This window comes from Arthrobacter sp. 05T410, assembly GCF_056396505.1.
Window position 1 is genome coordinate 57,672 of the sequence record NZ_JBFTLP010000001.1, and the last position, 55,946, is coordinate 113,617.

The following is a 55,946-nucleotide window of genomic DNA, read 5'->3' on the forward strand; positions in this document are numbered from 1 at the left end:
ATTTCGGGCCAGGACAGGGGTTAAGGCCGCTGCCCTGCTGGGCGTCCTTGCCGTTGTGCTGGGCGGCTGCTTCTGGTGGCAGGCCGGAACCGGCGGCGCGCAGGTGGTGGCTCTCAGCGACTCCGCCCCCGCCGCCGAGGAAGCACCCGATCCGGCGGATGACAGGTCAACCGCGCCGCCGGGAGATGAGGCCACCGCGGCGCCCGAAAGGATCGAGGTCCATGTTGCCGGTGCCGTGGCCAGCCCGGGGGTGGTTCAACTGCCGGCGGGAAGCCGGCTGCATGAGGCGATTGCAGCGGCGGGCGGGCCCACGGTTCTCGGGGATCCGGACCGGCTCAACCTGGCCGCCGTGCTTGAGGATGGGCAGAAGGTCCTGGTGCCCATCCGCGGCGAACCCGGTCAGGCCGATACGCCCACGGACGGCCCACCTGCGCCCGGTTCCGGTCCGGGCGGCACGGGGCCAGTCGGCGGGGGCGGGAAGGTCAACCTCAACACCGCCGGCCTTGAGGAACTCGGGACCCTCCCGCGCGTCGGGCCGGTGCTGGCGCAGCGGATCGTGGATTGGCGCCAGCAGCACGGGCGGTTCAAGACAGTGCAGGAGCTCGACGCCGTCGACGGGATCGGTCCGAAGTTGCTCGAGGCCCTGCTCCCGTTGGTGGGTATCTGACGTGGCAAATCCTGAGATGGAAAAGCCTGACACTGCACAGCCTGGCACTGCACGGCGTGGCGTGGACCGGACCGGCCCGCTGGGTTCTGTGGCGGTCCCGCAGAGTCGCTGGCAGCGCTACGTCGATGCGGCCGTCGATTCCCCGGCGCGTGCGGAGCACGAGGATCCGGTGGCCTCCGGCCGGATCCGCGGATCCGGTAAACCCGCGCGAGACACCGCCGCGCGTCGGCGCCCGATCGAACGGACACGACGGACGGACCTTCGTCTGGTGCTCCCGGCACTTCTTGTCTGGGGGACCGCCGTTGCCGGAAACTGGCTGTCCCCTGCAGGGCTGGCCGGTCTCTGCACGGCGCTGGCGGCGGCCGGAGGCATGCTCTTCCTGGCCGGTCGCGTCATCCTCGGCCGTTCTGGGCTCCGCCCGGCGAGGGAGCGGGGCGCCAGGATTGGGCGGGGTGGCCGCGGGCGCGGCCGCAGCGCCGGGCAGGCGGTTCCGCGCAGCATTCGCGCCACAGTGGCAGCGGCGCTGCTGTTGTCCTCCGCGGCAGGCTCACACGCCGCCGTCGAGGCCTCCCGGCGGCATGACGGCGCCATCGCAGAAGCTGTGGCCGCCCGCGCGGCCGTCGTCGCGGAACTGGAAATTGCAGGCGCCCCACGGCCGCTCAGGATTCCCGGTGCCGGTGGCCTGCCGGACCGCTGGGCAGTTCCCGTGATCCTGACGGCGATGACCTTCGGCGGCCACAGGGTCGCCGGGGACGCACGGATCGTGGTCATGGGCGGGGCCACCTGGGGAGACGCCGTTCCGGGCCAGCTCCTGCGCGCCACAGGCAAACTCCGTCCCGCCGCGCCAGGGGAGCCGGAGGCCGGACTCCTGGCAGCGACGTCTGCGCCAACCCTGCTGCGGGGACCCGGGCCCTGGCAGCAGGGTCCCGGGGAGCTTCGCCGCGCCTTCACCGCCGCGGCGGCAAGGTTCGGGGGCGACGCCGGCGGGCTGCTGCCCGGCATGGTCACCGGCGACACCAGCGCCCTGGACCCCGAGTTGGAAGCCGCCATGAAGACCGTCGGGATGACGCACCTGACCGCCGTCAGCGGGGCCAACTGCAGCCTGATCCTCGGGACTCTGCTGCTCGCCGCCCGCACGCTCCGCCTTCCGCGCGCGGCCGCCGCCGCGGCCAGCCTCGCGGGGCTGGCGCTGTTCGTCGTCATGGTGGGACCGGATCCGAGTGTGCTGCGGGCCGCACTCATGGGCAGCATCGGCCTCGCGTCCGTAGCTCTTGGCCGGGCGGGGCGCGGACTCAGCCTGCTCTGTGTTGCCGTCATCGGCCTGCTGCTGGCGCAGCCGGTCCTGGCTGCCAGCTTCGGATTCCTGCTCTCGGTCCTGGCCACGCTGGGAATCGTGGTCGCCGGACGCCGCATCATGGACTGGCTGCCGCCTTCGGTGCCGCGCTGGGCGGCAGCCGGCGTCGCCGTACCCCTGTCCGCCCAGCTCTTCTGCGCCCCGGCGATCGTGTTGTTGCAGCCGCAGTTCGGCGCCTACACCCTGCCCGCGAATGTGGCCGCCGCAGCGCTCGTGGCGCCAATTACACTCCTCGGCACGGCCGCCGTGGTGCTCCTGCCCGCTCTCCCGGCCGCAGCGGGCCTCCTCATGGCCGCCGCTGCTGCCTTCGCAGGTGCGGTGGCGGGGGTCGCCCGGTTCTTCGCGGCACTCCCGGGCGCCGCCCTGCCGTGGCCGGAAGGAGTCTTTGGTGCAGCCACCATGGGAATCTTTTCCGCGGCTGTGCTGGCGGCGGCGTGGCTCGCCCTGCACCCTGCCGCGGCCGCCCGTGGCGTCCTCGCGGCACACGCACTGGTGGTCGCCGTCCTCGACGGACGCTCGCATGCGGCGGCACGGTCAGCCGTCCGGCGGGCCGTCAGCCGCGGCTTGGAGCACCGGTCCGGGCGTGGGACGCTTAGAGTCCGCAAACCAACTTCCGGGAGGAATCGAGAGTGGCTGCTGCCCAGACCCAACGGCCCAGGACCTCGGCGTCGAACACCGCCACCTGGCGCGATGTGACACCTGCTGCCGTCGTCCTGGTGGGCGGTCCGGAAGACTACATAGGTGCCCGGGCCATGGACCGTATCCGCGCGCAGGTCCGCGCGGTGGCGCCCGACGTCGAAATTACGCGGCTCAATGCCGGCAGCTACACGGCCGGGTCCCTGGCCATGAACGTCAGCCCTTCACTGTTCGGCGAACAAAAGCTCATCGAGGTCGACGGGCTCGAGGCGATGAACGATGCCTTCCTCGCCGATGCCCTGAAGTATGTGGTCCAGCCCGAACCGGAGGCCTTCCTGGTGCTCCGCCACGGCGGGGGAGTCCGCGGCAAGAAGCTGCTGGACGCCATCAAGGCCGCGGGCTGGCCCGTTGTCGACTGCCAGCCGCTCAAGAAAGACGCCGAGAAGATCGCCTTCGTCACGGCCGAGTTCCGGGCGGCCTCCCGGCGTATCGACCCCGACGCCGTGCACGCCCTGGTCAATGCGGTTGGCGCGCAGCTCGCGGAACTCGCCGCCGCCTGCAGCCAGCTGATCGCTGACGCCACCACCGGCGTGGACGCGGCCATGGTGGACAAGTACTACGGCGGCCGGGTCGAGGCAACGGGTTTCAAGGTCGCCGACGCCGCGATGGCCGGCAACGGCCCGCTGGCCCTGTCCACACTTCGCCACGCCCTGGCCACCGGCGCGGACCCGGTGCCGATCGTGGCTGCCCTGGCGTCGAAGTTGCGTTCCCTGGCCAAGGTGGCCGGCGCGCAGGGGTCGTCGTCGCAGATCGCCAAGCAACTGGGTATGCAGCCCTGGCTCGTCGAACAGGCCCAGCGGGAAGTCCGGCGCTGGACGCCCGAGGGGCTGGTCCGCTCGATCCAGGTCACCGCCGAGGCCGACGCCCAGGTCAAGGGCCTCTCCCGGGATCCTGTCTATGCCGTGGAACATGCGGTAACGGTGATTGCCACCTCGGCTAGGAGTTCCTGACACCCGCGTTCGAACCCTGGGCCCGGCGTGTTGGCCCTGCGGGTCCGGCCGGACCAGGTGCGGCGTGCCGGCCCTGCTGGCGCGGACCCGGCAGCGGGCAGCGGGCGGCGTACCGGAGTAGTACGAGAACGGGTGCGGAGTCGGCCCCTTGCGGAACCGGTTTAACTGGATGTGGCCGGCACCCATGGGGTGCCGGCCACAATCATCAGTTCAAGTGAACTGGAAACCTTAGAGCGCGTTGACCTTCTTGGAGATGGCCGACTTGCGGTTTGCAGCGTTGTTCTTGTGGAGAACGCCCTTGCTGACGGCCTTGTCCAGCTTGCGGCTGGCAGAAAGCAGTGCAACAGCCGCAGCATCCTTGTCGGTGGACTCAACGGCGGTGTTGACGGCGCGGATGGCCGTCTTCAGCTCAGACTTGACTGCGTTGTTGCGCAGGCGAGCCTTTTCGTTCGTCAGGATGCGCTTCTTCTGGGACTTGATATTAGCCACGTGTGAACTCTCTTTTTCAATGCGGAAAATGGTCTAGAGGGCTTTCAGATTGGCCATTGACTGAGCGGCGTGGGGATACCTATGGCGACCAACCATCTGTGGCCGTCGACCTGCACGGACACACAGCTGTAAATAATAGCAGAGATCAACGTACAGGCACGAGTGCGGGTGGCGATCCGCCGCCGCGCACGGTGTCCGCCGGGTCAGCTCCAGCCGTGCCGCTGCCGCAGCGCGGCCGCGATGTGGTTGAAGCGGCCTGCGTCCAGGATCGCTCCTTCGCGCCGGATGTCCTTCGCGTTGATCTGCAGAACCCGGTCCAGCTTCGCTTCGCTGGGCCGCCACTGGCGGTCCCAGGGTCCCGTGCCGATGTCCACGTAGTCATCCGACCGGCGGGAGTCGCCGTCGTGGTCCTTGCTCGTCAGCATCAGGCCCAACAAATACCGGCCGCTGGTGCCCACCAGCAGCACCGGGCGGTCCTTGCCCTGGGAGTAGTCCTCTTCGTAGGGCACCCAGGTCCAGACGATTTCGCCGGGCTCGGGCAGGCCGTTGGGTGCGGGGGCATAGCGGACGGCGGCCCGCCCCTGGAAGTCGCCGGGATATGTTCCGGTCAGTCCGGCGGCCGGGGTGCCCCCTGTGGAGCGGGCCGGGGTGCCGGGACGCGCCTGGCCCGGCCGCCGCTTCGCCGCAGGCTTTCGGGCGGGTTTTGCCGCCGGCCCACGGGTGGTTCCCGGTGGGGACCCGCCAAGTTTATCCAGGAAGCGCAGGGCATCGCGGACCGCGCCGCTGATCGATCGTAAGTTCCAAGCCATGGGGAAACCATACCGGCAACCCCTGCAGAGAACCGGGGCAGGGAAAGAGCGGGGGAGAGGTGGGGCAGAGGGTGGCCGCAGTCGGCTGGCGGCCAGGCAGGGGCGGACCCAGGCACGGCGCAGCACGCAGCCAGATCCGGGGGCCAACCGCAGCCGAGCCGAGGCCAGATCCGCGGGCGGAATCCCTCCGAGAGTCCACCGAAGCCAGGAGAGTCCGCAACGCAACGCAGGGATGCACTGCCACTGGCCCGGACGTGGGAGACTATAGGGACAGAAATGCGCCACGTCGCAGGATGGCATACGAGCATCCGCACCGAGCCGTGGAAAAGCCAACCGTAATGCCAACAGTAAGGACCCTGCGTGTCTCCCATGGCCCGCACCGCCCCGGTGCCCGCCGCAACAGATCCGGCCATCATCCGGAACTTCTGCATCATTGCGCACATTGACCACGGCAAATCCACACTGGCCGACCGGATGCTCCAGTTCACCGGTGTTGTCCAGTCCCGTGACATGAAGGCCCAGTACCTGGACCGCATGGACATTGAGCGCGAACGCGGCATCACCATCAAATCCCAGGCCGTCCGCATGCCCTGGGAACTCGACGGCACCAGCTACGCGCTGAACATGATCGACACCCCCGGGCACGTCGACTTCACGTACGAGGTCTCCCGCTCGCTCGCGGCCTGCGAAGGCGCGATCCTGCTGGTGGACGCGGCCCAGGGCATCGAGGCCCAGACTCTCGCCAACCTCTACCTGGCGATGGAAAACAACCTCACCATCATCCCGGTCCTGAACAAGATCGACCTCCCGGCAGCCCAGCCCGAGAAATACGCGGCGGAACTCGCCAACCTGATCGGCGGCGACCCCGACGACGTGCTCCGCGTCTCCGGCAAGACCGGCATGGGCGTCGAGGTTCTGCTGGACAAGATCGTCCGCGACCTGCCGGCACCGGTGGGCGACCCGAACGCCCCCGCCCGGGCCATGATCTTCGACTCGGTCTACGACACCTACCGCGGTGTGGTCACCTACGTCCGCGTCGTCGACGGCATGCTGCACCCGCGTGAACGCATCCAGATGATGTCCACCCGTGCCACGCACGAGCTCCTTGAGATTGGTGTGAGCTCCCCGGAACCCACCCCCTCCAAGGGCCTTGGCGTCGGCGAGGTCGGCTACCTCATCACCGGTGTGAAGGACGTCCGCCTGTCCAAGGTGGGCGACACCGTCACCAACCTGGCCAAGCCCGCCACCGAGTCCCTCCCCGGCTACGCTGACGCCAAGCCGATGGTCTTCTCCGGCCTGTATCCGCTCGATGGCACGGACTATCCGGTGCTCCGCGATGCGCTGGAGAAGCTGATGCTCAACGACGCCGCACTGGTGTACGAGCCCGAAACGTCCGCCGCGCTGGGCTTCGGCTTCCGGGTGGGATTCCTGGGCCTGCTGCACCTGGAAATCACCCGCGAGCGGCTCGAACGCGAATACAACCTGGACCTCATTTCCACCGCGCCCAACGTGGAATACGAGGTCACGCTGGAGGACAAGAAGGTCGTCCACGTCACCAACCCCAGCGAATACCCCACCGGCAAGATCGCTGAGGTCCGTGAGCCGATGGTGTCCGCCACCATCCTTGCGCCGAACGAGTTTGTCGGCGCCATCATGGAGCTGTGCCAGAGCCGGCGCGGCGTCATGGGCGGCATGGACTACCTCTCCGAGGACCGGGTGGAAATCCGCTACCGCCTGCCGCTGGCCGAAATCGTCTTCGATTTCTTCGACATCCTCAAATCCAAGACCCGCGGCTACGGGTCACTGGACTGGAAGGCCGACGGCGAGCAGGTGGCCGACCTGGTCAAGGTGGACATCATGCTCCAGGGCGAACAGGTTGATGCGTTCTCCGCCATCACCCACCGCGACAAGGCCTACGCCTACGGCGTGATGATGACCGGCAAGCTGCGCGAACTCATCCCGCGCCAGCAGTTCGAGGTGCCTATCCAGGCCGCCATCGGCTCCAGGATCATCGCCCGCGAAAGCATCCGCGCCATCCGCAAGGACGTCCTTGCCAAGTGCTACGGCGGTGACATCACCCGAAAGCGCAAGCTGCTGGAAAAGCAGAAGGAAGGCAAGAAGCGCATGAAGATGGTGGGCCGCGTCGAGGTGCCGCAGGAGGCTTTCATCGCCGCGCTGACAACGGACGAGTCCAAGGACAAGGCCAAGAAGTAACGGTGCAGGTAATGATTGTTGCTGCAGTATCGGCAGGCCGGGCCCGTGCCTAGCGTTCTTCCCCTCGGCGACCCGGCGCCGGCGGACGGGCTGCTGCCCGCCCAGGCGGGCGACGGCGCCGATCAGCGCGCATTCGGGCTGTACGTGCACATCCCGTTCTGCGCGGTCCGCTGCGGGTACTGCGATTTCAACACCTACACCGCCACGGAGCTGGGTGGCGGGGCCTCCCAGGACGCCTACGCCGCCACCGCGATCGCGGAAGTGGAGTTCGCCGCCGCGGTCCTGAAGGGCAGCGGCCTGCCCGGCCGCCCCCTCAGCACGGTCTTCTTCGGCGGCGGCACCCCCACCCTGCTGCCGGCGGAGGACCTGGCGCGCATACTCAGCGCCGCGATCGACGCCTGGGGACTGCAGCCCGGCGCCGAGGTGACCACCGAGGCAAACCCCGATTCCGTCACGCCCGCATCCCTGCAGCTGCTGGCCGACGCCGGGTTCACCCGCGTTTCGTTTGGCATGCAGTCGGCCGTGCCGCACGTCCTGAAGGTCCTGGACCGCACCCACACGCCCAGCCGGGTGCCCGAGGTGGTGCAGTGGGCGCGTAATGCCGGGCTCTCGGTCAGCCTCGACCTCATTTACGGGACGCCGGGGGAGTCGTTGGAGGACTGGCGCTACTCGCTCGAGACCGCACTGTCCTACGCCCCCGACCACATCAGCGCCTATGCCCTGATCGTTGAAGACGGCACCAAGCTTGCCGCGCAGATCCGCCGTGGCGAAGTGCCGGAAATCGACGACGACGACCACGCCGCCAAATACGAACTCGCCGACGAACTGATTTCCGCCGCCGGGCTCAACTGGTACGAGGTCAGCAACTGGTCCCGCACCCCCGAACAGGCCTGCCGGCACAACCTCGCTTACTGGCGTGGGGACGACTGGTGGGGCATCGGGCCCGGGGCACACTCGCACGTGGGCGGTGTCCGCTGGTGGAACGTCAAGCACCCCACCGCCTACGCCAACCGCCTCGGCGCCGGCGCCTCACCCGCCGCCGGACGCGAAACGCTGGACTCTGAAACCCGCAACGTGGAACGGGTCATGCTCGAGGCCCGGCTCAATTCCGGGCTCGACATCCCAAGCCTCGGCGGCCTGGGGGACACCGGCAGGCACGCTGTGGCGGGGCTGATCGCGGACGGCCTCGTGGACCCCGCGGCGGCTTTCAAAGGCCGGCTCATTCTCACCCTTAAGGGCCGGCTGCTGGCCGACGCCGTCGTCCGCAGGATCCTGCCGGACTAGTCTGCCCGGCAAAACTTCCACGACTTGGCTGCCCGCATCAGCGGCCACAACACCCTGCCGCACAAAACAGAGCCGGCCGCTGCCCCTGACGGGCGGCGGCCGGCTCTCGTGCTTGGGTCCGGGCCGGCTATTTGATCCAGCGCAGGTTGAATTCGTAGCGGTGCGGCTGGCCGCGGTTGACGTGGATGCCTGCCGCCACCGAGAAGCACGTCACGGCGATCCAGATCACCGTGGCGAGCACGGCGAAGAGGTTGCCCACCACCGGGATGAAGACCAGCAGATTGGCCAGCACCGCGGCCAGGGTCGGCGGCAGCGTGAAATTGAGGGCTTCCTTGGATTCCTGTGCCGTGAACGGGCCGCGGTCCTTGAAGATGAGGTAGATCAGCAGCGACGGCACGCAGCCCAGGATGCCGCCGAAGTGCGCGAGCGTGGCCCACTGGCGGTCCTCGCTGGCCGTCAGCGGCAGCGCGTTTGCCGGAACGCCATGGTACGGGGGCTGGCCATGGCCAGCCTGATTGCCCGTGTGTTCGCGTGCGTTATCTGCCACGGTGTAGCCCTTCGGATTGCGGTGATGCGTTGCTGCCTGGGTTGTGCCTGAAATAGCCGGGACCGCGCTGGAAGCGCGGCCGCCGTTTCAAGAATACTTGCTCGGGCAAGGAAATGGAGATCAGAGGCGGCCGCCGCGGCGGACTAGGGCACGGTGAGGAAGTCAATGACCTCTTCCACGCGGCCAAGCAGCGACGCCTCCAGATCAGCGTAGCTGCGGACAGCCCCTAGGAGTTTCTGCCAGCCGAGGCCGATGTCCTCCTTCGTGGAGTGGGGCCACCCGAAAGCCATCAGGATCCCGGTCTTCCAGTCCGTGCCGCGGGGGATCACGGGCCACTGCTCGATCCCCAGGACCGAGGGCCGGATGGCCTGCCACACGTCCACGTAGGGGTGCCCCACAATCAGGACGTTGCCTGCGGCGCCCGGTGAGGCCATGACGGCGTCGGCGATCCGCGACTCCTTGGAGTCTGCCACCAAGTGGTCTACGAGCACGCCGAGGCGCCGCCCGGGGCCCGGGCCGAAGTCCGCCACGGCGGCCGCGAGGTCGTCAATGCCGTGCAGGGGCTCGACGACGATGCCCTCCACCCGGAGGTCATCGCCCCAGACCTTCTCCACCAGCTCGGCGTCGTGCTTTCCTTCCACCCAGATGCGGCTGGCCTTGGCCACCTGTGCGCGCTGCCCCGCCACCCGCACCGAGCCCGACGCCGTGCGGCCGGCACCGGCGGCCGGTGCCGTCTTCTTCGGGGCCGGCGGCATCAGGCGGATGGGCTGGCCGTCCAAGAGGAAGCCGAAGCCGAGGCGGAAGGACCGCGACTTGCCCCGCCGGTCCTCCAGCGCCACCACGTGCATGCCGCCGGACTTCTCCACGCGGGTTACGGCGCCCACCCAGCCGGACTGGACCTCCTCGAGGACCATCCCGCGTTCCACCGGGACTTCCGGCAGCTGGGTCTTGGCGGGGGCGGACAGGTCCTGGGGTCCCCAGTTCTGGTACGACATCTCTTCACGCTTACTTTGCACTCGGAATGTACGGCGGTCGGTGGAACTCTCCGGGGGCCGGAACCGGACCGCGACGGCGCGGCAACGGCAGCGTCTGCCACGGTCTCGGCGCCGGCGTGACGGGAATCGCGTTCCCGCGGGCCACGCCTGGAGCGAATCCAATGCTAACAACGCGGCGACTCATATTAGACTGGTTAGCACTTAGGCATGTCGAGTGCTAACCCTTGTCCTGCGGCGGGCCGTCCGTGCACCACTTGTGGACCCGGACCGGACGCGGGGGTGGCACCGGCTGCGGGACAGTCGATTGGAGGTGGAGCGTGAGCGAACCGCGCAAACTCGAAGTGCTGCGCGCCATCGTGGAGGACTACGTCCATTCGCGTGAGCCCGTTGGTTCCAAAGCGCTCGTCGAACGGCACCATCTCGGCGTCTCGAGCGCCACGATCCGAAATGACATGGCGGCGCTGGAAGACGAGGGCCTGATCACGGCACCGCACACGAGTGCAGGCCGGATCCCCACTGACAAGGGCTACCGGTTGTTCGTCGACCAGATCTCAGCGGTGAAGCCGTTGTCCCAGGCCGAGCGCCGGGCCATCCAGGCGCTGCTGGAAGGATCCGAGGACCTCGACGACATCCTTGACCGGACCGTGAGGCTCCTCTCGCACCTGACCAACCAGGTCGCCGTCGTGCAGTATCCGCTGCTCAGCCGCGCCCGGGTGCGGCACATTGAGTTCGTGCTGCTGGCGCCCAGGAAAGTGCTGGCTGTTCTGATCGCTGACACGGGCAAGGTGGAGCAGCGCGTGATCGACGTCGGGCAGGACATTCCCGACGACGCGCTGTCGGAATTGCGGAGCAGCTTTCTGGCCAGCCTCTCCGGTACGCCGCTGAGCCTGATGCCGCAGCTGCTGCCCGCCGTCGTTGCCGGTGGCCCGCCCGCGCGGCGCGGAGCAGCCCAGGCGCTGGCCCGCGGCCTTGAGGCCCTGGCCACGAGCAGCCGTGAAGAGCGCATGGTCATGGCCGGCACCGCAAACCTGGCCCGCTCCAATGTGGACTTCCCGCTCAGCATCGGCCCCGTGCTGGAGGCCCTCGAGGAACAGGTGGTCATGCTCCGCCTGCTCAGCGAAATGGCCGAAGACCCGCGCGGCGTGACCGTCAGCATCGGCCGGGAAAACCCCTACGACGGTCTCGCCGAGGCCTCGGTCGTGGCCACCGCCTACGGGCCGGACGCCACGGCCAAGGTCGGAGTGCTTGGGCCCACCCGGATGGACTATCCCACCACCATGGCCGCCGTCCGAGCGGTGGCCCGCTACCTTTCGAGGATCCTGGGGCCCTGACGGGTCCGGGACCGAATACGACTTCTTGCCCCACAGGCAGTGCCCCACAGGCAGTACCCCACAGGCAGTACAACAAGGAAGAGATACACACTTTGAGCAGCCACTACGACGTTCTTGGAGTCTCCCGCGACGCATCGGGGGAGGAGATCAAGAAGGCCTACCGGAAACTGGCCCGGACCCTGCACCCGGACGTGAACCCCGGGGAGGACGCCTCGGACAGGTTCAAGGCCGTCACGCACGCCTACGAGGTCCTCTCCGATCCGCAGAAGCGCCGGGTCTATGACACCACCGGCAACGAGAACGGCACCGACAACGGGTTCGGCGGCGGCAGCTACTCGGGCCAGGGCTTCGCCTTCCAGGACATCTTCGAGACCTTCTTCGGCGCTGGTGGCGGCCAGGGCGGCCCGGCGTCCCGGGTCCGCCGCGGCCAGGACGCGCTGATCAGCGTCCGGATCGACCTCCGCGATGCGGTGTTCGGCGTGAACAAAAAGCTCGAGGTCGACACGGCCGTCATCTGCCCCACCTGCGAGGGATCCTGCTGCCGGGAGGGCACCCACCCGGTCCGCTGCGACATCTGTGGCGGCAGCGGTCAGGTCCAGCGCGCCGTGCGGTCCATCCTGGGCCAGGTCATGACGTCCGCCCCCTGCGGGTCTTGCGAGGGCTTCGGCACCGTCATCAAGGACCCGTGCAACGAATGCAGCGGCCAGGGCCGGATCCGCAGCCGCCGCTCGCTGACCGTCAAGGTCCCGGCCGGCGTGGCCACCGGCACCCGCATCCAGCTGTCCGGCCAGGGCGAGGCCGGCCCTGCCGGCGGCCCCGCCGGGGACCTGTACGTGGAGATCAGGGTCAACAACGACGCCACTTACGTGCGCGAGGGCGATGACCTGCACGCGAGCCTCAACATTCCCATGACGGCGGCCGCCCTCGGCACCGAAATATCCCTCGACACCTTCGACGGACAGCAGGAGATCGACGTCAAGGCCGGCACCCAGTCCGGCGAGATCATCACCCTTCGCGGTCTTGGCGTCACGCACCTGCGCGGCCACGGCCGCGGCGATCTGAAGGTGCACCTGCAGGTGGAAACACCGGTCAAGCTCGATCACGTCCAGGAGGAACTTCTCCGCCAGCTGGCCAAGCACCGTGGCGAGCACCTCACGGAAGGAAAGCTTGCGGCCAGCGGCGGCGTCTTCGCCAAACTGCGGGACCGGCTCGGTAACCTGTAGCGGTGAGTAACCCGGTCTTCTTCACCGCCCCAGGCACCCTGGACCAGCAGGTCCCCGGCTCGGCCTTCGTCCTCGAGGGAACCGAGGCCCGCCACGCCGTCACCGTCAAACGGATCGGCGTCGGCGAAGCGGTCGACATCGCGGACGGCGCAGGCAAGCGCCTGACCGGCACCGTGACAGCCGTCGCTGCCGGGGAGCTGAGCGTCGAATGCGTGGACCTGGCTGAGGAACCACGGCCAGGAACACGGCTGGTCCTGGTCCAGGCCCTGGCGAAGGGCGACCGCGATGAACTGGCGGCCGAGACCGCGACCGAGTTGGGCATCGACGCCGTCATTCCCTGGCAGGCCGAGCGGTCCATTGTGCGGTGGAAGGCTGAGCGGGCCGCGAAGGCGCATGCCAAGTGGCAGTCGGTGGTGACGGCAGCCGCCAAACAGGCGCGCCGGGCATGGATTCCCGAGGTCCGGGCCGCCGTCGACGGCGCCGGGCTGCAGGCGGCCGTAACGGCGGCAGACCTCGCCGTCATCCTGCACGAAGACGCCGTGCGCCCGCTGCGGCAGGTACTCGAGGCCTGGCTGGAAAGTGTTGGGCCCGGCGATGTTGTGGCAGATGATGCCGGATCCCGTGAGGTCCTGCTGATCGTGGGTCCGGAAGGCGGCATCAGCCCGCGGGAGGTGACCCGGCTTTGCGACGCCGGCGCAGTTACGGCCCTTTTGGGGCACCATGTGCTGCGTTCGTCCACGGCCGGGCCCGCCGCCACTGTGCTGGCCAGCGACATCCTCGGCCGCTGGTGACCTGCGGCAGCCGCCGCCGCAGGTGACGTGATGCCTTGTTGAGGTGACGGCTACTTGACCGTGAACCCGCGGGTGTCCTGGAATACTTCCTTGGCGCTGTCGGATGCGTCCACCTGGGACACCCGGACCTCGTAATTGCCCGGGCCGAGGTTCACGGACAAGGTGAACAGCCCGGGCCGGGCTGCATCGGCGGAGGCGGTGGCGCTGCCGTTGAGATACGCGGTCTTGGCGTTGTCGCCGTCGCCGTCGACCTTGAGGATCGCCCAGCGGAGCTTCCCGCCCTGGACGGTGCTGCGGCCGCTGATCTTGACCGAACCGTCGGCCACGGACGTGCCCTCCTGCGGATCAATGATCCACACTGGTGCCACCATCCCGGCGCTGCGGGAGGTCGGCTCGCCCAGGCGGACATGGTTGAAGGCGACGTAGTCGGTGTGACCGTCCACCAGCACAACCACCTGGACCTGCTGTCCGGCATCGATGAGGCCGGCGCTGGCCGCGGCAGCTGTCGCCGTGTAGACGAGCTGCTGGATGGCGCGCTCGGCCATGGCCGCATCCACGTTGCTGTTGAAGGCATCAGCGGAGACATCCACCGTGATGACGTTCTTGCCGGAAATCGAGGTCGCCAGCTTCTTCGGATTTTGCCAGGGCGTGAAAAAATCCGGGTCCAATGGCTTCTGCGACATCATGACCCGCAGGGCGCGGGTGACGGGATTGTCCTGATCCGGAACGTCGCGGAACTCGCGGTAGAGAAACGCGTTGTCATTGCCACGGCCGATCCAATACACCGGAGCCTTGTTCGACGTCTGGGCAGTCTCCAGCGGTGCGCTCGTGGTGGGGGCGCCCGACGCCGGGGCGGGAATGAGCTCTGATGGGCTGCTGGAATTCGTGATGCCGCTCTGCGGCGTCGCCACGCAGCCGGACAGGACGAGCACGGCAGGCAGCGCCAACGCCAGCGCGACGCGGCGGACGCGCCCCGCCGATGGCTGCTGAACTCCACGCTTCCTGATGCCGCTGTCCCTTCGTCGTACGCCCCGCGTTCCGGGGTGATGATCCGTTTGTAGCCGTCGTCGGCCGTCGACGGCCGCCCCATCCCTCACCGGCCGGAGACCGGCCCGGCGATCCCGGGACAGCCGGATTCCAGCATGGCACACGGGCGCGGCGCGGCAGCCGGGTTTGGGCCCTGGCGCCGGAACTGCAACGGGAACGATATGAGGCCGATACAAAGTTGATACCTAATGGCGTCCGCTTGTGGTTCCTGGCACTGACATGGTCCGGCCGCGTCTCCATGCCTGCCGTGCCAGCAGCCCGATGGTGAACTGGCACGGCAGGCACTATCCTGCGATGAGTTCCTTGACGGGCCCCTCGTGCAGGGCCAGGTAGACGTCGTCCCGGATCCGATTCGCCTCCGGGTCTGTCATGGTCCGGGCGAGGGGACGCAGCACCAGGCGTATCAGTGCATTGGCCTGCCCATCGCTGAGGCGGAGTCGTTTCGTCGCCGCTGCGGGGAGGTCAGCGCAGGGCGTCAGGGCCAGGAGTTCGACACTTTCCAGATCGTCGGCCTTTGCGCCCAACGCTGTTCGCACCCGGTCTCCAAGCACTTCGGCATCCAGGTCAGCGGGCACGGGAGGGCGCGTCGACGACGGCGAGTCCGGCCAGGCTTGGTGGAGGGCCGATGCTTGCTAGGGATGTTTAGGGCACACTGGTGGCGTGAGCGGAATCCCATGGGTGCTGCACGTCGATCTCGACCAGTTCATCGCGGCGGTTGAAGTGCTCCGGCGGCCGGAGCTTGCTGGCAAGCCGATCATTGTCGGCGGTCGGGGCGACCCCACGGAACGCGCCGTGGTGTCGACGGCATCCTACGAAGCGAGGGCATTCGGCGTGGGTTCCGGAATGCCCTTACGCATTGCGGCCCGGAAAGTGCCCGATGCTGTGATCCTGCCCGTCGATCAGGAGGCTTACCTCGCGGCGTCTGAAACGGTCATGGCTACCCTGCGCGCGCAGCCCGGCGCCACAGTGCAGGTGCTGGGGTGGGATGAAGCTTTTGTAGGCACCGAGACAGAGAATCCGGAAGCCTACGCCCGGCAGGTGCAGGCCGCTGTCCTGGAGCGAACGCAGCTTCACTGCAGCGTGGGCATCGGCGACACCCTGGTACGAGCCAAGGTCGCCACCGGTTTCGGCAAGCCGGCCGGCGTCTTCCGTCTCACTGCCGCGAACTGGCTCGACGTCATGGGCAGTCGGCCCACCAAGGAGCTCTGGGGCGTCGGAACCAAGGTGTCGGGCAGGCTGGCCAAACTCGGCATCAACACAGTGGCCGAGCTAGCCGCGTCCGACCCCCGGGACCTGGTCCCGGAGTTCGGCCCCAGGATGGGACCTTGGTACGCGGAGCTCGGACGCGGGGACGGCGCCAGCGTTGTGGACGATACCCCGTGGGTTGCCCGCGGGCATAGCCGGGAGACCACCTTCCAGCGCGACCTGACCGAACCCGCCCAGGTCGACGACGCCGTGAGGGAGCTGACAGCGCGCGTCCTGGAGGATGTTGTGGCCGAAGGTCGGCCCGTGGTTGGGCTGACCCTAAAGGTCCGCTACGCGCCGTTCGTCACCAAAACCCACGCGAGGAAGCTTCCCGAGACATTCGACCGGGACGAAATCCTCGCGGAGGCGTTGGACCTCGCAGCCGGAATCGAAGCAGACCGTCCGATCCGGCTCCTGGGCCTGCGGGCCGAAATGGCAATGCCCGACGATGCCCGAAAGGGACATACGCCGACACGCGGCGGCTGGTGACGGCGTCGCTTCCTCCCCGGTGCGGCGTTCTACCGGCCGGCTGCAAAATGACCCTGGGAAGCCCCCAAGTCAAAGTTAGGCTGGGACGATGGAATATCAGATCCGCCAGGCCGCGGTCGAGGACGCTGATGCCGTGGTTAGGATGCACACCCTGGCCCATGAGGAATGCTACGGGCACCTTTTGTCCCCGACGTTCTTCGATGCGCGCCGTGCCAGCATGCCGCTGCGCGTGGAAAAACGCCGGCCGTATCTGGACAGCGCCCAGCCGCGAATCATCGCCGTGGACGAGGGCAATGAAATAGTTGGATTTGCCGACGCAGGCACGGGGCGTGACGATGACCTGCCCGGCGAACTTGAGCTTTACTCCATTTACACTCTGAGGCGCACCCATGGCACTGGGCTCGGTGTCGCCCTGTTGAAGGCCGCCCTCGGCGATTTACCCGCCTACCTGTGGGTCCTTGAGGCCAACGTGCGCGCTCAGGCCTTTTACGTCAAGAACGGTTTTCAGCCCGATGGGACGCGTAAGTTGCTTTCACCCGAGTGGGAGGAACTACCTGAAATACGGATGGTCCGCTCCGACATTTAGCCGGGCAGGTGCCACGCTGACCACCGGCTGAGGTCACCTGCCGTGCGTGCGTTTTCAGCTGGTGCCGACCGCTGTAAAGACGAGAGAATCACGCCACTGTCCACGAATGAGTTTGTCCGCCCTCCGCGACCCGATCTGGACCATTCCGATCTTTTCCAGCACTTTTGCCGAAGCGGTGTTTTCAGGTCTGCAGGTTGCGGTAATGTCCCGCAGTCTGAGGGTTTCCTGGCCGAACCTGAGGAGGGCGGCTGCGGCCTCAGTGGCATATCCGTGCCCCCAGTGGTCAGCATCAATCACGTACCCCAGCTCGCCCCGGCCACGATCAATGCCGAGTCCGACAGAACCAAAGGGTTCGCCCCTGGGAAAAGTGACAGCGAGAGTGAAGTTTGTCCGGTTCGAACCGCGTTGCGCCGCCGAGCACATTTTAAGGAATTCCAGCGTTTCGCCGGTTGTATTCGGTCCCCAGTCCACGTATTCGGCGATCCTCAAGTCGGAAGCGAATGAATGTACCGCTGCGAAATCATCCAGGGTGTACTCGCGCAGCAGGAGACGATCAGTCTGCAATTCCATGTGTCCATCATGCCGGAGCCGGCGCATCGGCCTGGGGGCCGTGGGTCAAAACCTGAGAATGTTCAACTCCGCGGCCGGTTCGAAACCAAGCCGTGCGTAAAAGCCGCGTGATGCGTCGGAGGGGAAAGCACCATCCGTACGGCCTTGATGCCTTGCGCGAACTGGATCGATGCCTCCACGAGCCGGCCGCCGATTCCGGCGTTCCGAAACTCCGGAAGCACGTAGGCGTTGCCCAGATAGACCCACCGGGACGATTCCGTTCCGGGTTTGGGCATCCGCTCGAAAATCATCAGGTTGAGCATCCCGACGAGTTCGCCACCGTAGTCGGCCACAAAGAACTTTCGGGGACTGGCATTCATCCACTCCATGAAGACGGCGTCGAAGGTGGGATCGTCCATGGGCGCGGGGTCCTGTTCCGCCGCCCACGTGGCCCTTAGCGTCGCGAGGCCGGGCACATCGTCTGGGCGCCCTTCGCGAATGATGAACATGGAAGTACCCTACTTTGGCGGGGCGCCCGCCTCCCACTGAAGGTCCGCAGGGCGACCTCGAAGAAGCTGCACGACGCTGAGCCTGACATCGACACAAGCCAGGTCGGCCTCATGATCGCGGATCAGTTTCCGGGGTGGGCCGGGCTCCCGCTGAAGCCGGTGTCATCCAGCGGGACGGACAACGTCATGCTCACGCTCGGTGACCGGCTCGTCGTCCGGCTTCCCCGCACGGCCGCCGCGGTTCCCGCGCTCTCCAAGGAGTGGAAATACCCGAGGCTTCTTGGTCCCGGCATCGCCTTCGCCTGACGCACCCGTCCGTTAGAGTCGGACAAATGAAACGGGCTGTGATCCTTGGAGGCACTGGCGTTCTCGGCCGCGCGATTGCGTGGCGGCTGATCCGTGCCGGCTGGGCCGTGGACGTGACGGGCCGGGACCGGACCAAGATGCCTGCTGACCTGGCTGCCGCCGGTGCCCGATTTATCGCCGCCGAACGTCGTGACGACGCCGCACTGGCCGGGGTGATGGCCGGTGGTGCCGATCTCCTCGTGGACGCGGTGTGCTACACCGAGGCCGACGCCCGGCAACTCCTGCCGCACCTGGCCGCGGTGACCTCTGCCGTCATGCTCTCGAGCAAGGCTGTGTACGTTGACGCCGCCGGCAACCACGTCAATTCCGAGGTAGCGCCCCGCTTTGATGCGCCGATCCTCGAGAACAATCCGACCATGCGGCCGGGAACCGGGGACTACCAATCCCGGGAAGGCTATGGCGCCAACAAGGTGGCTGCAGAGAACACCCTCCTGGGCAGCGGCCATCCCGTGACGGTGATCCGGGCGTCCAAGGTACATGGTGAGGGCGCGGCCCTGCCCCGGGAATGGATGTTCGTCAAACGGGTGCTCGACCGGCGCCGGGCCGTGTTCCTGGCCCATGCTGGGCAGGGCGCGGACCACACGACGGCAGCGGTGAACACGGCGGCCCTCGTGGAACGGGTTGCCGCCGTGCCCGCGGCACGAATCCTCAACTGCGCCGATCCAGATGCGCCGAATGCCCGGCAGATCGCCGCAGCAATTGCCCGCTACCTGGGCCACCACTGGGAAGAGGTGCTTCTGGATGACAGCGCACCCACGGGCCTCGGTGACCATCCGTGGGATTTCCGGCCTCCGCTGGTACTGAGCACCAAGGCCTCCCTTGACCTCGCCTATGAACCTGTTGGGACATACGCTCAGACCATCCCGCATCAGGTGGACTGGCTTCTGAAGGCGGCAGCGGCCGGAGCCATGCCGGGAACCGGCGATCCGTCCCTCAAGCACTATCTCGACTACTCCCGTGAAGAGCAGTTCACCGCTGGTTCGACCCTGCGAACACGCCAACGTCCGCTATGAGGGACTAAGTGTTGAAGACACGAAGGGTTTGTCGACGAGGATGGCGGCCTGTGGATGTTTTTCCTTGGCCCTCGGTGAACGCACCAACTGGGCGCGCATCACAAAGCCTTGTTCGGTGAACCGGAGCGCCACCTCTTCGGGTGCGTGCAGTTCCGCCCGGAGCTGGACGTCGTGTCCGTAGGCACGGTCAATCGTGCGGTGGCCGCTGCCGGCGTGGAAGGCGACGAGCGCCGAACCGCCAGGGCGGAGCGCCCTCCAGAACTCGCGCGCGATCGCCGGCAGCGCCGTCGGGGGAGAGTGGATGATCGAATACCAGGCGAGGACGCCGTCCGCAGCTGCGTCCGCTTGGGGCAGGTCCGTCAGCTCTCCCAGCTCGAACGACAGCCCGGGATGCAGTTGTTGCGCGATCCGGACCATTTCGGGCGACAGGTCGACTCCGCTGACGTTCAGCCCCGCCTGGCCGAGATAACTGCTCATTCGTCCGGCACCGCATCCGACGTCGATCACCGTCCGGTCCGCCGTGCCGCGCATGTGGGCGATGAAGTGGTCCATCATGGCCATATCCAGCGGGGCCTCGAAACTGGTATCCGGGATAACCGCTGAATAGGTCTCGGCCACTGTGTCGTACGCGGATCTGACGTCCATCAAATTTTCCTGGTTTGCCATCAACCGAGCCTAACGGCCATGGCCGGGGAACTCCCGGTGCCGAATTCTTACGTCATGCAACGGGTCCGTGACGCGTTGTGTCGTTGCGCGACTGTGCGTTGCGGCCGGGCTTGGGAACCCGCGTCTACGGTGGTTGATTGGGGCTACCAGCGCTCGAAAGGACCCGCCATGACGGAACATTCTGACCCCAGCCCGAAGGCACTCCGCCACATTCTCGGACACTTCGCCACCGGCCTGACGGTGATCACCGCAGCAACCCAGCACGGGCCGGCCGGTTTCACATGCCAGTCCTTCGCCTCCCTGTCCCTGGAGCCGGCCCTGGTCACTTTCAGCCCCGCACGGACATCGAGCACCTGGCCGCTGCTGCGTGCGGCGGGACGGTTTACCGTGAACATCCTGGCCGCAGAGCACCAGCATCTGGCGGGGCAGTTCGCGCGCTCGGGGACGGACAAGTTCGCCGGCGTCGGCCATTCGCCCTCGCCGCTGGGCAACCCCGTCCTGGATAACGCCCTGGCCTGGGTGGATTGCGAACTCCACCAGGAGTACGACGGCGGCGACCACACGATCGTCGTCGGCGCCGTCCGCGCCCTGGGCGCCCGCCCCGACGCTGAGCCCCTGCTCTTCTACAAGGGACGCTACGCCGGCGTCGGGTCCCGCGCCGGCGCGCTGGAGAGCGCGGCCTGACCGTGTCGGAACCGAAGGCGGAACCGAAGCCGGAGCGGGAGCCGAAGCCGGAGCGGGAACCCGGCAAAGCGGAACAGCCGTGCCCGGCAACAGGCGCCCACTGGCTGGAGGGGTGGGTCGTCTTCGGAAACGCCTACCCGTAACAGCCGGCGCCGGCTGCCCTCCGGCGTCGGCCGCGCCGCGCTGGCGTAAGATGGAAGCACCCGTAGACCCTGGCCGCGGGCGGTGCGAACCGCCGTCGGCACGGATCACGGCGACAGACCATATTCATACTGGAGGGGACCAGAGGCCCGCGGGCCAACACCATGACTGAAGCAGCGAACGGCAAGGCCCGGTTCAGCGCCCGAGAACGCACCGCAGGGGAATTTCCCCACTCCCTACCAGGGCTGCGGACGGAGGTGGTCTTGTTCGACGACTCAGAGCAGATGGTCCAGTCGCTGGGCAGCCATGACGAAGCCTTAAGGTTCATCGAAAACCAGTTCCCCGCCGTCGATTTCCACGTCCGGGGCAACGAGCTCGCGATCAGCGGTCCTGCCGCCGACGTGCCGCGCATCATGCGGCTGCTCAACGAGGTGCGCGGGCTGGTGGCCCGAGGCACCGTCATCACCCCGGCCGTGCTGCAGCAGCTCGTCTCCCTGCTGCGCAGCCAGTCGCTGCAGAACCCCGTGGAAGTGCTGACCACCAACATCCTCTCCACCCGCGGGAAGACCATCCGGCCCAAGACGCTGAACCAGAAGAACTATGTGGACGCGATCGACGCCAACACCGTGATCTTCGGGATCGGTCCGGCCGGTACCGGCAAGACCTACCTGGCCATGGCCAAGGCCGTCCAGGCCCTGCAGCAGAAGGAAGTCAGCCGCATCATCCTGACCCGTCCTGCTGTCGAGGCGGGGGAGCGGCTCGGCTTCCTGCCGGGCACCCTGAGCGACAAGATCGACCCCTATCTGCGGCCCCTGTACGACGCCCTGCACGACATGATGGACCCCGAATCCATTCCCCGCCTCATGGCCGCCGGCACCATCGAGGTCGCCCCGCTGGCCTACATGCGGGGCCGCACGCTTAACGATGCCTTCATCATCCTCGATGAGGCGCAGAACACCACGCCGGAACAGATGAAGATGTTCCTGACCCGTCTGGGCTTCGGCTCCAAGATGGTGGTCACCGGTGACATCACCCAGGTGGACCTGCCCTTCGGCACCCGCTCGGGGCTCAGGATCGTCGAGGAGATCCTGCAGGGGATCGAGGACGTCAACTTCTCGATCCTGGATGCCTCCGACGTCGTCCGGCACCGCCTGGTGGGGGATATCGTCAACGCCTACAGCATCTGGGACGAAGTCCAAAGGAACCGGGTCAAGCACTCTGTTGCCCGGGAAACGCGGGGAGAACACGCATGAGCATTGAGGTCAACAACGAATCCGGCGTCGTCGTGGACGAGGCCGGGCTCGTGGCGCTGTCGCGTTTCATCTTCGAAAGCCTTTACATCCACCCGCAGGCGGAGCTGTCCATCCTGCTCGTGGACGAACCGGCCATGGAAAAGCTGCACCTCGAACTGATGGACGAGCCAGGTTCCACCGACGTCCTCTCCGTCCCCATGGACGAGCTGACCCCGGGCACGCCGGACAAGCCGACGCCGCAGGGCATGCTCGGCGACATCGCCATCTGCCCCCAGGTGGCCGAGGTCCAGGCCCGCAACGCCGGCCACTCCACCCAGGACGAGATGCTGCTGCTGACCACGCACGGCATCCTGCACCTGCTGGGTTATGACCACGCCGAGCCGGAAGAGAAGGAAGAGATGTTCGGGCTGCAGCGCGAACTCCTGACCGCCTTCACCGGCAAAGCGGCCCCGTCCGAGACGGTTCAGTGACCCCACTGATCCTTGCCGGCATGGCGCTGGTGTTCCTTAGCTTTGCCGCAGTGCTGACCGCTGCCGAGTCCGCGTTCAACTTCCTGCCCCGGCACGACGCCGAGCAGGCGGTCCTGAACAGCAGAGGCACCTCGCTCAAACGCATCCTGGCCCAGCCCGTGGGGCACATGCGCGCCCTGCGGTTCTGGCGGGTCTGGTTCGAGATGGCCGCCGCCGTCGCCGTGACCGTGCTCCTTTACAGCATGCTGGACAACGTCTGGCTGGCCGGGCTGGCGGCCACCGGCATCATGGCGCTGCTCGGCTTCGTGATCGTGGGGGTGTCCCCTCGGCAGCTCGGCCGGGTCCACTCCGCCGCCCTGGTCCGGTTCAGCGCCCCGCTCGTCCGGTCCCTCTACGCCGTGCTCGGCCCGATTCCGGGCTGGCTGGTGCGGCTCGGCAGCGTCGTAGCGCCCGGCGCGCCGGCCGACAGCGAGGCGTTCTTCAGCGAGGAAGAATTCCGCGAACTCGTGGACCGGGCCACCGAGTCCGACGTGATCGAGGACAACGAGGCCGAGCTGATCCAGTCGGTCTTCGACTTCGGGGACACCCTGGTCCGCTCCGTTATGGTGCCCAGGACCGACATCCTCACGATCGACTCCGGATCCAGCCTGCACCGGGCGATGTCGCTGTTCCTGCGCTCCGGGTACTCGCGGATTCCGGTCATCGGCGAAAACACGGACCAGATCCTGGGCATTGTGTACCTGAAGGACGTTGCCGCCTCGCTCCACAACCTCGGCCCGCACGAGGAACCGCCGGTGGTGGACGAGGTGGCCCGCGAGGTCCGCTACGTGCCGGACTCGAAGCTCGTCAGCGACCTGCTCCGCGAACTCCAGAAGGAATCCACGCACGTTGCGATCGTCATCGACGAATACGGCGGAACGGCGGGGCTGGTCACGCTCGAGGACCTCATCGAGGAGATCGTCGGCGAAATCGTGGACGAATACGACACCGAAAGCGCCGAGGCCGTGGCACTGGGGGACGGAAGCTACCGGGTCAGCGCCCGCATGAGCATCGATGACCTCGGCGAACTCTTCGACCTCGAGCTCGACGACGACGAAGTAGACACCGTGGGCGGCCTGCTCGCCAAGGCCCTCGGGCGGGTGCCGATTGTCGGCAGCACCGTCCAGGTCCACGGACTGTCCCTCCGCGCCGACAGGCTGGAGGGCCGGCGGAACCGCGTCAGCCACATCATTGCGGCCGCCGTAGCAAAAGAACAAACTGACCTTGAAGACCTTCTCGACGAGGCCGCACCAATCCAACAGGGAGTCTCACGTGAGCAAGCAGAATAAGTCCGACGGCGACGCAGCCTACGGCGGCTACCGCGCCGGTTTCTCGGTGCTGGTCGGACGGCCCAATGCGGGCAAGTCCACCCTCACCAACGCCCTGGTCGGCCAAAAAGTCGCGATCACCTCGGCCAAGCCCCAGACCACGCGCCACACAATCCGTGGCATCGTCCACCGGGACGACGCCCAGTTGATCCTCGTTGACACCCCGGGCCTGCACCGCCCGCGCACGCTGCTGGGGAAGCGGCTGAACGAACTGGTCGCCGATACCCTCGCCGAGGTCGACGCGATCGGCTTCTGCCTGCCGGCCAACGAAAAAATCGGCCCGGGGGACAAGTTCATTGCCGCCCAGCTCGCCGCCATCCCCAACAAGCCCATCATCGCGATCGTGACCAAGGCCGACACCGTCGACCGGCAGGCCCTCACCGAGCAGTTGCTCGCCGTCGCCGCCCTGGGCCGCGAGGTCCTCGGCGAGGACGGCTGGAAGGACATCGTCCCGGTCTCCGCCACGGATGGCTTCCAGGTCGACACCCTTGCCGACGTCCTGATCGGTCACATGCCGGCGTCGCCGCCGCTGTACCCGGACGGTCACCTGACGGACGAGCCGGAAGCGGTGATGATCGCCGAACTCATCCGGGAAGCAGCCCTCGAAGGCGTCCGCGACGAATTGCCGCACTCCCTGGCCGTCGTCGTCGATGAAATCGTTCCGCGGGAAGGCCGGCCCGAGGACCGCCCGTTCCTGGACGTCCGCGTCAACCTGTACGTCGAGCGGCCCTCCCAGAAGGCCATCATCATCGGCAAGGGCGGCGCCCGGCTCCGCGAGGTCGGCACCAACGCGCGCAAGGCGATCGAGGCGCTGCTCGGTGCCAGGATCTACCTTGACCTGCACGTCAAGGTCGCCAAGGACTGGCAGCGCGACCCGAAGCAGCTCGTCAAACTGGGCTTCTGAGACGCGCTGTTCTTAGGCCGCTGTTTTGACCGTTGGCCCTTCCCGCCGCTCCCAAGAGAGGGCCATCGGCGTTTTCTCAGATTCGGACTCTAAAATGGGCTGACTCCCCGTTCGTTTAGGAAGGCTCAACAAGTGGTTCGACCCCGTGACAACCGTGCCGACGGATCCGCCCCGCCGGCCCGGTCAACAGCCGCTGCCCGGCACACGGCCGATCCCGCCGTTGGCCCGGCCCGCCACCTCGGCTCCGCCCGCCGGACCCCCACCTGGCTGAAAATCTTCACGGGCGTGGTGGCCGTGCTTTTGGTCGGCGTGATCGCTTTTGGCGCCTACTGGACCATCCGGCTCCAGGGCAACCTCACCAAGGCCCCACTGAGCGCCGGCAGCATCAAGACCGAGGGTGCCGTGAACGATTCGACGGACCGGATGCAGATCCTGATCCTCGGCTCGGACACGCGCGACGGGAAGAACTCGCAGTACGGCACCAGCGATGACGCGACCGGATATGGGCACTCGGACGTGATGATGCTGATGGACATCTCCGCGGACAACAAGCGGGTCAACGTCGTCAGCTTCCCCCGCGACCTGCTGGTCGACATCCCCAAGTGCAAGGACCCGAAAACCAACAAGGAGTACCCGGCCCAGACCGGCGTCATGATTAACTCGGCGATGTCCGAGGCCGGCATCGGCTGCGCCGTGGACACCGTCAACAAGCTCACTGGCCTGGAGATCGACCACTTCATGATGGCCGACTTCAACGCCGTCAAGGAACTCTCCAACGCCGTGGGCGGCGTGTCAGTGTGTGTCAGCGACGCCGTGTATGACCCCGACTCGAAGCTGCGCCTGCCCAAGGGCACCTCCACCGTCCAGGGCGAGCAGGCATTGTCGTTCGTGCGCACCCGGCACGCCTTCGGCGACGGCGGCGACCTCGGCCGGATCAAGGCCCAGCAGGGCTTCCTGTCCGCGCTGACCCGGAAAATCAAGGACGACGGCACCCTCACCAACCCGGCCCGGATGCTCGGCATCGCGGACGCGATCACCAAGAACCTGACCATCGACGACGGCCTGGCCTCGGTGCCGACGCTGCTGACCGTGGGCAACCGGCTCAAGAACATCGACGTCGGCAAGGTAGCCTTCGTGGCCACGCCGACAGTCCCGGCCGAAACGGACATCAACCGGCTGCAGCTGGCCGAGCCCGCGGCATCCCAGCTGTTCGCCGCCATGCGCAACGACGTGGACCTGACGGATCCGACCGCGAAGCCGAGCGCTTCCCCGAGCGCCAGCGCCACGCCGACGCCCAGCCCCACCGCCCCGACCTATGACAAGACCCTGCAGCCCGTCACTGTGGCCAACGGCTCGGGTGTTCCGGCCCGGACCCAGGAGATCATGCAGGCCATCAAGGGCGCCGGCTTCACCCAGGTGGGCCAGTTGACTGCTCCGCCCGTCGCCGCGACGGCGGTCTACTACGGTGCGGATTACGCTGACGTGGCCGGGGACGTCGCGGCCCTGCTCGGTGTGGCGCCGGACCGGGTGCTCCCGGCCGCCGGAGTTGCCGGTGTCCAGGTCTACCTGGGCAGTGACTTCGCGAACGGGACGCCGACCGCCGCCGCCGCTGCCTCGCAGCTGCCCAAGGACATCGTCAACCAGACAGCCGGCGACACCGTTTGCCAGCAGGCCAACCCGGCACTGATCACCCGCTGACCCGGCAGCCAGGAAGGCCCCCGTTCAGATTTTCCTGAACGGGGGCCTTCTTTTTGTCATGGATGTTGGACGGCGGCCTTTGGAAGTTCTTCCACGTCCTGCTGGGTCGTGGCACACGGCGTGGACCTCAACGGCGCACCCGATAGCGCAGGTGAAGCACCCGGTTGCCCTGAATCACCACGTCGGGATCCTCCAACAGGTGCTGTGCGTGGACCGACCCGAAGTAGCGCTTGCCGGACCCGAGCACGACGGGTACGACGTCCATGCGCACCTCGTCGACCAGGCCCGCGGCAAGCATCTGGCCACCGACGTCCCCAGCGGCGACCTCGACGATGCGGTCACCCGCAAGCTCTTGCGCCTTGGCCATGGCTGCCTCGACGCCGTCGACGAAGTGAAACGGCGCCTCGGGGTCCCAGCCCTCGGGCTGCGGCCGGTGCGTCACGACGACCACGTGATCGATCCCGCTCGGGGGTTTCCCGTCCCAGCCGTCCGTCAGGTCGAAGACGTGGCGGCCGACGAGGGTCGCCCCGATCTGGTCCCAGTACGGCCGGGTGTAGTCGTAGGAGGCCTGGGACACCTTCACCCCGCCGCTCTCGTCCAACGGGACGTCACCGTTGGACAACCAGTCGAACAGCGGTCCGGGCTGGTCATTCTCGTCCGCGATGAAGCCGTCCACCGACACCGAGCTGTACATGACCACCTTGCCCACGGGGCACTCCTCTGCTTTGGGGTGCCCCCCACATTAGCGTGCCGCGAGCTGTCGCTCCAGTAAGAAATCAAGCGGCCGGCAGCGGCGACGAGCTCCTTGAACCGCTGTGCCAGATGAGTGCTGCTGACACCGCGGCTTCCGCAACCGGAAGCACTACCGACTACGCATGCTGCTCATCGGCGGCGGACTGTCCCACCCCCACCTCAGGTAGGAAGAGCGCCTTTGGAGGTGCTGAATCGGCACCGCATCCGTCACAGCAGGCCGGCTCCGTGGCCGTCGGAAGGGTGTCTGCCGCCGTGTGGGGGACCGTGCAGCAGATGTCGCCGCGCCAGGCGTTGATGCCCTCCCGGAGGGCGATCGCGGCGATGACCAGCGCAGCGCCGGCGTCGGCCCACCACCAGCCAAGGGTGCTGTTCAGCACCAAACCCGCGAGCAGGACTGCCGACAAATACGTGCAGAGCAGGGTCTGCTTGGAGTCAGCCACCGCCGTGCGTGATCCGAGCTCCCGGCCGGCCCGGCGCTGGAGCCAGGACAGGACCGGCATGATCACCAGGCTCAGTGCGGCAATCACGATGCCCGGGGTCGAGTGCTGTGCCTCGCCGGCGCCGAGAAGTGACCTGATTGCCTCGGCGGAGACAAAGGCCGCCAGTGCGAAGAATGAGACAGCGATAATCCGCAAGGTGAGGTGTTCACGCCGTTCAGGGTCCTTGGTGGAAAACTGCCACGACAGGGCCAGCGCCGACGCGACCTCAATGATGGAATCCAGGCCAAAGCCGAGGAGCGCCGACGAGTCCGCCGTACCCCCGGCCCACAAAGCCACAACGGCCTCGATGAGGTTATAGCTGATGGTGGCCGCCGCGAACAAGCGGATCCGGCGGCTGAGGACGGCGCGGCGGGCCGGGCCCGGCGACAGTTGGAGGGAAGCCATCACAGCGTGCACGTCCCGTCGGGTGCGCAGCAGGCCGGGTCCACCGCCAGCACGACGCCCAGAAGATCTTTCAGGGCATGGCCGAGGCGCTGATCGGCGAGCTCATAGCGGGTCCTTCGCCCCTCCGGAACGGCAACGACCAGCCCGCATCCCCGCAGGCACGTCAGGTGGTTCGACATGCTCTGCCGGGATACCCCGAGGGAATCCGCCAGCTCCGAGGGATAGGACGGCGCAGCCGTGAGGGCAAGCAGGATTTCTGCCCGTGTCGGGTCTGACACGGCATAACCGAACCGTGCCAGCACCGGGGCATGCGTAAGAGTCTCCATCAACCGAAAGTACAGCTGTCGATGTATTCACGCAAGCGTGTAAGCAAAGCCCTCCCGGCTGGGTCGGTGCCAGTGACCGGGCCCCCGGGTCACCAGATGCTGACGCGCTCCTGCGGTGCCATCCACATGCCGTCCTGGTCCGTGACGCCGAATGCCGCATGGAAGGCGTCGAGGTTCTTGGCGATGGCGTTCGTGCGGAACTCATTTGGGGAGTGCGGATCCGTCGCCAGCCGGCGGATGGCCTCTTCGGTCCGGATGACCTGCCGCCACCCCGCGGCCCAGGACGCGAAGAAACGCTGCACCCCGGTCAGGCCATCGAGCACCGGCGGTTCCTGCCCGTCGAGGCTGATCAGGTAGGCCTTGTAGCCGATGGTGAGCCCGCCCAGGTCGCCGATGTTCTCGCCCAAGGTCAGCTTGCCGTTGACCGTGTGGCCGGGGGCTGCCGTGGGGGAAAGGGCATCGAACTGCGCCACGAGCCGGGCGGCCAGCGCCTCGAACGCGGTGCGGTCATCCTCCGTCCACCAGTTGCGCAGCAGGCCGCTGCCGTCGTACTGCGAGCCCTGGTCATCGAAGCCGTGGCCGATTTCATGGCCGATCACGGCACCGATGCCGCCGTAGTTGACGGCGTCATCGGCGTCGGCAGTGAAGAACGGGGGCTGCAGCATGGCCGCAGGGAACACGATCTCGTTCAGGAGCGGATGGTAGTAGGCGTTGACCGTCTGGGGCGTCATCAGCCACTTCTCGCGGTCCACGGGCTTGCCGACCTCGTCGAGGTGGCGGTCGACGTCGGCGCTGTGCGCGCGCTCCACATTCCCCAGCAGATCGGCGGGGTCGATCTCCACCGCGGAGTAGTCGATCCACTTGTCCGGGAAGCCGATCTTGGCGCGGAAGGAGTCCAGCTTCTTCAGGGCCTCGAGCTTGGTTGCCTCGCCCATCCAGGTCAGCCCGGTGATGGACTCGCGGTACGCCTCGATCAAGTTGGCCACGAGGGTCTGCATGCGCGCCTTGTGCCCCTCCGGGAAGTGTCCGGCCACGTAGATCTGCCCGACCGCCTCACCCAGGGCCGCCTCGACCACCGCGACGCCGCGCTTCCAGCGGTCCTTGATCCGCGGCGTACCGCTCAGGGTGGTGCCATAGAACGCGAAGTTCGCGTCCACGAACCCGGAAGACAGGTACGGGGCGGCCGCGCTGACCACGCGCATGGCGAGCCATTCCTGCCAGATCGCCAGCGGTTCGGAATCCAGCAGCGAGGCCGCGCCGGAGAAGAAGTCGGGGGTGCTCACCACCAGCTCGGCGCGCTTCTCCGGCTCGATGCCGGCCGCGTCGAACCAGTCCGCCAGCAGGGGGAACAGCTCCGCGGCTTCTGCGGCGGACTTCAAGTTGTACGTCTTTTGCGGATTCCGCAATGTCACGTTGTCCCAGTGGTGCGAAGCCAGCGCAGTTTCCAGAGCCACCACGCGTCCGGCAGCCCCCTCAGGGTCGGCAACCTCCGCGAGGCCCAGCATGGCCCCCACGTGTGCACGGTAGGCCTGGACCATCGGGGCGAACTTCGCTTCCCGGTAATAAGACTCATCCGGCAGGCCGAGGCCGCCCTGGCCCGTGTAGAGCAGGACCCGGTCCGGGTTTCCGGCATCCGGGGCGGGGTAAATATAAAAGAGCCCGGACACATCGGCGCGGAACAGCCGTCCGGCCAGCGCCACGAGTTCGGGCACCGACGTCGTCGCGAACACCTGCGCCAGCCGCGCCCGGAGCGGGTCCAGGCCCTTGGCCTCGACCGCCGCTTCGTCCATGAAGCTGTTGTACAGGTCCCCGATCTTGCGCTCGATGCCGGTCGCCTCCGCACCGCGTGCGGCGGCCTGCTCGATGATCTCCTTCACCGCGAGCTCCGACGCGTCGCGCAAGGCGGTGAAGGTGCCCTCCAGCGGTCGGTCGTCCGGGATGACCGTAGTGTTGAGCCAGCCGCCATTCACATGCTGGTACAGGTCATCCTGCGGGCGGACGCTGGCGTCGATGGTGGACAGATCGATCCCCGAAAGTGGCACGGATGCTCCTTTGAGAGGCAGTCCGGCCCGGAGCGTTTGCCGGCGCGCGGTCTGCATGGTGGACGTTACGGTGGTCTGGCTCCTTCATCTTACGCACCCGTGTTACTGTGAAAAGGTGCGCGCAGAACTGCTCCTTCTTAGCTGCCGCGGCGAGGCCTCAGACGCGATCTAGCGCAAGGCCCACCCTCGCTGCGGAGTTTGTGTTGCCCGGCCACCCTTTCACCAAGAATCACAGAAAAGGCCCCGATTGTAATGCGAAACGCACAGAAGCCCTCAGGAATGCCGGTCCACCGTTACATCCCGTTCCAGGACCAGATCACCGTTGAACTGCCGGACCGCACCTGGCCGGACAAAGTCATCACCAAGGCCCCGCGCTGGTGCGCCGTGGACCTGCGCGACGGCAACCAGGCCCTCATCGATCCCATGAGCCCGGCCCGCAAGCTGAAGATGTTCGACCTGCTGGTCCGGATGGGCTACAAGGAGATCGAGGTCGGGTTCCCCTCGGCATCGCAGACGGACTTCGACTTCGTCCGGCAGCTGATCGAGGGCAACCACATCCCCGACGACGTCACGATCCAGGTGCTGACCCAGGCCCGCGAACACCTGATCGATCGGACCTATGAGTCCCTGGTCGGGGCGAAGCAGGCAATCGTCCACCTCTACAACTCCACGTCCGTCCTGCAGCGCCGCGTGGTCTTCAACCAGGACGAGGACGGCATCCTCGACATCGCCCTGCAGGGTGCGCGGCTGTGCAAGAAGTACGAGGAAACCCTCGCCGATACGCACATCACCTACGAATACTCGCCCGAGTCCTTCACCGGCACCGAGCTGGAGTACGCCATCCGGGTCTGCAACGCGATCGCCGACGTCTTCGAGGCCTCGGCGGACCGTCAGGTCATCATCAACCTGCCCGCTACCGTGGAAATGGCCACCCCCAATGTCTACGCCGACTCCATCGAGTGGATGAGCCGGAATCTGCACCCGCGCGAAGGCATCATCCTGTCCCTGCACCCGCACAACGACCGCGGCACCGGCGTCGCCGCCGCCGAGCTGGGCTACCTGGCCGGGGCAGACCGGATCGAAGGCTGCCTCTTCGGCAACGGCGAGCGGACCGGCAACGTGGACCTCGTGACCCTGGGCCTGAACATGTTCGTCCAGGGCATCGACCCGATGATCGACTTCTCCGACATCGACGAAATCCGCCGCACGGTGGAGTACTGCAACCAGCTGCCGGTGGCCGAGCGGTCCCCGTACGGCGGAGACCTCGTCTTCACGGCATTCTCCGGCTCGCACCAGGACGCAATCAAGAAGGGCCTGGAGGCCCTCGAAAAGGACGCGGCCGCGGCGGGCAAGGACGTGGCCGACTATACCTGGCAGGTCCCGTACCTGCCGGTGGACCCGAAGGACCTCGGCCGGAGCTACGAGGCGGTCATCCGGGTCAACTCGCAGTCCGGCAAGGGCGGCGTCGCCTACCTGCTCAAGAACGAGCACAGCCTGGACCTGCCGCGCCGCGCCCAGATCGAGTTCTCCGGCGTCATCCAAAAACGGACCGACACGGTCGGCGGAGAAGTGAGCGGACCCCAGCTGTGGCAGGTTTTCCAGGACGAATACCTGCCCTCGGGCTCTGCCGACACGCAGTGGGGCCGCTACGCCCTCGGTTCGATCAGCACCGAGACGGACGAAGACGGCGACATGACCCTGACCGCCGCCCTGAAGATCGACGGGACCCAGGTCCGCCGGACCGGGACCGGGAACGGCCCCATCGCGGCCCTGCTGAGCATCCTGCGCGAGGACGGCGTGGACGTCCGGGTCCTGGACTACAGCGAACACGCACTCTCCGAGGGCGGCAGCGCCCTGGCCGCCGCGTATGTCGAATGCGCCGTGGGGGAGCGCGTGCTCTGGGGCGTGGGGATCGATGCCAACACGAGCACATCAGCCCTCAAGGCCGTCATCTCGGCCGTGAACCGCGCCATCCGGGACGCCCGCGCCTGATCCGTCGCTGCTCGATTCGTCCCCGCCTGATCCGTCCGCGCCTGATCCGTCCCCGGACGGGCAGGCACTGGCGAACCAATGTATGACTGCGCCGCCGGAACACTCCGGCGGCGCAGTATTTTGCCTCAGTCATTTACCTCAGTCTTTTACCGTTCTGCCTCGGCGGCGCTGCCCATGCCGTGATTCCGTAAAGACAGTGCGAAGATTAACTGTGGTCCAACAATCCTTTGCAGCGCGTGCCTACCGTGATGACGCCGTCGTGCTGCGCACCCACAAGCTGGGCGAGGCCGACCGGATCATCACCCTGCTGACCAAGCACCACGGCCAGGTGCGGGCGGTGGCCAAGGGGGTCCGGCGCACCAGCAGCCGGTTCGGCGCCAGGCTGGAACCGTTCATGGTGGCCGATCTCCAGCTGATTTCCGGGCGCACCCTGGACGTCGTCACGCAGGCCGTGGCCAAGGGCGCCTACGGCGGGAACATCGCCGCGGACTATGGCCGGTACACGGTGGCGGCCGCCATGACCGAGACGGCGGAGAAGCTCACCGACGTCGACGGCGAAGCCGGCACCGCCCAGTACAACCTGCTGGTGGGGGCCCTCGCCTCCCTGAGCCGGGGCGACCACGCACCCGAACTCATCCTGGATTCCTACCTGCTCCGCGCCCTCGCGACCGGCGGCTGGGCGCCCAGCTTCACCGACTGCGCCCGGTGCGGTGTGCCCGGGCCGCACACCGCCTTTTCCGCGCCGCTCGGCGGCATGGTCTGCCACGGGTGCCGGCCGCCGGGATCGCCCGCGCCAGCCCCGGAGACAGTGCTCCTCATGGGTGCCCTGCTCACCGGAAACTGGACGACGGCGGATGCCTCCGCGTCCGTCCACCGCCGGGAAGCGGCAGGCCTGGTAGCCAGCTACCTCCAGTGGCACCTGGAACGAGTCCTGAAATCCCTCAAACATGTGGAGCGAACGTAAAAGTGGCATTGGGAAGAAGCCTGGGAAAGAACCTGGAGAAAAGCCAGACGAAACAGTCCAACGGTCCGCGGCGGACCACCCCGGTGGTGGCTCCCTACCCGCACCCGTCCGGCGCTGTTCCGCCCGCGATTCCCGCGGAGTTCATCCCGCGGCATGTGGCGATCGTCATGGACGGCAACGGGCGCTGGGCGAACCAGCGCGGCCTGCCCCGGATCGAGGGCCACAAAGCAGGGGAGCCTGCCCTGCTGGACGTCATGGCCGGCGCGATCGAGCTGGGGATCGAATACGTCAGTGTGTACGCCTTCTCCACCGAGAACTGGCGGCGGTCCCCTGAGGAGGTGCGCTTCCTGATGGGCTTCAACAAGGACGTCCTGCGCCGGCAGCGGAACCAGCTCGATGAATGGGGGGTACGGATCCGCTGGTCCGGGCGGCGCCCGAAGCTGTGGGGCTCGGTGATCCGCGAACTCGAAGAGGCCGAGGACTACACCCGGGGCAACAGCACCTGCACCTTGAACATGTGCGTCAACTACGGCGGACGGGCCGAGATCGCCGACGCCGTCTCCGCGATCGCGGAGGAAGTGGCCCAGGGCCGGCTGAAGCCGGGGGCCATCACCGAGCGGACCATCCAGAAGTTCCTCGACGAGCCGGACCTGCCCGACGTGGACCTGTTCCTGCGCAGTTCCGGGGAACAGCGGCTCTCCAACTTCATGCTCTGGCAGTCGGCCTATGCCGAGTTCGTGTTCATGGACACCCTGTGGCCGGACGTGGACCGGCGGACGCTGTGGGATGCCGTCGAGATCTATGCACAGCGGGACCGCCGCTACGGTGGAGCCATCGACGCCGCTCCCGCCGCGGGCGGCCAGGTCAGCTGATCCGCGTCAGTCGTAGACGTACGCCCTGATCCACCGGGACAGCCGGGCATAGGCGTCCGCGCGGACCCGCGGGGCGGAGAGGAAGACGTCATGCAGGGCGCCGTCAATCCGCTCCAGCGTCACGGTGCGGCCCAGGCTGAGCGCGCGGAGGGCGATTGTGTTCACGTCCAGGACCGCGTCCGTGCGGCGCATGGACTCCTTCCAGAACATCCCGTTGGCGCTGGCGCCCGAGATGAGCACCAGGATGGGCACATCGATGTTCAGGCCACGCGCCACCTTGGACTGCCCGGCGAGCACGGCGCTGAGCCAGCCGGCGCGGACCGGAAAGGCGTGCGGCGGACGGTAGGCATCGTCCAGGGCCCATTCGCCTTCCGCGGCGCTGCTGATGCTGCGCCAGTAGAAGGCCCGCTCAGGCAGCCGGATCACCGACTCCGGCCAGAACCGGGCGAACGGCTCCACCATGGTCCGCGCGGCCCGGCGCAGGGCGGGGCTGCCGTGGACTTCCAGCCATGGGCTGTCCAGGACCAGTTGTGACACCATCCCCGGATGCCGGTCGGCCCACAGCGCCGCGATCAGGCCGCCGGTGGAGTGTCCCATCAGCGTCACCTGCGGCGCCGCACCGTCCGGCCTGAGGGAACCGATGATCCCGAGCGCTGCAGTGATCTCGGCGTCGTAGTTGTCCAGGTCCGCGACGTAGCCGCCGTGGGTGCCCGGACGCAGGCTGCGGCCATGGTTGTGCATGTCGAGGGCGAAAAACTCAAACCCCTGCCCCGCCCAGAATTCCGCGAGCTCCTCATTGAAGAAGTAGTCACTCCAGCCGTGCAGGAACAGCACCGCCCGGGCCGGCAGCGCCGATGGTGCCGGCGGGAGCGGGGTATGGCGGACCAGGGTGGCAGTGCGCAGCACACCGTCAGGGCTGACGGCCTCAAAGGTGCACGCCTGGAAATCATCCCCGAGAATGTCGGTCCGCCACTGCATCGACTTTCCTCCTGTGTTGCTGAGAGCCTGCCCGGACTAGGACGCGGACGCAGCGGCCCGGCCCGCGGAACGTCCGGAGAAGAGGCATCCGCCCAGGAACGTTCCCTCGAGGGCCCGGTAGCCGTGGATTCCGCCGCCGCCAAACCCTGCGGCTTCACCGGCCGCGAACAGCCCGGGCACGGGCTGCCCGGCGGCATCCAGGACCCGCGACTGCAGGTCCGTCTGCACACCGCCAAGGCTCTTGCGCGTCAGGACCGAGAGCCGGACGGCGAGCAGGGGACCGTGCCGCGGATCCAGCAGCCGGTGCGGCGGGGCGACCCTCATGATCTTGTCGGTGGCGAAACGCCGCGCTGCCCGGATCGCCGCCAGCTGCGGATCCTTGCCCATCCCGCTGGCAAACTGCCGGTCCCGGTCGCGGATCAGCTGCTCCAGGGCAGCGGGGTCGATGAGCTGCCCGCCCGTCAGATCGTTCATCTGCCCGGCGAGCCCGGCGGGGTCCGCTGCCTGCAGGAAGTCGACCCCGCGGTCCAGGAACCGCTGCAGCGGTGTATCGCTGCCGGGCTTCAGCCGTGAGACCAGCCGACGGACGTCCTTGCCCGTGAGATCCGGGTTCTGCTCGGATCCTGACAGCGCGAACTCCTTCAGCGCGATGCTGCGGTTCAAGACGAACCATGAATGGGCATGTCCCGTGGCCAGGATGTGGCGCAGGGCGCCGAGCGAATCGAAACCCGGAAACAGGGGAGGCGGGAGCATCCGCCCCGTCGCGTCCAGCCACAGGGCCGACGGTCCGGGCAGGATCCGGATGCCGTGCCGCGGCCAGACCGGGGCATGGTTGTGGATACCCTCCGGGTAATGCCACATCCGGTCCCCGTTGATGAGGTGTCCGCCGGCGCGGCCCACGGCCGGGAGGAAGTCCCCGTCCACGGATGCCGGAACGCCACTCAACATCCGCTCCGGCGCCGCGCCGCCCGGCCATTGCTTGCGGACCACATCGTGGTTGCCGCCGATGCCGCCGGATGTCACCACCACGGCCGCGGCCGCAGCCTCGAAAGTACCGTCCAGGCGTCGGGAAGAGCTTTCGCCCCGGCCTGCGCCACTGGCTTCGAGCAGTTCGCCGCGCACGCCGCTCACCCGGCCCGCGGTTTTCACGAGCCCGGTGGCGCGGTGGCGGAAATGGAAGGACACGCGGCCGGCGGCTTCGCCTTCGCGCAGTTTGGCAAGGAAGGGGGCCACCAGCGCAGGGCCCGTGCCCCACGCGACATGGAAGCGCGGGACAGTGTTGCCGTGGCCGTCCGGGCCGTAGCCGCCGCGTTCGGCCCACTGCACCAGGGGAAACAGCCCGACGCCCAGCGAGGCGAGCCAGGCACGCTTCTCACCGGCGGCGAAGTTCACGTACGCCGCCGCCCACTCCTTTGCCAGGGCGTCCTGCGGCCGGTCGAATCCCGCGGACGCATGCCAGTCGGCGAGGGCCAGATCTTCGCTGTCCCGCACCCCTAGCCGCCGCTGTTCCGGAGTGTTGACCATGAAGAGGCCGCCGAAGGACCAGTGCGCCTGGCCTCCGACGGAGGCCTCGGGTTCTTGATCGAGCACCGCCACCCGGCGGCCGGCCGCATAGGCCTGGGCCGCGGCCACGAGCCCTGCCAGGCCGGCGCCGACCACCACAACGTCGGCCTCGATCCCGCGACCCGAAGCCCCACGGCCGCCCGTTCCGACACCCTCATTGCTGGTCATGGCTTCATGCTAACTCGCGTCGGAGCACTTCCGCCGCCGGGCCCGGGGCGCGGGGCGCCGCAGTCACAACCGCAGTCACAACGGGCAGTCACAACGGCAGTCACATCGGCAGTCACAAGCGTGCCGGCGCGCGCGCTGGTTTGGTCTGCGCGGCCCGAACCGGAAAACTAGAGGCATGCGCGTATATCCCACATTTTTCCGGCTGGCCTTCTCATGGATGGACGCCGAACGCGCCCATAAGATCGGGTTCAAGGCCATCCGCCTCGCCCACAGCTGCGGTGCCGGGCGGTTGCTGCAGAAGTTCACCGCCCCCGCAGCGTCGCTGCAGACCCAGGCGTTCGGCCTGACCTTTCCGTCCCCGTTCGGCCTTGCGGCCGGCTTCGACAAGGAGGGCCACGGCATCGAGGCGCTGGCGGAGCTCGGCTTCGGCCATGTGGAGGTCGGCACCATCACCGGCCAGGCCCAGCCCGGGAACCCGGCGCCGCGGCTGTTCCGCCTCGTGGAGGACAGGGCCGTCATTAACCGCATGGGATTCAACAACGACGGCGCCGCGGCGGTGGCCCCGCGCCTGAAGTCCGCCCGCGCCGCCCTGCAGCGCCAGCACCCCGGCGTCCGGCCCGTGATCGGGGTGAACATCGGCAAGAGCAAGGTGGTCGGGCTCGAGGATGCGGTGTCCGATTACCTGATCAGCGCGCGCAGCCTGGCCCCCGCAGCGGATTATCTCGTGGTGAACGTCAGCTCGCCCAACACCCCCGGGCTTCGGCTGCTGCAGGACGTGGAGACCCTGCGTCCGCTGCTGGCCGCAGTGGGGGAGGAGGCGGACAAGGCCGCCGGCCGCCACGTTCCCCTCCTGGTCAAGATCGCGCCCGACCTCAGTGATGAGGACATCGACGACGTCGCGCGCCTGGCGCTTGACCTGAAGCTGGACGGCATCATCGCCACCAACACCACGATCGCCCGCACCGGGCTCGCCTCCAGCCCCGACAAGGTCGAGGCGTGCGGAGCAGGAGGTCTTTCCGGGGCGCCCCTGAAGAAACGGTCCCTGGAGGTCCTGGCCCGGCTCAACTCCGTCACCGGCGGGGCGCTGACCCTGGTCTCGGTGGGCGGCGTCGAAACGGCACAGGATGTGCAGGAACGGCTGGACGCCGGCGCCACCCTCGTCCAGGGCTACACGGCGTTCCTTTACGAGGGGCCTTTCTGGGCCGCCCGCATCAACCGGCTGCTGGCCACCCACCCGAGCCGGCGCTAGACCTTACGCTGCGATCGGGCCCGGACCGGTCGCCGCAACCAAGAAGCCCCCGGCAGGTGACTGCCGGGGGCTTCTTGGTTGAAGAATCGTGGAAGGGAAGGTCAGGCGGGGAACTCGCCGCGCCGGACCTGGGGCTTGGGCAGGCGCAGGCGGCGGAACTGCAGGGAGCGCATGGAGCCGTACCAGACCGTGCCGCGCTCGACGTCGCCGAACTTTTCGCCGAGCCGTTTCTTGAGCTTGCGGGAGAGGATGAAGACGTCCACGAAGACCGCGAGGAACATGACCCAGAAGGCGCCCAGGACGTAGACCATCTGTGCGCTGGAGGCCGGCACGAGCAAGGAGATGATGACAAACAGCAGGGCGCCGAACATGAGGAACTCGCCAAGGCTGAAGCGGGCATCGACGAAATCACGGGCGAACCGCTTCTGCGGACCCTTGTCCCGCAGCGGCAGGAACTTCTCGTCACCGGTGTCCATGGCCTGCCGCATCTTGAGCCGCTGCTCCGTGACGGCGGCGCGCTCGGCCGCCTTGGAAGCCTTGCGGTCCTCCGGCACTAGGGGCCGCTTGCGGGCCGCCTCCTGGGCGCTGCGCTTGGGCGTGGGTGCGCCCTTGCCGGTCACGGCGCTACGGGCTGCTGCCTCGGATGCCTGCTGGTCAACTACGTCCTGCGCCGATGGCGCTTCCTTTTTACGTCCAAACACCCCTAAAGAATACCCCGCAGACACAGGCCCGAGACCCAGCCCACACGGCGCAGGCCCGGGCGTGACGCTGTTTGTAGTGATTCAGAGCACGGGTAGTGTTTTGGCCATGACTTCATCTACCGCGGGGAACCCGCAGACCACCATGGACCACGAGGGCACCATCGATGCCGAGGCCCTCCGCCAGGCCGTTGCCGAATCGTTCGACGAGACGATCGGCCAGCTGACGGACCTTGTCGCCATACCGGGCATCGCCTGGCCGAGCTTTGATCCTGCCCCGTTGAACCGCAGCGCCGACGCCGTCGCCAGCCTCGTGCGGGCCAGCGGCTTCGACGACGTCCGGATCCTCCGCTGCGACAAGGAAGACGGGACGCCCGGCGGGCCCGCCGTCGTCGCCCGCCGCCCGGCCGCGGAGGGCAAGCCGACAGTCCTGCTGTACGCCCACCACGACGTCCAGCCCACTGGCGATCTGGCACTCTGGGAAACCGACCCCTTTACCGCCGTCGAGCGCGACGGCAGGCTCTTCGGCCGCGGTGCCGCCGATGACAAGGCCGGCATCCTGGCGCACATCGCCGCCTACTCTGCGGTCACGCGGGTGCTCGGTGACGAACTGGGCCTGGGCGTGACGTTCTTCTTCGAGGGCGAAGAGGAAGCCGGCTCGCCAACGTTCCGGCAGTTCCTGGAAACCCACCGCGAGCTGCTCCGCGCGGACGTGATCGTCGTGGCCGACTCCAGCAACTGGAAGGTCGGCATTCCAGCGCTCACCACCAGCCTGCGCGGCCTGGTGGACGGCACCATCGAGGTCAAGGTCCTGGACCACGCCGTGCATTCGGGCATGTTCGGCGGCCCCGTGCTCGACGCCCCGACCCTGCTGTCCCGCCTGATCGCGACCCTCCACGACGACGAGGGCAGCGTTGCGATCAAGGGCCTGGTGAGCCGCGATGACGTGGTTGTCGACCTCACCGAGGAGGAGTACCGCGCCGACGCCTCCGTGATCGACGGCGTGAAGCTCGCCGGGACCGGCAGCATTGCCTCACGCATGTGGACCAAGCCCGCCCTGTCCATCATCGGCTTTGACGCCCCGGCCGTGGACGTAGCTTCCAACACCCTGCTGCCGCGGGCCCGGGCCAAGTTCAGCCTGCGCCTGGCCCCGGGTCAGGATCCGGCAGCCGCCATGGAGGCTGTCCGCCAGCACGTCGAAACCCACGCCCCGTTCGGCGCTGAGGTGGTGTTCACCCCGGGGGAGAGCGGCAACTCATTCCTGACGGACACGAGCTCGAAGGCCGCGTCCATGGCCATGTGGGCCCTGGGCGAAGCCTGGGGGGTGCCCGCCGTCGAAATGGGGATCGGAGGATCGATCCCCTTCATCGCGGACCTCACCGAGCTCTACCCGGACGTGCAGATCCTGGTCACCGGCGTCGAGGATCCCGATTCCCGAGCCCACAGCGCCAACGAATCGCTGCATCTGGGCGACTTCCGGAACGCAATTGTCGCCGAGGCCCTGCTGCTCGCGCGCCTGAACAACGAAGGCGCGCTCTAGCCCCCGCGCCCGGCGGGTCCCGGGGAACATCCAGCCGTCTCCCACGGTTACGTCAGAAGTTAGAGCTAGAGGGCTGCGCGAAGTAGCATGTAGCTATAGCCCATACCGTTTAAGTAGGGGCGGGCACCGTGCGAGCGGGGCCGCCACCACCGTTGCAAGAAGGTAGGCCATGAGCACTACAACCAATGAAAACAGCGCCGGCAACTCTGCCGCCGAGGCCGGCGAGCTGGCCACGCACGAGGTCATGCTGACCGACGTCGCGGCTGGAAAGGTCCGCAGCCTGCTGGAGCAGGAAGGCCGCACCGATCTGCGCCTCCGCGTTGCCGTGCAGCCCGGCGGTTGCTCCGGCCTGATTTACCAGCTCTACTTCGACGAGCGGCTGCTCGACGGGGATGCAGTGCGAGACTACGACGGGGTCGAAGTCGTCGTCGACAAGATGAGCGTTCCTTACCTCAGCGGTGCCAGCATCGATTTCGAGGACACAATCGCCAAGCAGGGCTTCACGATCGATAACCCGAATGCCGGCGGGTCCTGCGCCTGCGGAGATTCTTTCCACTAATTCCTTCCACTAAGGCCGGGCATTTTGCCCGGCCTTAGTGCCGCAGGATCCTCAACGAGCGGCGCCTACAAAAAGCTCCCGACGCACGGTGTGGACATGTGGGCGAAAACTCCCGGGGAGCGGTAAGCTCTACACCGAGTAGTAAAACTTTTCGTTTGCCCTGCCCGTAATTTGCGGGGCAACAGCAACAAGTAGGAAGGGCCGTCTGTGAGTTCGCAGAACCGAACCGGCAGCCGACGCAAACAGATCACTACGATCACTGGCTTGGCACTAGCCGGCGCGTTGGCTTTGACTGGATGTTCACCAGAGGTACAGAAGGGCTGGTTGCCCACCGAGCGTGGCACCACCAATCACACTGACCTCATCATGGACCTCTGGGTCAACTCATGGATTGCCGCGCTGGTCGTCGGCATCATCACCTGGGGCCTGATGATCTGGTGCATCGTCGCTTACCGGCGCCGCAAGGGCACCGTGGGCTTCCCGCGCCAGAACAGCTTCAACCTTCCGCTTGAAGTGTTCTACCTGACGATCCCGCTGTTCATGGTCCTGGTGTTCTTCTACTTCACCGACCGCGACCAGCAGTCGATCGATGACCGCTCAACGCCGGCCGACGTCGTCGTCGACGTCCGCGGCAAGCAGTGGGCGTGGGACTTCAACTACTTGAAGGGCAACGTCGTCACCGAGGACGTTCACGAAGCGGGCGTCCAGGCGCACCTGACCGGTAACGACGTGGACAAGAACAAGCTGCCCACCCTGTACCTGCCGGTCAACAAGTCGGTTGACCTCGAGCTCAACGCGCGCGACGTCATCCACTCCTTCTGGGTTCCTGCCTTCCTGCAGAAGCGCGACATGATTCCCGGCAAGACCAACTACATCCGGTTGACGCCCACCAGGGAAGGCACCTACGACGGTAAGTGCGCCGAACTCTGTGGCGAGTACCACTCCGAAATGCTGTTCCGCGTGAAGGTTGTCTCCGAGTCGGAGTTCCAGGCGCACATGAACCAGCTGCGCCAGGACGGGAACACCGGCCTGCTCGGTGAAGAGTACGACCGCAACCCGGCCCCGGCCGAAACCAAGTAAGGGGAGCGACGTGGCAACTTACACTCAATCCGCCGGGATCCTCGAGGCTCCCGTAGTACCGAAGTCCAAGGGACGCATCGTCGTCAACTGGATCACCTCGACCGACCACAAAACGATCGGGTACATGTACCTGATCGCGTCGTTCATCTTCTTCTGCTTCGGCGGCATCATGGCGCTGCTGATCCGTGCCGAGCTCTTCGAGCCCGGCATGCAGATCCTGCAGACCAAAGAGCAGTACAACCAGCTCTTCACCATGCACGGCACCGTCATGCTCCTGATGTTCGCGACGCCGCTGTTCGCCGGCTTCACCAACGTCATCATGCCGCTGCAGATCGGTGCCCCCGACGTCGCCTTCCCGCGACTGAACGCGCTGGCCTTCTGGTTCTTCCTCTTCGGCTCCACGATCGCCGTCTCCGGGTTCATCACCCCGCAGGGTGCCGCGTCGTTCGGCTGGTTCGCGTACGCGCCGCTGTCCAACACGACGTTCAGCCCCGGCGTGGGCGGTGACCTCTGGGTCTTCGGCCTGGCGCTCTCCGGCTTCGGCACCATCCTCGGCGCCGTCAACTTCATCACCACCATCATCTGCATGCGCGCCCCGGGCATGACCATGTGGCGGATGCCGATCTTCACCTGGAACGCCCTCGTGACCTCCATCCTGGTCCTGATGGCCTTCCCGCCGCTGGCCGCCGCGCTGTTTGCCCTCGGCGCCGACCGCCGGTTCGGTGCGCACATCTTCGATCCCGAGAACGGCGGCGCCGTCCTCTGGCAGCACCTGTTCTGGTTCTTCGGCCACCCTGAGGTGTACATCATCGCGCTGCCGTTCTTCGGCATCGTCTCGGAGATCTTCCCGGTCTTCAGCCGCAAGCCGATCTTCGGCTACAAGGGCCTGGTCTACGCGACCATCTCCATCGCCGCCCTGTCCGTGACTGTGTGGGCCCACCACATGTACGTCACCGGCTCGGTCCTGCTGCCGTTCTTCTCCTTCATGACGATGCTCATCGCCGTTCCGACCGGTGTGAAGTTCTTCAACTGGATCGGCACCATGTGGCGCGGTTCCATCACGTTCGAGACCCCCATGCTGTGGAGCATCGGCTTCCTGGCGACGTTCCTCTTCGGCGGCCTCACCGGCATCATCCTGGCCTCGCCGCCGCTGGACTTCCACGTCTCGGACTCCTACTTCGTGGTGGCGCACTTCCACTACGTGGTTTTCGGCACCGTCGTGTTCGCCATGTTCGCCGGGTTCTACTTCTGGTGGCCCAAGTGGACGGGCAAGATGCTCAACGAGCGCCTCGGCAAGATCCACTTCTGGATGCTGTTCCTGGGCTTCCACGGCACCTTCCTGATCCAGCACTGGCTCGGCGTCGAGGGCATGCCCCGCCGTTACGCCGACTACATGCCGCAGGACAACTTCACGTGGATGAACCAGTTCTCCACCATCGCCTCGTTCGTCCTCGGCGCCTCGCTGATTCCGTTCTTCTGGAACGTTTACATCACCTGGCGCAGCAACGAGCGTGTGGAAGTTGACGACCCGTGGGGCTTCGGTGCCTCGCTGGAATGGGCCACGTCCTGCCCGCCGCCGCGCCACAACTTCACCTCCCTGCCCCGCATCCGCTCCGAGCGTCCTGCCCTGGACCTGCACCACCCGGAGCTCTCCCAGTCCTACACCGCGGATTCGCCTGCTCCGGCAGCAGCGGCTCTCGGTAACGCCGACCAGAAGGACACCGCCAAGTGAAAATCGAATCAAGGATCTTTGGCTTCGGCGTCTTCTTCTTCGTGCCCGTTGCATTCATCTACGGATACCTGACCAACTGGACTGAATGGGTGGGCGCACTGGCCATCCTGCTGGTTGGCGGACTCGCCGGCATGATCGGCGCTTACCTCGGCTTCACCGGCCGCCGCGTGGGCATGCGCCCCGAGGACCGCAACGACGCCGAGATCCACGAAGGCGCCGGCGAGCAGGGACACTTCAGCCCCTGGAGCTGGTGGCCGCTGATGCTGGGCCTGTCCTGCGCCGCAGGGTTCCTCGGCCTGGCCGTGGGCTGGTGGATCGTCTTCATCGCCGGCGGGATGGCAGTGGTCGCACTGGTCGGCTGGGTTTACGAGTACAGCCGCGGTGACCACGCGCACTAGCGCCCACCCGGACTAAAAGTTCAGAACGCACGACGGCGGGCCCCACCATTGGTGGGGCCCGCCGTCGTTGTGTCTCGGTTCTTGAGTTCCTGCCGGCCGCGTGCGGCGCGTCCCTGCACGCCCAGCCCGCCTGCGCAGCGTCCCTCCTGGAGGGCGGCACCGCACTGCGGGCCGCCGAATGGGCGCGGGGAGGCCCTCAGGCGGCGGCTGCCGATTCCAAGAGGATCCGGAGTTGCTCCAGCGCACCCTCTGCCTCTGCGGGGCTGCAGGAGGCCGGGAGGGCGTCCGCAGCGACGGCCAGCTCCACCTCACAGCCGCACTCGAAGTCCTCGGTCATGACCTCCAGCAGCGAGCGGGCGTCGACGCCTGGCCTGCCGTCCTTGCTGATGGTCACCGGGAGGCCGGTCGCCGTGACAGCCCGGACAAATACTGCCGCGGGCCGGGCGTGGAGGCCGATGGCGGCCGTGACGATTGCCTTGCGAACTGGCAACGGGACTCCCTCATGCTGGTGTTGTGCTGTACGTGTTGCTGCTGCACGGGCTGGCCACGCGAGCGGTGACCCAGGTGGAGGGCGTCCGGCAGGCAGTCCGTCAGGCCGGGCGGGCGGCATTGCCCCGGCTCCGGCCTGTACCTACAAGGGTAGCGGCGGGGGAGTACCCGGCACGACTTGAGTCGGCGGCGTGGTCTAGACCTGCCGGGTCACGGGCTTACCCTTGAGATATGAGTGTATTTCCCGCGCCGGGCCGCAACCGGAGGCTGAACCATGGCGTCCACTAACGCGTCCAAGATGATTGGCGAGATCGACCGTCAGAGCGGGGTGCCAATCTACGTGCAGTTGCGCGAGATCCTCCGCGCGCACATCGCCGCCGCGTGCCCGCCTGGATCCGCGCTGCCCTCCGAACGGGACCTCGCCCAGCGCTTCGGCCTCGCCCGGATGACCGTGCGCCAAGCCATCGATGCCCTCGTGGGTGAGGAAGTAATTGAACGCGTCGTGGGCCTGGGCACGTTTGTACGCAAACCCAAACTGGATCTCCAGGTAAAGCTGACTTCCTACAGCGAAGAGATGCAGCGCCGCGGCATGGTCCCGGCCGCCAAGGTCCTGAGCTTCGAACAAATTGGCGCCAGCGCGTTCCTGGCCCGTGAGCTGCAGTTGGAGGAGGGGACACCCCTTGTCAGGTTCCGGCGCCTCCTGCTGGCCGACAACGAACCGATGAGCGTGGACGAAAACTTCATCCCGGCCCACCGGGTTCCCGGCCTGCTGGACGGCGAACCGCCCACATCGCTCTACAACGTGCTGAGCGAACGCTACGGGCTGGTGATGGAATGGGGCGAGGACATGATCGAGGCGACGGCTGCGTCGCCGTCCACGGCCCGTCTCCTGAACGTCGAGGTCGGAACCCCGCTGCTCAAGATCCAGCGCCACGCGTTCGTGGCCCGCGCCATGGTGGACTACTCCGTGTCCTACTACCGGGCTGACCGCTACAAGCTCTGGGTGCCCCTGCAGCGGCCTGGCGTCCGGCCCACCCGGAACTACGCCTCAGGGTACCGCCCCTAACCCCAGCAACGCGGGGTCACGTCGCGTCCATCCCGAAGGGGTTGATGGGCGCGAGGTGACCCCGCGTTGCCTCTTGTTTCTGCAGCTTCGGGGGGACGCAGGAAGGCCCGGTCCCAAGGGACCGGGCCTTCTTTTGTATTGCTTGGTGCCGCCTAGTGGCTCAGCGACTTCGACTCAGCGGTTTCGATCGCTTCGTGGGCGCCGTGGTGGCCGTGAGCGGCCTCCAGCTCTGCCGGGGTGGCCGGGGCAACCCGGTCCTCGAAGAACCAGCGGGACAGCTTCGCGCGGCGCTTTTCCTTGCGGTCAACGACGCCGTGCTCGTTCGGCACCGCGGGCAGCGGGGCCGGTGACTCGAAGCCGACCAGCTTGTAGCGCTTGTATTCATCCAGCGGGGCGTGGACCTCGATGAACTCGCCGTGCGGAAGACGCACGATGCGGCCGGTTTCACGGCCGTGCAGGGCAATCTCGCGGTCCTTGCGCTGGAGCGCCAGGGCGACGCGCTTGGTGACGATGAACGCGATGACCGGGCCGATGAAGAACAGTGCGCGCAGCCAGTAGGTGACATCGTTCAGGGCCACGTGGAAGTGGGTGGCGATGAGGTCCGAGCCGGCCGCTGCCCACATCACGCAGTACCAGACGAAACCGGCCATGCCGATTGCCGTACGGGTAGGAGCGTTGCGGGGGCGGTCCAGGACGTGGTGCTCGCGGTTGTCCTTGGTGATCCAGCGTTCAATCCACGGGTAGGCGAACATGACCGTGAAGAGGATGCCCGCCGGGACAAGTGCCGGCAGCAGCACGTTGAACGTGAACATGTGGCCGAACCAGATCTGCTCGACCTTCCAGTCGCCGATCGTGCCCGGCATCAGGCGCAGGGCGCCGTCAACGAAGCCGATGTACCAGTCAGGCTGGGTGCCTGCAGAAACCGGGGAGGGGTCGTACGGGCCGTAGTTCCAGATCGGGTTGATGGTGAAGAACGCCGCCATGATGGCAACGACACCGAACACGATGAAGAAGAAGCCGCCGGCCTTCGCCGCGTAAACCGGTCCCAGGGGGTAGCCGACGACGTTGCCGTCGTTGCGGCCCGGGCCGGGGTACTGCGTGTGCTTGTGCACAACCACCATGAAGAGGTGCATCACGATCATCAGCAGGATGAGCGCGGGAACCAGGAGGATGTGGAGCATGTACAGGCGGCTGATGATCATGGTGCCCGGGAACTCGCCGCCGAAGAGGAAGAACGAGGTGTAGGTGCCGATGACCGGGATGGACTTGATGACGCCGTCGATGATGCGCAGGCCGTTGCCGGAGAGCAGGTCATCGGGGAGCGAGTAGCCGGTGAAGCCTGCGGCCATGGACAGGATGAGCAGAACGCTGCCCACCACCCAGTTCAGTTCGCGGGGCTTCCGGAATGCGCCGGTGAAGAACACGCGGAGCATGTGCACGGAGACAGATGCGACGAACAGCAGGGCAGCCCAGTGGTGTACCTGGCGCATGAACAAGCCGCCGCGGACATCGAAGGAGATGTTCAGGGAGGAGCTGTAGGCCACCGACATTTCAACGTTCTTCAGCGGCGTGTACGAGCCCGCATAATGCGTCTCCGCCATGGACGGATCGAAGAAGAACGTCAGGAACGTGCCCGAGAGCAGCAGAATGACGAAGGAGTACAGCGCCACTTCGCCGAACATGAACGACCAGTGGTCCGGGAAGACCTTCCGGCCGAATTCACGAAGGATTCCGGAGCCGCCAACACGCTGGTCGACGAAGTCGGTGATGCGGCCGCCTGTGGTTTTGGCGACGAAAACAGGGGCATCAGGCGTTGTTGTTGAGGACATGCTGCTCACGCTCCCAGTAGGTCGGTCCAACGGGTTCATGGAAGTCGCTCGTGGCGACGAGGTAGCCCTCAGCGTCGACTGCGATAGGCAGCTGGGGGAGGGGGCGGCTGGCCGGGCCGAAGATAACCTTGCACTGCTGGGTCAGGTCGAAGGTTGACTGGTGGCACGGGCACAGAAGGTGGTGGGTCTGCTGTTCGTACAGGGCAACAGGGCAGCCAACGTGGGTGCAGATCTTGGAGTATGCAACGATTCCGTTGTAGGCCCAATCTGCGCGCTCGGGGGAGGGGTTGAGCAGTGCCGGGTCCAGGCGCATGAGCAGAACGACCGATTTGGCCTTCTCGTTCAGCTTTCCTTCGCTCAGTTCGTTCAGCCCTTCGGGGATGACGTGGAACGCGGAGCCCATGGTGACGTCCGCGGCCTTGATGGGGGTGCCATCCGGGTCGCGGGCCAGCCGCTTGAGCCTGCCGTCCGGGGCCGGGGCCCACAGAGTGTGGGCCAGCTTGTCGTCCGGACGGGGACCGAGGTCACCGAAGATGGCCAGGGCCGGCAGGGGGGCGAGGGCGACGGCGCCGAGCAGGGTGTTGCGGATCAGCGGCCGGCGCTTAATGCCGGTTTCCTCGACGATGTCATCGACGATGCGCACGGCAGCCTGGCGGTCTTCCTCAGTGCGGATCGCGTGGCGCTCTTCCGAGACCTCGTGGTCCGGCATAAGGGCCTTGGCCCAGTGGACGATACCGGTGCCGATGCCCAGCATCGCGAAAGCGGTGCCGATGCCCAGCAGGGCATTCTGGAGGCGGATCGTGGCGATCGCGGAGTCTTGCCCCAGATCGATCGCGAAATACGCCACCAGGAATATCAAGGTGCCAACGACCGAGATGCCGAACAGAAGGGCTACCTGCCGTTCTGCCTTTTTTGCGGCCTTCGGGTCCGTGTCAGCCAGGCGCAAACGGTGCGGGGGAATTCCAGGATCCTGGAACTTCTCCACCTCATTCTGACCAGCCGTAGCTACGGTGCCCGAGTCGTTCGGACCGCCGTCACTATGGTTGCCCATAATTCGCCTCATCCTTCTCTCGTCTCGGCAAGTGCCGAGTTAGGTTTCAATTCAAACTGCTGACGGGTCAGCAGAAAATTCTTACAGGTGCAAGGTCCGCTTATGAAGTGCGGGAAGTCAGCCAAATGGTGAACGCGATGATGACGCCCAGCCCGGCGATCCAGACAAAGAGACCTTCGGAGACCGGTCCCAAAGCACCAAGATCGGCGCCGCCGGGTGAACCGTTGGCCTCAATCTGCTTCAGGTAGGTGATGATGTCGCGCTTCCCCTCGGGGGAGATGTTCGCGTCACTGAAAACCGGCATGTTCTGGGGGCCGGTGACCATTGCTTCGTAGATGTGCTGCCCGGAGACACCCGCGAGGGCAGGGGCAAACTTGCCCCGGGTCAGTGCGCCGCCTGCAGCGGCGGCGTTGTGGCACATGGCGCAGTTGGTGCGGAACAGCTCTCCACCGTTGGCGGCGTCGCCCTTCTCATCGAGCACGCCTGCCTCGGGGATGGCCGGGCCGGGGCCGAGGGAGGCAACATAAGCAGCCAGCTGCTTGGTCTGTTCCTCGTTGAACTGGGCGGGCTTCTTGTAGGCCTGCGGGCCATTCATCTGCATGGGCATGCGGCCGGTGCCGACCTGGAAGTCAACAGCGGCGGCGCCGACGCCCACAAGGGACGGTCCGGCCTGCGAACCGCTGGCACCCATGCCGTGGCAGGTGGCGCAGTTGGCGGCAAAGAGCTTGCCGCCCTCCTTTACGTCGCTTGCGCTATAGGTGGTGGTGTCGGCCTTGGCCTGGTTGACGGTGGTGGCAACGGCGTACAGCCCACCCGTGACCAAGAGGCCCATCAGCAGCAGTGCAATTGCTGCCAGTGGGTGACGTCGCTTCTGCGAGAGTGCCTTCACGTGGTGGTTCCTTTATTCGATCCTGCGGTGGCTCCGGGAGCCGCTTCTTGAAATTCTGCCTCTTGTAGAAAAAGAGTCAAGCTGACTACTTGAGGACGTAGATGACCAGGAAGAGGCCAATCCAGACGACGTCCACGAAGTGCCAGTAGTACGAGGTGACGATCGCTGAAGTTGCCTCAAAGTGTCCGAACTTCTTCGCGGCGAAGGAGCGGCCCATGATGAGCAGGAAGGCAATCAGACCGCCGATGACGTGCAGGCCGTGGAAGCCCGTCGTTATGTAGAAGGCCGAACCGTAGGCGTTGGAGGACAGCGAGACATGCTCGGAAACGAGCATGGCGTACTCGGTCGCCTGGCCGGCGACGAAGAAGGCACCCATGAGGAACGTCAGGATGAACCATCCGTTCATCCCCCACTGGGTGAAGCTGAAGCGTCCGCCGGTCCGGCGCGGCTGGAGCCGCTCGGCAGCGAAGACGCCCATCTGGCAAGTAAAGGAACTTGCCACGAGGACGATCGTGTTAACGAGCGCAAACGGGAAGTTGAGCTTGGCTGTCTCTTCGGCCCACATCAGTCCGGAAGTCGAACGGAGTGTGAAGTACATGGCGAAGAGACCGGCGAAGAACATCAACTCACTGGACAGCCACACAACGGTTCCAACAGAAACCATGTTCGGGCGGTTCAGCGTCGGGTGCGCCGGGGTACTGGGGGCATGGGTCGCAGATGTCACATAGACATTATGTCTATAAAAGTCCGTCCTGCCCAACGCAAACCGCGTTTTCGGAGGACTTTTTCTACAAAGACGCGAATTCGCGCGGAAAAGTTCCCGGCGGGGTTCACATTGGTCTTTGCGGGGCCGACCTCGATAGCATCGGGAGGTGACTTCACAGGCATCTGCACAGGCGGCAGGCAACACCTGGCCGCGGCTCATCAACGCACTCATCAGCGGCGCCGACCTCACAGCCGGGAGCACTGAGTGGGCCATGAATTCCATCATGTCCGGTGAGGCGACGCCGGCCCAGGTGGCGGGTTTCCTGGTGGCGCTGCGTGCCAAGGGCGAGACCGTGGATGAGCTGGCCGGCCTGGTGGAGGCGATGATCGCCAACGCCAACCCCATTGACATTGCCGGTGAGAAGCTGGACATCGTGGGCACGGGCGGCGACCAGCAGAACACTGTCAACATCTCCACGATGGCCGCCCTTATCGCCGCGGGAGCGGGTGCCCGGGTGGTCAAGCACGGCAACCGGGCGTCGTCGTCCTCGTCGGGATCCGCCGATGTCCTGGAGGCCCTCGGCGTCCGGCTTGATCTCCCCATTCCCCGCGTGGCACTCAACGCCGAAGAGGCGGGAATCACGTTTTGCTTCGCCCAGGTTTTCCACCCCTCCATGCGGCATGCCGCCGTCGCCCGCCGCGAACTCGGCGTTCCGACGGCGTTCAACTTCCTGGGCCCCATGATCAACCCGGCCCATGTCCAGGCGTCGGCGGTGGGCGTCGCCAATGAGCAAATGGCCCCGCTGGTGGCCGGAGTGCTGGCCAAGCGAGGCAGCCGCGGCTTGGTTTTCCGCGGCAATGACGGCCTGGATGAGCTCACCACCACCGGCCCGTCGCGGGTGTGGGAGATCCGCAACGGCGAGGTAACTGAAGCGATGTTTGATCCGCGCGATCTGGGCATCCGGACGGCCACGCTGGAGGAGCTGCGCGGCGGGGACGCGGTGGCCAATGCCGCCGTCGTCCGGGCTGTCCTCGGCGGTGCGCCGGGGCCGGCCCGCGATGCGGCGCTGCTCAACGCCGCGGCCGGGCTGGTGGCGTTCGACCTCGACGCCGTGGGTCCGCTGGCGGAGCGCATGGCCGCCGCGTTCAACCGCGCCGAGCAGTCCATTGAATCCGGAGCCGCGGCCGCGGTGCTGGACAGGTGGGTCGCCCTGTCGCAGACAGCCTAAAGATCACATGAGACGGGCCCGGCAGATTTCTGCCGGGCCCGTCTCATGTGAGCTGTTCGTAATTCGGTTGTTCGCTACTGCTCGAATCCGAGGGCAAAGGCCGCATCGAGGTCGTGCTGGGAGTAAGCGCGGAATGCGATCTGCGTTGTGGTGTGCGCGACGCCGGGAACCTTCGAGAGCTTGTCCGCGATGACGTCCGCCAGGTCCTCGTGCTTGGCGACCCGGGCGATGGCGATCAGGTCCCATTCGCCCGTCACGGAATAGACCTCGCTGATGCCGGCGATGGCGGAGATTTCCTCGGCGGTCTCCGGGATGCGTGAAGCGTTTGTCTTGATCAGGACGAATGCGGTGACCACGTGTGAACCTTTCCGGATCGGTTGCGCCGTTTGCGGGCCTGTCGGCGGCCCTTGCACGGGCGCTGCCATCTTCTGCAAGCCTAGTGCATTAGGCCTGGCGGCGGCGTGAACGCAGCCGCCGAACGCCCGCGGCCACAAGGCGGTAACCCAGGAGGAAAACGGCCAGGCTCAGCAGGGCCACGATGATGAAGGGCGGCACCACCGTCTGCCCGGTGAGGGCCCGCAGGATCATCCCGACGCCGACGGTTCCGAGCCAGACAGCGACGCCGGCGGGCCACACCCGCAGGGGGTCATGCCACAGCCGCAGGACCAGCCATGCCAGTGCCGCGCCTGCCAGGAACGGCCACGCCGTCGCAAAGACGCCGGTGATAATTTCCCCGCGCTGGTGCGCGTCGCGCCCGATCGCCGCGAACAGCAGAATCAGGAGTGCATCCGCGCATGCTGCCAGGGCTGCTGTCTGCGCGGGCCGGAGGCCGGAATGGGGAGCGTCCTGGGCGGACGGGCGGGGGAGTTTGGGGGTTGGAGAAGGCATACATCCAAGCCTAGTCCCGTCAGGATGGGCTCCGGGCGGGGACCGTTGTGTGTGAAGTCACCTCCGGGCTAGGCTCGGCCCCATGCCGCTGATCGCCGCCGGAGTCTGCCGGCGGCGCGGCAAACGCAAGGGGAGCGCTGTGAGCGAAAAGATCACCACCTGCCTGTGGTTCGACAGCCAGGCCGAGGAAGCCGCCGAGTACTACGTCTCCATCTTCGACGGCGGCAAAATCCTCGATGTCTCGCGGTATGGCGACGGCGGTCCCGGGCCTGCCGGCCAGGCCATCACCGTTCAGTTCCTGCTTGACGGGCGGACCTTCACGGCATTGAACGGGGGTCCGGCCTTTACTTTCAATGAGGCGGCGTCCTTTGTGATCGACTGCGCGTCGCAGGAAGAAGTGGACCGGTACTGGTCGGCCCTGACCGACGGCGGCCAGGAAAGTCAGTGCGGCTGGCTCAAGGACCGGTACGGGGTCTCGTGGCAGGTTGTGCCGGCCGTGCTGGGACAACTGATCGCCGGCCCCGACCCCGACGGCGCCCGGCGTGCCATGCAGGCAATGCTCGCCATGCGCAAGCTGGACATCGCCGCCTTGCAGGAGGCCTACGACGGCGCATGACGCCCCTGGTCCGCGTGGCGTCCGGTGCCCCTGTCCGTGACCCCGGTCGGCGTGGCCCCCCGGCCCAGGGACTGTCCGCACATATGATCGTGGCATGAGTAGCGACGCCGTTCCGGAGGCTGGTGTTCCGGTGCAGCTGGATCCTCAGCTGGACGGCCAGCTGAGCATTAACGACATCCTGCTCGAACTTGGCCAGGCTCCCGTGGTGCACCCCTCGCCGGACGCGGCCAGTGAGCTGCACTTCTTCTAGGGCCGCCGCTTCCGGTTCCGCCATCCCGCGCCTGCTCCACAGTTCCTTCTGGTGACCCCGCAGAGAGGCGCTCCCGCGCCGAATTCGGGCCCTTTGGTCCTAACGGGGCACGGCCCGGGGGGGCTAGTTTGGCGCTTAAGGATGCCAGCAGGGCCTCCTCAGAACGGAAGGATGGCTCCCGTGGAGCAATTCTGGAACTTCATTTGGCTGTTCTTTTGGTCATTCGCGTTCATCGCGTATCTTTTCGCGCTGTTTGCAGTTATCTCGGATATTTTCCGGGACCACGAACTCAGCGGTTGGCTCAAGGCTGTGTGGATCATCTTCCTGGTCTTTGTGCCGTTCCTCACGGTTCTCGTGTACCTGATCGCGCGGGGCCGCAGCATGGCCGAGCGCCAGGCCCGCAGTGCCCAGCAGTCCGAAGCCGCAACAACGGAATACATCCGCTCCGTGGCCAAGGCGTCCCCCTCCCAGGAAATCGCAAAGGCCAAGGAACTCCTCGACGCCGGCACCCTGACCCAGGCCGAATTCGACGCCGTCAAGGCCAAGGCGCTGAGCCAGGCCTGACCGTCCCGCTGCGTCCTATAGGTGCATTTCCCGCCCTCGGACCACCGGTCAGTTCGGCCGCCGGTAGCTGGCCAGGCCATGTTCGTAGGCGAAGATGACGGCGTGCACACGGTCGCGCAGCCCGAGTTTCATGAGGATGCGGCCCACGTGGGTTTTGACTGTTGATTCCGCCACGGTCAGTCGTTCCCCGATCTCGGTGTTTGTGAGTCCCAGCGCAATGGCCGAGAGTATTTCCCGTTCCCTCTGTGTCAGTGATGCCACCGCTTCATCACCCGCGGCCGGGGGACCGGAGGGAAGCCTTTGGCTGAAGAGGTCCAGCATCCGGCGGCTGACCCGGGAGGAAATGGCGGCGTCTCCTCCGGCGACGGCCCGAAGGGAAGCGAGCAACTCAGCTGGCCCCACATCCTTGAGCAGAAAACCACTGGCACCGGCCCGGAGGGCCGCGAAGGCATACTCGTCGAGATCGAACGTCGTGAGGACAATGACCCGTGAGTGCGGGCACTCCTCGACAATGCGCCGGGTCGCGGCGATCCCGTCCGTGCCGGGCATTCGCACATCCATCAGCACGACGTCCGGTGCCAGAGTTCGACACATGTCGACGCCACTGCTGCCGTCAGCGGCTTCACCGGCGACTTCCACGCCGTCCTGGGCTTCCAGGACCATGCGGAAGCCCGCCCGGACGAGTGTTTGGTCATCGACGAGCAGCACCCGGATCGGGCGCGTGGACGGGGCAGCTACGGCTTCCAAATGGCTCCTTCCGGCAGCGGGAACCGTGCGGTCACGGACCATCCACCGTTGGTCAGGGGTCCCGCGCGCAATGTACCGCCGTAGAGTGCGACGCGCTGGCGCATTCCCGCCACGCCGTGTCCAGCACGGTCGGCAGGGGCGTCCACGGGCTGGCCGTCGTCGGTCACCGAGACCATGATCTCCTGGCCGGTGAACTGCGAGCGAACCGTGACCGCTGTTGCGGCGCGCGCGTATTTGAGCGCGTTGGTGAGCCCTTCCTGGATGACCCGATATACGGCCAGCTGGATCCCGGGGTCAGCGGGAGCGACTCCGGCCGACTGCAGAACCACGGGAAGCCCCGCAGAGCGGAAAAGCTCCACCAGCGCGGGAACATCCCCCACCCCCGGCGATGGTGCTGCCGCGCCGGCCAATTCGCCGGTGTTGTCCTCGTTCAAGACTCCGAGCATCCGGCGCATGTCCGTCACCGCAACGCGGCCTGTCTCGGCGACCTGGCGCATGGCTTGGACGGCGCGGGCAGGGTCGGTCGGGGCGATTTCCGCCGAACCATGGGCCAAGGAAATCATCACCGCCAATCCATGAGCGACGATGTCGTGCATCTCCCGGGCGATCGCGTTGCGCTCGGCGGCGGCCGCAATGCTGGCCAGATACTCCCGTTCATGCATCAGCCGGTCGGCACGGTCCACCCGGGCGGCCACGTAGTTGCGGCGCATGCGTACGTTCAGCCCGAGCAGGGTCGCGATCACTAGTACGGCAATTGCCTGGACGGCTTGGCCAAGGTCCACCATCGACCGGGGTTGCTGGGCCGCTGCGGCAAGGAGAATTGCGCTGATGGCCAGGAGGGCAAGGACGGCGTGCCGTGCGGACCGGTAAACGCCGACGGCGTAGAGCGCCATGGCTGTCGCCACCGCTGCGAAGCTGGCCGGAACCGAGAACGTGATGAGCATGATGCCGGCTGTGGCGGCCAAAGAAGACAACGGAGCCCGCCGGCGGAACAGCAGTGCGGTGCCGGAAACCACCGCCGCCATCAATGGCAGAACCAACGCTGGGCCGTCGGCAGTGGGAATGGCAACGGCTGCTGCCAGGGCCGGCCCTGTGTATGCGACGGCGGCCAGGACGTCTGTCATACGCGGACCAGGGCGCCATCCGCCCAGCCGAAGCGCTTCGTCCGACGAAACCGGCGACGTCAAGGCCACACCCGGCAGTGTTGCGGGGTGCGCAGTGTTCCTGCGTCGGTCATGCTCCGGACTGTACCGGTCGTGGAATGCATGAGGGTCCTTGGGTCATGGCGATGGTGGCGTTGTTGGCGTGCGGCCAGTACTGCCAGGTTGCCGCTCCTGGAGTGGCTGGCACGAGATCAGTGGAGTGCGAGGACCAGGTAGAGGGCTGCCAGGGCTATCGTCGTGGGGGTCATGACGAAGCGTTCGGGTTTGCTCCGGGAGATTGCGTTCATGAGGACTCCGAGCACGAAGTATGCCGTCAGCACCCACA

58 protein-coding genes (2 of these 58 cut by a window edge) are annotated in these 55,946 nt (G+C 66.8%); 32 read left to right on the forward strand and 26 right to left on the reverse strand.

The window, feature by feature from the left end; genetic code table 11:
• The 3 genes in view from AC1DFR_RS00245 to holA are tightly spaced (at most 16 nt apart) and all read left to right on the forward strand, a layout consistent with a single transcriptional unit that may run on beyond the window.
• On the forward strand, nt 1-667 hold the 3' portion of the coding sequence (locus AC1DFR_RS00245) for a ComEA family DNA-binding protein (protein WP_476872434.1). 5 nt of this gene lie to the left of the window's left edge; only the last 667 of its 672 coding nucleotides appear in the window; the start codon falls outside the window, past its left edge; its stop codon occupies nt 665-667.
• A gap of 16 nt (nt 668-683) precedes the next feature.
• On the forward strand, nt 684-2,717 hold the full coding sequence (locus tag AC1DFR_RS00250; RefSeq protein ID WP_476872435.1) for a ComEC/Rec2 family competence protein: 2,034 nt from the start codon (nt 684-686) through the stop codon (nt 2,715-2,717).
• The gene (gene holA / locus AC1DFR_RS00255) at nt 2,651-3,667 is read left to right on the forward strand and encodes a DNA polymerase III subunit delta (protein ID WP_028276695.1); all 1,017 of its coding nucleotides are present in this window, start codon (nt 2,651-2,653) and stop codon (nt 3,665-3,667) included. Before AC1DFR_RS00250 ends, holA begins: the two co-directional genes overlap by 67 nt.
• A gap of 228 nt (nt 3,668-3,895) precedes the next feature.
• On the opposite strand, the gene rpsT is transcribed toward holA, so the two are convergent.
• Together rpsT and AC1DFR_RS00265 are read right to left on the reverse strand one after the other, a co-directional pair.
• Nucleotides 3,896-4,156: a 30S ribosomal protein S20 gene (gene rpsT / locus AC1DFR_RS00260; protein WP_018773112.1), complete on the reverse strand. Its 261-nt coding sequence runs from the start codon at nt 4,154-4,156 to the stop codon at nt 3,896-3,898.
• 203 nt (nt 4,157-4,359) lie between these two features.
• The gene (locus AC1DFR_RS00265; protein WP_476872436.1) at nt 4,360-4,965 is read right to left on the reverse strand and encodes a type II toxin-antitoxin system PemK/MazF family toxin; all 606 of its coding nucleotides are present in this window, start codon (nt 4,963-4,965) and stop codon (nt 4,360-4,362) included.
• A gap of 360 nt (nt 4,966-5,325) precedes the next feature.
• On the opposite strand from AC1DFR_RS00265, the gene lepA reads away from it, so the two are divergent.
• Both lepA and hemW read left to right on the forward strand, forming a co-directional pair.
• Entirely contained in the window at nt 5,326-7,179 is a 1,854-nt protein-coding gene (lepA, locus tag AC1DFR_RS00270) for a translation elongation factor 4 (RefSeq protein ID WP_026266375.1), read from the forward strand.
• Nucleotides 7,180-7,224: 45 nt separating this feature from the next.
• Nucleotides 7,225-8,463, forward strand: a complete 1,239-nt coding sequence (gene hemW, locus AC1DFR_RS00275; protein WP_476872437.1) for a radical SAM family heme chaperone HemW — start codon at nt 7,225-7,227, stop codon at nt 8,461-8,463.
• A 127-nt stretch (nt 8,464-8,590) separates the two neighbouring features.
• Here hemW and AC1DFR_RS00280 read toward each other — a convergent pair whose 3' ends face one another.
• Both AC1DFR_RS00280 and AC1DFR_RS00285 read right to left on the reverse strand, forming a co-directional pair.
• Nucleotides 8,591-9,010, reverse strand: coding sequence for a DUF4870 domain-containing protein (locus AC1DFR_RS00280; protein ID WP_026537291.1), 420 nt, complete (start codon nt 9,008-9,010; stop codon nt 8,591-8,593).
• A gap of 143 nt (nt 9,011-9,153) precedes the next feature.
• A complete protein-coding gene (locus AC1DFR_RS00285; RefSeq protein ID WP_476872438.1) occupies nt 9,154-10,005 on the reverse strand; it encodes a DUF3097 domain-containing protein in 852 nt (283 codons plus the stop codon).
• A gap of 317 nt (nt 10,006-10,322) precedes the next feature.
• Here AC1DFR_RS00285 and hrcA point away from each other — a divergent pair, with 317 nt between their 5' ends.
• From hrcA to AC1DFR_RS00300, 3 genes are all read left to right on the forward strand, one after another.
• The gene (hrcA, locus tag AC1DFR_RS00290; RefSeq protein WP_476849274.1) at nt 10,323-11,336 is read left to right on the forward strand and encodes a heat-inducible transcriptional repressor HrcA; all 1,014 of its coding nucleotides are present in this window, start codon (nt 10,323-10,325) and stop codon (nt 11,334-11,336) included.
• 92 nt (nt 11,337-11,428) lie between these two features.
• Nucleotides 11,429-12,559 carry a molecular chaperone DnaJ gene (gene dnaJ / locus AC1DFR_RS00295; RefSeq protein WP_028276700.1) on the forward strand — a complete coding sequence of 377 codons (1,131 nt, stop codon included), beginning with the start codon at nt 11,429-11,431 and terminating at the stop codon, nt 12,557-12,559.
• A gap of 2 nt (nt 12,560-12,561) precedes the next feature.
• Nucleotides 12,562-13,350, forward strand: a complete 789-nt coding sequence (locus AC1DFR_RS00300) for a 16S rRNA (uracil(1498)-N(3))-methyltransferase (RefSeq protein ID WP_476849273.1) — start codon at nt 12,562-12,564, stop codon at nt 13,348-13,350.
• 50 nt (nt 13,351-13,400) lie between these two features.
• Here AC1DFR_RS00300 and AC1DFR_RS00305 read toward each other — a convergent pair whose 3' ends face one another.
• Complete coding sequence (locus AC1DFR_RS00305) at nt 13,401-14,282, reverse strand: GerMN domain-containing protein (protein ID WP_253906772.1); 882 nt, start codon at nt 14,280-14,282, stop codon at nt 13,401-13,403.
• Between the two features lie 399 nt (nt 14,283-14,681).
• Nucleotides 14,682-14,933, reverse strand: coding sequence for a hypothetical protein (locus AC1DFR_RS00310; RefSeq protein WP_476872439.1), 252 nt, complete (start codon nt 14,931-14,933; stop codon nt 14,682-14,684).
• Nucleotides 14,934-15,057: 124 nt separating this feature from the next.
• On the opposite strand from AC1DFR_RS00310, the gene AC1DFR_RS00315 reads away from it, so the two are divergent.
• Both AC1DFR_RS00315 and AC1DFR_RS00320 read left to right on the forward strand, forming a co-directional pair.
• Nucleotides 15,058-16,131 (forward strand): DNA polymerase IV, encoded by a 1,074-nt coding sequence (locus tag AC1DFR_RS00315; protein ID WP_476849270.1) that lies wholly within the window; start codon nt 15,058-15,060, stop codon nt 16,129-16,131.
• Nucleotides 16,132-16,219: 88 nt separating this feature from the next.
• The gene (locus tag AC1DFR_RS00320) at nt 16,220-16,717 is read left to right on the forward strand and encodes an N-acetyltransferase family protein (protein WP_476872440.1); all 498 of its coding nucleotides are present in this window, start codon (nt 16,220-16,222) and stop codon (nt 16,715-16,717) included.
• Nucleotides 16,718-16,771: 54 nt separating this feature from the next.
• Here AC1DFR_RS00320 and AC1DFR_RS00325 read toward each other — a convergent pair whose 3' ends face one another.
• A complete protein-coding gene (locus AC1DFR_RS00325; protein ID WP_476872441.1) occupies nt 16,772-17,287 on the reverse strand; it encodes a GNAT family N-acetyltransferase in 516 nt (171 codons plus the stop codon).
• A gap of 62 nt (nt 17,288-17,349) precedes the next feature.
• Nucleotides 17,350-17,775, reverse strand: coding sequence for a GNAT family N-acetyltransferase (locus AC1DFR_RS00330; protein ID WP_476872442.1), 426 nt, complete (start codon nt 17,773-17,775; stop codon nt 17,350-17,352).
• 111 nt (nt 17,776-17,886) lie between these two features.
• On the opposite strand from AC1DFR_RS00330, the gene AC1DFR_RS00335 reads away from it, so the two are divergent.
• A complete protein-coding gene (locus AC1DFR_RS00335; RefSeq protein ID WP_476872443.1) occupies nt 17,887-18,081 on the forward strand; it encodes a hypothetical protein in 195 nt (64 codons plus the stop codon).
• A 26-nt stretch (nt 18,082-18,107) separates the two neighbouring features.
• A complete protein-coding gene (locus AC1DFR_RS00340; protein WP_476872444.1) occupies nt 18,108-19,154 on the forward strand; it encodes an NAD-dependent epimerase/dehydratase family protein in 1,047 nt (348 codons plus the stop codon).
• On the opposite strand, the gene AC1DFR_RS00345 is transcribed toward AC1DFR_RS00340, so the two are convergent.
• Complete coding sequence (locus AC1DFR_RS00345) at nt 19,149-19,820, reverse strand: class I SAM-dependent DNA methyltransferase (RefSeq protein ID WP_476849265.1); 672 nt, start codon at nt 19,818-19,820, stop codon at nt 19,149-19,151. The genes AC1DFR_RS00340 and AC1DFR_RS00345 overlap by 6 nt on opposite strands.
• Before the next feature lie 168 nt (nt 19,821-19,988).
• Here AC1DFR_RS00345 and AC1DFR_RS00350 point away from each other — a divergent pair, with 168 nt between their 5' ends.
• From AC1DFR_RS00350 to AC1DFR_RS00375, 6 genes are all read left to right on the forward strand, one after another.
• Nucleotides 19,989-20,504 carry a flavin reductase family protein gene (locus tag AC1DFR_RS00350; protein WP_476849264.1) on the forward strand — a complete coding sequence of 172 codons (516 nt, stop codon included), beginning with the start codon at nt 19,989-19,991 and terminating at the stop codon, nt 20,502-20,504.
• Nucleotides 20,505-20,809: 305 nt separating this feature from the next.
• Nucleotides 20,810-21,898 carry a PhoH family protein gene (locus AC1DFR_RS00355; protein WP_028276708.1) on the forward strand — a complete coding sequence of 363 codons (1,089 nt, stop codon included), beginning with the start codon at nt 20,810-20,812 and terminating at the stop codon, nt 21,896-21,898.
• Nucleotides 21,895-22,368 carry an rRNA maturation RNase YbeY gene (gene ybeY, locus AC1DFR_RS00360; RefSeq protein ID WP_028276709.1) on the forward strand — a complete coding sequence of 158 codons (474 nt, stop codon included), beginning with the start codon at nt 21,895-21,897 and terminating at the stop codon, nt 22,366-22,368. Before AC1DFR_RS00355 ends, ybeY begins: the two co-directional genes overlap by 4 nt.
• Nucleotides 22,365-23,696, forward strand: a complete 1,332-nt coding sequence (locus AC1DFR_RS00365) for a hemolysin family protein (RefSeq protein ID WP_223917363.1) — start codon at nt 22,365-22,367, stop codon at nt 23,694-23,696. The genes ybeY and AC1DFR_RS00365 overlap by 4 nt, the downstream gene beginning before the upstream one ends.
• Nucleotides 23,680-24,639 carry a GTPase Era gene (gene era, locus AC1DFR_RS00370; RefSeq protein ID WP_028276711.1) on the forward strand — a complete coding sequence of 320 codons (960 nt, stop codon included), beginning with the start codon at nt 23,680-23,682 and terminating at the stop codon, nt 24,637-24,639. Before AC1DFR_RS00365 ends, era begins: the two co-directional genes overlap by 17 nt.
• A gap of 132 nt (nt 24,640-24,771) precedes the next feature.
• Nucleotides 24,772-26,337: an LCP family protein gene (locus AC1DFR_RS00375; RefSeq protein ID WP_476872445.1), complete on the forward strand. Its 1,566-nt coding sequence runs from the start codon at nt 24,772-24,774 to the stop codon at nt 26,335-26,337.
• Nucleotides 26,338-26,464: 127 nt separating this feature from the next.
• Here the strand turns inward: AC1DFR_RS00375 and AC1DFR_RS00380 are convergent, their stop codons facing one another.
• The 4 genes from AC1DFR_RS00380 to AC1DFR_RS00395 all read right to left on the reverse strand — a co-directional run bounded on the left by AC1DFR_RS00380 (nt 26,465) and on the right by AC1DFR_RS00395 (nt 30,342).
• Nucleotides 26,465-27,046 (reverse strand): dihydrofolate reductase family protein, encoded by a 582-nt coding sequence (locus AC1DFR_RS00380; RefSeq protein WP_476872446.1) that lies wholly within the window; start codon nt 27,044-27,046, stop codon nt 26,465-26,467.
• Between the two features lie 160 nt (nt 27,047-27,206).
• Nucleotides 27,207-27,974, reverse strand: coding sequence for a cation diffusion facilitator family transporter (locus AC1DFR_RS00385; RefSeq protein ID WP_230008759.1), 768 nt, complete (start codon nt 27,972-27,974; stop codon nt 27,207-27,209).
• Nucleotides 27,974-28,300, reverse strand: coding sequence for an ArsR/SmtB family transcription factor (locus AC1DFR_RS00390; protein ID WP_028276714.1), 327 nt, complete (start codon nt 28,298-28,300; stop codon nt 27,974-27,976). The genes AC1DFR_RS00385 and AC1DFR_RS00390 overlap by 1 nt, the downstream gene beginning before the upstream one ends.
• An 89-nt stretch (nt 28,301-28,389) precedes the next feature.
• Nucleotides 28,390-30,342: a M13 family metallopeptidase gene (locus AC1DFR_RS00395; protein WP_476872447.1), complete on the reverse strand. Its 1,953-nt coding sequence runs from the start codon at nt 30,340-30,342 to the stop codon at nt 28,390-28,392.
• Nucleotides 30,343-30,594: 252 nt separating this feature from the next.
• Here AC1DFR_RS00395 and leuA point away from each other — a divergent pair, with 252 nt between their 5' ends.
• The 3 genes from leuA (at nt 30,595) to AC1DFR_RS00410 (ending at nt 34,170) form a co-directional block, all read left to right on the forward strand.
• A complete protein-coding gene (gene leuA, locus AC1DFR_RS00400) occupies nt 30,595-32,334 on the forward strand; it encodes a 2-isopropylmalate synthase (RefSeq protein WP_476872448.1) in 1,740 nt (579 codons plus the stop codon).
• Between the two features lie 211 nt (nt 32,335-32,545).
• Nucleotides 32,546-33,298 carry a DNA repair protein RecO gene (recO, locus tag AC1DFR_RS00405; RefSeq protein ID WP_476870883.1) on the forward strand — a complete coding sequence of 251 codons (753 nt, stop codon included), beginning with the start codon at nt 32,546-32,548 and terminating at the stop codon, nt 33,296-33,298.
• A gap of 20 nt (nt 33,299-33,318) precedes the next feature.
• Nucleotides 33,319-34,170, forward strand: a complete 852-nt coding sequence (locus AC1DFR_RS00410; RefSeq protein ID WP_476849340.1) for an isoprenyl transferase — start codon at nt 33,319-33,321, stop codon at nt 34,168-34,170.
• 6 nt (nt 34,171-34,176) lie between these two features.
• On the opposite strand, the gene AC1DFR_RS00415 is transcribed toward AC1DFR_RS00410, so the two are convergent.
• Both AC1DFR_RS00415 and AC1DFR_RS00420 read right to left on the reverse strand, forming a co-directional pair.
• Nucleotides 34,177-35,148 (reverse strand): alpha/beta hydrolase, encoded by a 972-nt coding sequence (locus tag AC1DFR_RS00415; protein WP_476849260.1) that lies wholly within the window; start codon nt 35,146-35,148, stop codon nt 34,177-34,179.
• A 36-nt stretch (nt 35,149-35,184) separates the two neighbouring features.
• Nucleotides 35,185-36,879: an FAD-binding dehydrogenase gene (locus tag AC1DFR_RS00420; protein WP_476872449.1), complete on the reverse strand. Its 1,695-nt coding sequence runs from the start codon at nt 36,877-36,879 to the stop codon at nt 35,185-35,187.
• A gap of 175 nt (nt 36,880-37,054) precedes the next feature.
• Between AC1DFR_RS00420 and AC1DFR_RS00425 the strand changes: the two genes are divergently transcribed.
• A complete protein-coding gene (locus AC1DFR_RS00425; RefSeq protein ID WP_476872450.1) occupies nt 37,055-38,128 on the forward strand; it encodes a quinone-dependent dihydroorotate dehydrogenase in 1,074 nt (357 codons plus the stop codon).
• 101 nt (nt 38,129-38,229) lie between these two features.
• Here the strand turns inward: AC1DFR_RS00425 and AC1DFR_RS00430 are convergent, their stop codons facing one another.
• The gene (locus AC1DFR_RS00430) at nt 38,230-38,829 is read right to left on the reverse strand and encodes a DUF3043 domain-containing protein (RefSeq protein ID WP_223917351.1); all 600 of its coding nucleotides are present in this window, start codon (nt 38,827-38,829) and stop codon (nt 38,230-38,232) included.
• A 106-nt stretch (nt 38,830-38,935) separates the two neighbouring features.
• Between AC1DFR_RS00430 and AC1DFR_RS00435 the strand changes: the two genes are divergently transcribed.
• From AC1DFR_RS00435 to AC1DFR_RS00455, 5 genes are all read left to right on the forward strand, one after another.
• Entirely contained in the window at nt 38,936-40,366 is a 1,431-nt protein-coding gene (locus AC1DFR_RS00435; RefSeq protein WP_476872451.1) for a M20/M25/M40 family metallo-hydrolase, read from the forward strand.
• Between the two features lie 169 nt (nt 40,367-40,535).
• On the forward strand, nt 40,536-40,925 hold the full coding sequence (locus AC1DFR_RS00440) for a HesB/IscA family protein (protein ID WP_028276724.1): 390 nt from the start codon (nt 40,536-40,538) through the stop codon (nt 40,923-40,925).
• A gap of 207 nt (nt 40,926-41,132) precedes the next feature.
• Nucleotides 41,133-42,005, forward strand: coding sequence for an aa3-type cytochrome oxidase subunit II (gene ctaC / locus AC1DFR_RS00445; RefSeq protein ID WP_028276725.1), 873 nt, complete (start codon nt 41,133-41,135; stop codon nt 42,003-42,005).
• Between the two features lie 10 nt (nt 42,006-42,015).
• Nucleotides 42,016-43,737, forward strand: a complete 1,722-nt coding sequence (gene ctaD, locus AC1DFR_RS00450; RefSeq protein WP_223917347.1) for an aa3-type cytochrome oxidase subunit I — start codon at nt 42,016-42,018, stop codon at nt 43,735-43,737.
• On the forward strand, nt 43,734-44,135 hold the full coding sequence (locus tag AC1DFR_RS00455; RefSeq protein WP_018773077.1) for a cytochrome c oxidase subunit 4: 402 nt from the start codon (nt 43,734-43,736) through the stop codon (nt 44,133-44,135). Before ctaD ends, AC1DFR_RS00455 begins: the two co-directional genes overlap by 4 nt.
• Nucleotides 44,136-44,331: 196 nt before the next feature.
• Here AC1DFR_RS00455 and AC1DFR_RS00460 read toward each other — a convergent pair whose 3' ends face one another.
• Complete coding sequence (locus tag AC1DFR_RS00460) at nt 44,332-44,625, reverse strand: HPr family phosphocarrier protein (RefSeq protein WP_476857041.1); 294 nt, start codon at nt 44,623-44,625, stop codon at nt 44,332-44,334.
• A gap of 273 nt (nt 44,626-44,898) precedes the next feature.
• Between AC1DFR_RS00460 and AC1DFR_RS00465 the strand changes: the two genes are divergently transcribed.
• Nucleotides 44,899-45,690 carry a GntR family transcriptional regulator gene (locus tag AC1DFR_RS00465; RefSeq protein WP_028276728.1) on the forward strand — a complete coding sequence of 264 codons (792 nt, stop codon included), beginning with the start codon at nt 44,899-44,901 and terminating at the stop codon, nt 45,688-45,690.
• 152 nt (nt 45,691-45,842) lie between these two features.
• On the opposite strand, the gene qcrB is transcribed toward AC1DFR_RS00465, so the two are convergent.
• From qcrB to ctaE, 4 genes are all read right to left on the reverse strand, one after another.
• Entirely contained in the window at nt 45,843-47,519 is a 1,677-nt protein-coding gene (gene qcrB / locus AC1DFR_RS00470; protein WP_028276729.1) for a cytochrome bc1 complex cytochrome b subunit, read from the reverse strand.
• Complete coding sequence (gene qcrA / locus AC1DFR_RS00475; RefSeq protein WP_028276730.1) at nt 47,497-48,570, reverse strand: cytochrome bc1 complex Rieske iron-sulfur subunit; 1,074 nt, start codon at nt 48,568-48,570, stop codon at nt 47,497-47,499. Before qcrA ends, qcrB begins: the two co-directional genes overlap by 23 nt.
• A gap of 100 nt (nt 48,571-48,670) precedes the next feature.
• Nucleotides 48,671-49,459 carry a cytochrome bc1 complex diheme cytochrome c subunit gene (qcrC, locus tag AC1DFR_RS00480; RefSeq protein WP_476849256.1) on the reverse strand — a complete coding sequence of 263 codons (789 nt, stop codon included), beginning with the start codon at nt 49,457-49,459 and terminating at the stop codon, nt 48,671-48,673.
• 85 nt (nt 49,460-49,544) lie between these two features.
• Complete coding sequence (gene ctaE, locus AC1DFR_RS00485) at nt 49,545-50,183, reverse strand: aa3-type cytochrome oxidase subunit III (protein ID WP_230009034.1); 639 nt, start codon at nt 50,181-50,183, stop codon at nt 49,545-49,547.
• Between the two features lie 148 nt (nt 50,184-50,331).
• On the opposite strand from ctaE, the gene trpD reads away from it, so the two are divergent.
• Entirely contained in the window at nt 50,332-51,393 is a 1,062-nt protein-coding gene (gene trpD, locus AC1DFR_RS00490; protein WP_223917343.1) for an anthranilate phosphoribosyltransferase, read from the forward strand.
• A 74-nt stretch (nt 51,394-51,467) separates the two neighbouring features.
• Here trpD and AC1DFR_RS00495 read toward each other — a convergent pair whose 3' ends face one another.
• Both AC1DFR_RS00495 and AC1DFR_RS00500 read right to left on the reverse strand, forming a co-directional pair.
• A complete protein-coding gene (locus AC1DFR_RS00495; protein ID WP_028276733.1) occupies nt 51,468-51,749 on the reverse strand; it encodes an Lrp/AsnC family transcriptional regulator in 282 nt (93 codons plus the stop codon).
• Nucleotides 51,750-51,837: 88 nt separating this feature from the next.
• The gene (locus AC1DFR_RS00500) at nt 51,838-52,281 is read right to left on the reverse strand and encodes a DUF3054 domain-containing protein (protein ID WP_476872452.1); all 444 of its coding nucleotides are present in this window, start codon (nt 52,279-52,281) and stop codon (nt 51,838-51,840) included.
• A gap of 82 nt (nt 52,282-52,363) precedes the next feature.
• Between AC1DFR_RS00500 and AC1DFR_RS00505 the strand changes: the two genes are divergently transcribed.
• The 3 genes from AC1DFR_RS00505 to AC1DFR_RS00515 all read left to right on the forward strand — a co-directional run bounded on the left by AC1DFR_RS00505 (nt 52,364) and on the right by AC1DFR_RS00515 (nt 53,711).
• Nucleotides 52,364-52,897 carry a VOC family protein gene (locus AC1DFR_RS00505; protein ID WP_476872453.1) on the forward strand — a complete coding sequence of 178 codons (534 nt, stop codon included), beginning with the start codon at nt 52,364-52,366 and terminating at the stop codon, nt 52,895-52,897.
• A gap of 94 nt (nt 52,898-52,991) precedes the next feature.
• The gene (locus AC1DFR_RS00510; RefSeq protein WP_156945122.1) at nt 52,992-53,147 is read left to right on the forward strand and encodes a hypothetical protein; all 156 of its coding nucleotides are present in this window, start codon (nt 52,992-52,994) and stop codon (nt 53,145-53,147) included.
• A gap of 171 nt (nt 53,148-53,318) precedes the next feature.
• A complete protein-coding gene (locus AC1DFR_RS00515) occupies nt 53,319-53,711 on the forward strand; it encodes an SHOCT domain-containing protein (protein WP_476849251.1) in 393 nt (130 codons plus the stop codon).
• 48 nt (nt 53,712-53,759) lie between these two features.
• On the opposite strand, the gene AC1DFR_RS00520 is transcribed toward AC1DFR_RS00515, so the two are convergent.
• The 3 genes from AC1DFR_RS00520 to AC1DFR_RS00530 form a co-directional block, all read right to left on the reverse strand.
• Entirely contained in the window at nt 53,760-54,374 is a 615-nt protein-coding gene (locus AC1DFR_RS00520; protein WP_476857092.1) for a response regulator, read from the reverse strand.
• A 71-nt stretch (nt 54,375-54,445) separates the two neighbouring features.
• On the reverse strand, nt 54,446-55,582 hold the full coding sequence (locus AC1DFR_RS00525; RefSeq protein ID WP_476872454.1) for a sensor histidine kinase: 1,137 nt from the start codon (nt 55,580-55,582) through the stop codon (nt 54,446-54,448).
• Nucleotides 55,583-55,812: 230 nt separating this feature from the next.
• Nucleotides 55,813-55,946: the final stretch of a hypothetical protein gene (locus tag AC1DFR_RS00530; RefSeq protein ID WP_476872455.1), read on the reverse strand. 253 nt of this gene lie beyond the right edge of the window; 134 of the gene's 387 nt are visible here — the last part of the coding sequence; its start codon lies beyond the right edge, outside the window — the gene reads right to left on this strand; the stop codon is at nt 55,813-55,815.

What these genes read in the sequence shown, in the direction of transcription:
- AC1DFR_RS00465 (WP_028276728.1), top strand. Translation starts at nt 44,899, where the DNA reads ATGGCGTCCACTAACGCGTCCAAGATGATTGGCGAGATCGACCGTCAG.
- AC1DFR_RS00265 (WP_476872436.1), bottom strand. Translation starts at nt 4,965, where the DNA reads ATGGCTTGGAACTTACGATCGATCAGCGGCGCGGTCCGCGATGCCCTG.
- AC1DFR_RS00520 (WP_476857092.1), bottom strand. Translation starts at nt 54,374, where the DNA reads ATGGTCCTGGAAGCCCAGGACGGCGTGGAAGTCGCCGGTGAAGCCGCT.
- AC1DFR_RS00285 (WP_476872438.1), bottom strand. Translation starts at nt 10,005, where the DNA reads ATGTCGTACCAGAACTGGGGACCCCAGGACCTGTCCGCCCCCGCCAAG.
- AC1DFR_RS00510 (WP_156945122.1), top strand. Translation starts at nt 52,992, where the DNA reads ATGAGTAGCGACGCCGTTCCGGAGGCTGGTGTTCCGGTGCAGCTGGAT.
- AC1DFR_RS00515 (WP_476849251.1), top strand. Translation starts at nt 53,319, where the DNA reads ATGGCTCCCGTGGAGCAATTCTGGAACTTCATTTGGCTGTTCTTTTGG.
- AC1DFR_RS00500 (WP_476872452.1), bottom strand. Translation starts at nt 52,281, where the DNA reads ATGCCTTCTCCAACCCCCAAACTCCCCCGCCCGTCCGCCCAGGACGCT.
- AC1DFR_RS00525 (WP_476872454.1), bottom strand. Translation starts at nt 55,582, where the DNA reads ATGACAGACGTCCTGGCCGCCGTCGCATACACAGGGCCGGCCCTGGCA.
- qcrB (WP_028276729.1), bottom strand. Translation starts at nt 47,519, where the DNA reads ATGTCCTCAACAACAACGCCTGATGCCCCTGTTTTCGTCGCCAAAACC.
- AC1DFR_RS00415 (WP_476849260.1), bottom strand. Translation starts at nt 35,148, where the DNA reads ATGCAGTGGCGGACCGACATTCTCGGGGATGATTTCCAGGCGTGCACC.
- ybeY (WP_028276709.1), top strand. Translation starts at nt 21,895, where the DNA reads ATGAGCATTGAGGTCAACAACGAATCCGGCGTCGTCGTGGACGAGGCC.
- AC1DFR_RS00335 (WP_476872443.1), top strand. Translation starts at nt 17,887, where the DNA reads ATGATCGCGGATCAGTTTCCGGGGTGGGCCGGGCTCCCGCTGAAGCCG.
- AC1DFR_RS00440 (WP_028276724.1), top strand. Translation starts at nt 40,536, where the DNA reads ATGAGCACTACAACCAATGAAAACAGCGCCGGCAACTCTGCCGCCGAG.
- leuA (WP_476872448.1), top strand. Translation starts at nt 30,595, where the DNA reads ATGCGAAACGCACAGAAGCCCTCAGGAATGCCGGTCCACCGTTACATC.
- AC1DFR_RS00345 (WP_476849265.1), bottom strand. Translation starts at nt 19,820, where the DNA reads ATGGCAAACCAGGAAAATTTGATGGACGTCAGATCCGCGTACGACACA.
- AC1DFR_RS00420 (WP_476872449.1), bottom strand. Translation starts at nt 36,879, where the DNA reads ATGACCAGCAATGAGGGTGTCGGAACGGGCGGCCGTGGGGCTTCGGGT.
- qcrA (WP_028276730.1), bottom strand. Translation starts at nt 48,570, where the DNA reads ATGGGCAACCATAGTGACGGCGGTCCGAACGACTCGGGCACCGTAGCT.
- AC1DFR_RS00385 (WP_230008759.1), bottom strand. Translation starts at nt 27,974, where the DNA reads ATGGCTTCCCTCCAACTGTCGCCGGGCCCGGCCCGCCGCGCCGTCCTC.
- AC1DFR_RS00390 (WP_028276714.1), bottom strand. Translation starts at nt 28,300, where the DNA reads ATGGAGACTCTTACGCATGCCCCGGTGCTGGCACGGTTCGGTTATGCC.
- AC1DFR_RS00325 (WP_476872441.1), bottom strand. Translation starts at nt 17,287, where the DNA reads ATGGAATTGCAGACTGATCGTCTCCTGCTGCGCGAGTACACCCTGGAT.
- AC1DFR_RS00505 (WP_476872453.1), top strand. Translation starts at nt 52,364, where the DNA reads ATGCCGCTGATCGCCGCCGGAGTCTGCCGGCGGCGCGGCAAACGCAAG.
- AC1DFR_RS00425 (WP_476872450.1), top strand. Translation starts at nt 37,055, where the DNA reads ATGCGCGTATATCCCACATTTTTCCGGCTGGCCTTCTCATGGATGGAC.
- AC1DFR_RS00330 (WP_476872442.1), bottom strand. Translation starts at nt 17,775, where the DNA reads ATGTTCATCATTCGCGAAGGGCGCCCAGACGATGTGCCCGGCCTCGCG.
- AC1DFR_RS00350 (WP_476849264.1), top strand. Translation starts at nt 19,989, where the DNA reads ATGACGGAACATTCTGACCCCAGCCCGAAGGCACTCCGCCACATTCTC.
- AC1DFR_RS00320 (WP_476872440.1), top strand. Translation starts at nt 16,220, where the DNA reads ATGGAATATCAGATCCGCCAGGCCGCGGTCGAGGACGCTGATGCCGTG.
- AC1DFR_RS00340 (WP_476872444.1), top strand. Translation starts at nt 18,108, where the DNA reads ATGAAACGGGCTGTGATCCTTGGAGGCACTGGCGTTCTCGGCCGCGCG.
- AC1DFR_RS00355 (WP_028276708.1), top strand. Translation starts at nt 20,810, where the DNA reads ATGACTGAAGCAGCGAACGGCAAGGCCCGGTTCAGCGCCCGAGAACGC.
- AC1DFR_RS00435 (WP_476872451.1), top strand. Translation starts at nt 38,936, where the DNA reads ATGACTTCATCTACCGCGGGGAACCCGCAGACCACCATGGACCACGAG.
- AC1DFR_RS00250 (WP_476872435.1), top strand. Translation starts at nt 684, where the DNA reads ATGGAAAAGCCTGACACTGCACAGCCTGGCACTGCACGGCGTGGCGTG.